We start from the raw sequence: 55196 nt of genomic DNA, 5'->3' as shown, positions 1-55196 counted from the left end.
GCAGTCTGCGTACATAGCTCAGATCCGCCTCGTCCTGCTGGGCCGAGCGCCGCAGGACCCGCAGTTCGCGCAGGCACAGCGCGTGCAGATCCGGCTGCTCCGGCTCACGCAGGACCTCCAGGGCCCCGGACTGTCGCGGTGTCCGGGACCGGCCCGCTCCGGTTGTGCTCATGGGCTTGTGTCCCCTCATCCCATTGCGCGGTACTTGCTGAACGCACCGCGTGTGCGCATCGTGCCACTCTGTGCCCCTTGCGCGCACCGCTCCTCACCCGCCGGATGGTGGCCGTGCCCCCGCCGAACGGCGGCACGGCATCATGGCGGTCATGCGAGCAGTGGTGCAGAGAGTGGACGGCGCGCGCGTCACCGTGGACGGCGAGACCGTTGGTCAGATAGTCGGCGAAGGTCTGTGCGTGCTGGTCGGAGTCACGCACGACGACACGAAGGAGAAGGCGGCGCAGCTCGCGCGCAAGCTGTGGTCGGTGCGGATTCTGCACGAGGAGAAGTCGTGTTCGGACACCGGAGCGCCGCTGCTGGTGATCAGCCAGTTCACTCTCTACGGTGACGCGCGCAAGGGGCGGCGGCCCACCTGGAACGGCGCCGCGCCCGGTGATGTCGCCGAGCCCATGGTCGACGAGGTGGTCGCGCAGCTGCGGGCGCTGGGCGCCACCGTGGCGACCGGCGTCTTCGGCGCCGATATGAAGGTGTCCCTGACGAACGACGGCCCCTTCACCGTGCTGCTGGAGGTGTGAGGGCCTCTTCGGGGCCCTCAGCGGGCGGCGGGCCTCAGCGGACGGCGGGCCTCAGCGGACGGCGGAGTGGACGGCGCCCCCGGGAAGCGGCGGCTCAGCGGACGCCCCCCGGGGAGCGGCGGGCCTCAGGGAGCGACGACCACTTCCTGCGCGGCGGCGGTGGCGTCCGGGCCGACGATCAGCTCCGCGTCCGGATCGACGTTCCGCTTCACCAGCGCCAGCGCGATCGGCCCCAGCTCGTGGTGGCGGGCCGAGGTGGTGACGAACCCGATCTGCCGCCCCTCCAGGCCCTGGGCCGCGAGCCGTACGGCGTCGCCGTGCACCGGGAGGCGTACCTCGCTGCCGTCCAGGTGCAGAAAGACCAGCCGCCGGGGCGGTTTCCCCAGGTTGTGGACGCGCGCCACCGTCTCCTGGCCGCGGTAGCAACCCTTCTCCAGGTGCACGGCGGAGCCGATCCAGCCCACCTCATGGGGGATGGTCCGGTGGTCGGTCTCCATGCCCAGCCGGGGCCGCCGCGCCTCGACGCGCAGCGCCTCGTAGGCGAGCACCCCGACGGCCGGCCCGTGAGCGGCGGCGAAGCCGGTCAGCTCGCCGCGCGGCAGGAACAGGTCACGCCCGAACGAGGTCTCCCGCACGGCCAGGGCGCTGTCCGGCACCTCGGCGATGGATCCTGCGGGCAGGTGGACGACGGCCACGTCCGGCGTCCGGTCGGCGATCTCGACGCGGTAGAAGAACCGCATGCTCTCCAGGTAGGCGATCAGCTCGCCCTGCTTGCCGGGCTCGGTGTGCATCCACACCGTCGTCCCGTCGTCCACGAGTTGCAGCGCCTGTTCGATGTGCCCGTTCGCGGAGAGGATCAGCGCGTCGGTGGCCTGTCCGGGCGGGAGCTTTTCCACGTGCTGGGTCAGCAACAGGTGCAGCCAGGAGAGCCGGTCCTCGCCGGAGACGGTGACCACGCCGCGGTGTGACAGGTCCACGAATCCGGTCCCGTCGGCGAGGGCGCGCTGCTCCTTGAACAGGTCGCCGTAGTGGGCCGCCACGCCCGCGTCGGGGGCTTCGGCCGCCACCGCGCCGGGCAGGGTCAGCAGCGGGCTGGGGGCGGGAGCGGGGGCGCTGTTGCTCGAACTGCTGGAGGACATACGCCCAGCCTACGACGGGCTACGCGGCGCCCCGCGGCTTGCCGGCGGCCGGTCCGGTCCCGCCGCCCTGGCGGTCCCCCTCGGCACCGTGGTCCCCGTCGGCGTCGTCCCCGTCGGCACCGGCGTCCCCCTCGGCACCGGCGGCCCCGCCGGACTCCGCGCCGCACTTCTCGCACTGCCCGAAGATCGCGAAGTGCTTCATGTCCGTCTCGAAGCCGAAGCGTTCCCGCAGGGCCGTGGTGAAGGGCTCGGCGACGGACAGATCGGCCTCGATGACATCGGTGCAGTCCCGGCAGACCAGGTGCATATGGTGATGCCGGTCGGCCAGGTGGTAGGTGGGCGCGCCGTGCCCGAGGTGCGCGTGGGAGACCAGGCCCAGCTCCTCCAGCAGCTCCAGCGTGCGGTAGACCGTCGAGATGTTGACGCTGCCGGCCGTGCGGCGGACCTCGGCGAGGATGTCGTCGGGGGTCGAGTGCTCCAGCTTGTCCACGGCCTCCAGCACGAGCTGGCGCTGCGGAGTGAGCCGGTATCCGCGCGCCCTGAGGTCGCTCTGCCAGTCGGTGGTAGCCACGGGGTCCAGTGTAGAAGCGGCGCGGGCCCGGGTGCCCCCGTGGCACCCGGACCCGCGCTACTGGAAGAAGAAGGCGATCAGTTCTGGCCGGCCTTCTTCCGCTTGGCGGCGAAGACGGCCAGGCCACCGATCACGACGAGCGCACCCGCACCGCCGACGAGCAGCGGCGTGTTGGAACTGCTGCCGGTCTCGGCGAGGTCGCCGCCCTTGTCGCTGTCGCCCTTGTCGGAGCCGCCCGCCGGCGCCGGGGTGTTGGCGTCGGAGGCGTCGTCGCTGGGCTTGGACGGCTTGCTGGTGGGCTTCTGCGTGGGCTCCGAGGGCTTCGACGGCTTGTCGGAGGGCTTCTCGGTCGGCTTCTGGGTGGGCTTCTCGGTCGGCTTGGGCTTGTCGGGGTTCCAGTCCGGAGCGTTGACCGAGTACTTCATGGTCTTGGTGTTGTTGCTGGTGTCCGGGTCCGGCTTGTCGCCCTTGATGCTGGTGCGCAGCGTCTGCTTCTCGCCGGAGATGAAGCCCGGGATGTTGACGACCTCGGCCTCGTCGTTGTCCGCCTTCAGGTCGAACGAGACGACGACCTGCTTCTCGCTGAGGGACTTGACGGTGAGGTTGTGGTTGTACGCCTTGCCCCCTTCGAGGTCCCGCTTGAAGGACGGCTTGTTGCCGTTCTTACGGGTGTCGAAGTGGACGTTCTTGACCCCCGTGACGGTGAGGGTTGCCCGGGTGGCTTCGGGGCCGGTGTTGCCCACCGTGATCGAGAAGCCGTCCTTGACCTCGCCGGTGCTCCGGTTGTACAGGAAGCCGGTCGCGGCACCGGAGTGGAGGTCGGCGCCGCTGTCGTACGCGAACGCGCCTGCTGCGGTGGCCAGTTGGGCGACACCGAGTCCGCCGAGCAGCGCAGCGGTGGCGGCGGCGGAAGTAATGCGAGAACGATTCACAGAAGTGCCTTTTCCCCGTTGGGCAGCCGAGCGCAGCGGCGAGCGGGCGCGGGAAACGCGCGGCTCGGCCTCGCCGGCACTCGAGCCGGTGAATGGATTGACGCCATTCTTATCACTCGGAGGCACGCATTAGCTTGTCGACGCAGGGCGACCGGCACGGGACCCTATGCATTCGCGCAGGCTGTGACCTGGGGGTTCGCCACGCTCGCGGGGGTGAAAGAGAGTTCCCGAACCCCGCCGTGAACAAGGCGCTATTTCACAGCTTTCACAATCGTGACACCGTCGAGACGTCCGACGACTTGTCAGTTTCCCGGCCGGTGGGGGGCTGTTCAGCAAACAACAATCAACGAGCCGGGCAGCGGTCTGCCGACGGCAGTCCCGAAAAGCGTCAGCGGAAAAAAGCGATTCCGTCGTCGGGAAGATCCACGACGTCCTTGGCCCATTCCTTGGGGTCGACGATCTTCTTCAGATGCGCCGACATATAAGGCCGCAGCGGCACCTGGGGCGTGGCCTTCTCGCCCACCCACATCAGGTCGCCGTTCACATAGCCGTACAGCCGCTTGCCACCGCTGTACTCGCCCGCGGCGGCGGTGCGGGCCACCGCGTCGGTCGCCAGATCGATCTGGGGCTTCTTCTCGGCCAGCTCGCCGTACCAGACCTCCGCGATGCCCTGATCGCGGATCATCACGACCTCGACCTTGCGGTCCTTGTCGATCCGCCAGTAGCCCGTCTCCGTCTCCAGCGGTCGGACCTTCTTCCCCTCGGCGTCCAGCTCCCAGGAGTGCGAGGTGTACTCCAGGAAGTCACGCCCGTCGTGGGTGAAGGTGAGCTCCTGCCCGAAATTGCACTTGCTCTCCTCGCCCTGCTCGCCGCTCTGCGTGGTTTCGAGCGCGGCCACGCCGGCCCCGGTCCAGTTGCCGAGGAGGAAGGCGAGGGGGACGAGGTCCGGGTGGAGGTCGGACGGAATCTCGATCATGGAGCTGGTCGATCCCTAGCTGTGGCGGGGGTGGCGAGCGCTCAGCGCTGGCCCTGGTAGAGCTTCTTGAAGGTCAGCCCCGCGAAGGCCACGGTGCCGATGCAGACCAGGACCATCAGGGCGGTGAAGAATGCCTCAAGCACGGGGTGGGTCTCCTTGCGCGGTGTTCGGTGACGCGACCGAGTCTAGTCGTGGTCGCCGGGAACGGCCCTGTGAGGGGTCCCTCAGCGGAGCCCTCGGCCAGTGGCCTCTGCAGACGCCCCAGCAGACGCCCCAGTGAGCGACTCGGCAAACGACTCGGCGCACGACTCAGTAGACGAGGGCCTGCACGCCCTCGGGCATGATCTCGCTCACGAACAGCTGAGCGCCCGCGATGCGGACCCCTTCGATGACGTCCTTCTCCTCGATGCCCCTGCGGGCCGCGCACTGGGTGCACAGGGTGATACGGCCGCCCGCCTGGACCGCTGCCATCAGATCGGGCAGCGGCGCCGCGTGCGGCAGCTCGAACTCCGCGGCGCGCCCCGGGAGGGCGAACCAGGCGGACTCGCCGGTCAGCCACAGGCTCACTTCGGTGCCGCTGGCCGCCGCGACGGAGGCCACCGTGAATGCCTGCGAACACCTCTCGGGCGCGTCCGCGCCCGCGGTGACCTTGATGACGAGCTTGCTCCGGGATGCCATACGTCAAGCATATGGGGGCTCCGTCCCTGGGCCCCGCCGCCGGGACCCAGGGACGGAGCCCCCGGGGGGAAGAGCTGGGTCAGACCGCGATGGTGACCTCGGCGAGCCCGCCGTCCTGGGCCACAACGGTCCGGTCGGCGGTGCCGCCGGGCACCAGCGCGCGGACCGTCCAGGTGCCCTCGGCCGCGTAGAAGCGGAACTGGCCGGTGGCGGAGGTCGGAACCTCCGCGGTGAACTCACCGGTCGAGTCCAGCAGCCGCACGTAACCGGTGACGGGCTCCCCGTCACGGGTCACGCTGCCCTGGATGGTGGTCTCACCGGGCTTGATGGTGGAGGCGTCGGGGCCGCCGGTCTGTGCTCCGCACATCAGAGGGGGTCCTTTCGGGAGGGAGGGGAGGGCCCGCGGTGGCCGCGAGGGTCAGTTGGAGCCGAGCTCGACGGGGACGCCGACGAGCGAGCCGTACTCGGTCCAGGAACCGTCGTAGTTCTTGACGTTCTCCTGGCCCAGCAGCTCGTGGAGCACGAACCAGGTGTGCGCGGAGCGCTCACCGATGCGGCAGTAGGCGATGGTGTCCTTGCCCAGGTCGACGCCCTCGGCCTGGTACAGCTCCGTGAGCTCGTCGTCGGACTTGAAGGTGCCGTCGTCGTTGGCCGACTTCGACCAGGGGATGTTGCGGGCGCTGGGCACGTGGCCCGGACGCTGCGACTGCTCCTGCGGCAGGTGGGCCGGGGCCAGCAGCTTGCCGCTGAACTCGTCGGGAGAGCGCACGTCCACCAGATTCTTGCTGCCGATCGCGTCGACGACCTCGTCGCGGAAGGCGCGGATGGAGGTGTCCTGCGGCTTGGCCTTGTACGCGGTGGCCGGGCGCTCGGGCACCTCGGCGACCAGGTCGCGGGAGTCCAGCTCCCACTTCTTGCGGCCGCCGTCGAGGAGCTTGACGTCCTGGTGGCCGTAGAGCTTGAAGTACCAGTAGGCGTAGGCGGCGAACCAGTTGTTGTTGCCGCCGTAGAGCACGACGGTGTCGTCGTTGGCGATGCCCTTGGCGGACAGCAGCTTCTCGAAGCCTTCCTGATCCACGAAGTCGCGGCGCACCGGGTCCTGGAGGTCCTGCTTCCAGTCGATGCGGATCGCGTTCTTGATGTGGTTCTTGTCGTAGGCCGAGGTGTCCTCGTCGACCTCGACGATCACCACCTTCGGGTCGTCGATGTGGGCCTCGACCCAGTCGGCGTCGACCAGAACGTCGCTGCGGCTCATGCTGTCTCTCCTCGTGAGGTGGGTGGATGCGGCGGAAGGCGGGCGAACAGGGGTACGCGTACGCGGCGGCACCGGCGGCGCCGTTGTGGGCCGGGCGCACGATGTCGTGTGGCCGTTGCTGTGCGCCGTGCGCCGTGCGCGCTGCGGTGCGCGCGGAGTCGTATGCGGAACTGCTCTGCGGCGCGCTGCGGGGGCGGCGCCGGAGGCGCTGTGCGTCGGCGGAACGCGCGGACGGTCAGCGGGTCAGCGGGAGCCGCGACAGAGCATGGCGGCGATGCGGCACAGGTCCACTGCCCGGCGCTTCGTGAGGTCCGCCTGTCGCTTCATACGGTCGATCGTAAGGACGAGGGCGGCCCCGTGTCACCGCCGATCCGCGATGTGAGACGGGTTCGTCCGCCATGTGGGAGTGATCGCGGGGGGAGGGGCCGGGGTGACGCGCCCCGGGCTCCCGCAGTCTCGAATACCGGACGTCAGGTCTCGCGCCTGCGCCCCGTCAGGGGCGCGGGGAACTGCTCCCCCAGCCTCTGGCCGGGAGGTGCCCCCAGTGACCACAACAAGCCCACAGCCTGCGACGCGCAGCAAGGGGCAGCCCCTGCTCAGCCGGCCGGAAAGGCATCCGTGTGCTCAGCCGGCCAGATGGACATCCGTGCCGGACATGGAGACGTCCACACCTTCCTTCGTGGTCTCGACCTTCTCCAGCTTCAGCCCCTCGGGCAGCCGGTCGATCGTGCGATCGAAGTCGATCTTCTTGCGGATCGCTTCCTCGACGCCGGGGATCTTCGAGCCGGGAACCTCGTCGGCGTGCAGCCGCACCGTGTTGCCGCCCGTCACGCTGACGGTGCTGTAGACGCTCCGCTCCAGGGTGCGGCCCACCATCGGGAGGGCCACCGCGGCGCTGACCTTCACCTGGTCCTTGCCGGAAGTGCTCTTGCCGCCGTAGCTGACCCGCACGCCGTCGTCCGCCGCCTTGGTCAGATCGGCGTAGGACAGATGCACGGTGCCGGTGGCCCGCTCGGCGACCGCGGAGCCGAAGTTGTTCGACAGCTTCACGTCGCGGGCCTCCATGCTCACCTTGCTCAGCCGCACCTGGCGGTCGCTGGTGGTGGCGGTGACGCCCTCGACCTCGACCTTCACCTTGTCAAGGTCCTTGGCGAGTACCTGGGTCAGGAAGGGGAAGCCCTCGATGGACACGGACGGTTCCCCGGACGAGGCGGAACCGAGCCGGCCCTTCAGCTTCTTCGCCACCTCGTCCTCCGCGAGGTTCACCGCGACGCGGTCGGCCGCCACGAAGAGCCCGGCGAGTACCACCAGGATCACAAGCAGTATGCGAAGTGCGCGCATCGCGTCCGTATCCCCCCAGGAGTCGGCTGGCCACGAGCCGGTCGGCCAAGTCGGCCGACTAGCTGCGAGCGTAACCCGCAAGGAGCGGTATCAGGCCAGGGGCTGGTGTGACGGACGAGGTCGGTGGGGCGTTGTTACAGCAGGTTGCGGCCCAGCAGATACAGCGCCGGAGTGGCCAGGGTGAGGGGGAGCGCGACGCCCGCCGTCATGTGCACGAACCGGGAGGGCCAGTCGTAACTGGCCACCCGCAGGCCCAGCAGCGCACAGACGCCCGCGCCCAGGCCGGTCAGCGCGCCCGGGACCGTGTCCACCCCCGTGAGCTGGCCCGTCGCAGCTCCGGCCCCCGCCGCAGCGGCGAGCGCGAACAGCACCGAGACCGGGGCGGGCAGCGGAACGGCGCGTGCGAGCGTTCCCACCGCGACGGCGGCCGCACCCACCGTCACGGCGTCGGGCTCGGTGGGGAGCAGACCGGCGGCCAGCACGGTCAGACCGATGGCGGCGAAGCCCGCGGTGAGCGCGTACAGGCGCTCGTCGGGGCTGGAGTTGTTGCGCAACTGCAGCACGAGCGAGAGCACGCACCAGACACCTGCCGCGCCGAGCAGCACCGTCGGCGCGTTCGCCGAGCCGTCGGTCAGCAGCAGCCCGGCGTCGGCCGTCAGCCCCGCGACGAACGCCAGCGCGATGCCCTGCCGGGCCGGCCACATCCCGTTCAGCCGATACCAGCCCGCCGCTGTCAGCGCCTGGAGAAGTACGAGGGCACCGGTGAGCGCCCCCTGCCCCAGCGGCGCGGTGACCGCGAGCAGCGCCGCCAGCACCGTGGTGACGGCCGCGGGCTGGAAGCCCGGCGCGATGATCGGCGACCCGGTGCGCTGCCGCGCCCCCGCCGGTGCCGACGGCACGCCGACGGCCGACGGTGCGCCGGCGGCCTCCGGGCCCGGGTCGGGCTGCGGCTGCGGGGCCGGGGCGGGAGCCTGCACGCCGTAGGGCTGAGGCTGAGGCCGGGGTCCCGGCTGCGGTTGCGGTTGCGGCTGTGGCTGTGGCTGGGCTTGGGGCTGGGGCATCGGCATCGGTTCGGAGCGGTCTTCCGGTGGGAGGGGTCCGGGAGCCCCGGGCCAGGGCGTGCCGACGGGTTCGGGCAGCGGCTGGTGCGCCGACGGTGCCTCATGGGGCCGTACGCCGGGGTCCCAGGAGGCCCCCTGTGACAGCTGCGGCGGCTGCGGGAGGTGGGGCGGCGGCGGTGCGTCGGCCCGGGTCACCTCGTAGGTGACGTCGTACGCCGGGGCCGCCGGGTCATACGAGGCGTCGTACGGCGCGTTGTACGTCGCGTCATGCGTCCCGTCGTGTGCCGCCTGGTAGGAGCCGTCATACGCGGAGGCGCCGTCGTACGCGCCCCGGTGCGCCCCGTAGGGGTCCTCGTACCGGTCCTCGTTCATCGGGCGCCTCCGGCGAACGGGGGGAGGACCTCGACGGTGCCGCCCTCGCTGAGCTGAACGGTCTCGTGGGTGCGGGTGCCGACCGGGTCGCCGTCCACCAGGAAGGAGCAGCGCAGTAGTACGCGTGCGAACTCGGGCCGCTCTGCGTGCCGCTCTCGCGCGCGCCGTAGCGCGTCCGCGAGGGTGCCGGCGTCGTACGGCTCCTCGGCGGTGCCTGCCGCGGCCTTCGCCGCCGCCCAGTAGCGGATCGTGCCGCTGGCCATGGTGGGTCCCTCTCAGCCGTCCGTGCCCTCGGTGGCGTCCGGTAGGTGATCCGGTGTGCGGCTTACATGATGGGCCCTCGCGGCCGGTGCTTGTAGCCGGGTCGCCGCCCAGTCGGCGATCCGGTCCAGCAGCGCGGCGTCGGCGGAGTTCTCCGCGTGGCCGAAACCGGGCAGCAGCCACAGCTCGGACGCTTCCGGGTCCGCCGCCTCGGCGAGGGCGAGGGGATGGTCGACAGGGAAGTAGGGGTCCTGGTCGCCGTGTACGACCAGCAGCGGTACGGGGGCGATCAGCGGGGCCGCGGCGACGGGCGAGAGGGGGACCGGGTCCCAGTCCCGGTGGTGGACGCGGGTGCGGAGCCCGTAGCGCGAGACGAGGCGGCCGAGGGGGTGCTGGATGGCCCAGTGCAGCCGCCGCATCGGCGCCGTGCCGCGGTAGTACCAGCGCGCGGGTGCGCTGACGGCGACCACGGCGTCGGCGTACGCGTCACTCCGCGCGTCTCCTGCGTCGTGTGCGCCGCCCCGGGCGGGTGTGCGCGCGACTGTGCGCCCCCTGTGCATCACCGGATCGGAGGTTGACGCTGGGTGACCGGCGGGGTGCCCGGCGCCGCGTTCGGTGCCGCGTTCGGCGCGGTGCAGCGCCCCGGCGCGGTGCAGCGCCCCGTGCCGCAGGACGACGGAGCCACCCATCGAGAAGCCGACGGTCGCCACCCGGCGGTGTCCGAACGTACGGGCCCACGCCACGGCGGCCGCCAGGTCCAGTACCTCCAGGTCACCCACGGTCGAGCGCCCGCCCGAGCGGCCGTGGCCCCGGAAGGAGAAGGTCACGACGGCCGCGTACCGGGTGAACGCGGTGGCCGCCCGGCGCAGCGCGGGCCGGTCGAGGGAGCCGGTGAAACCGTGCGCCACCACGATCACGCCCGGGTCCCCGGCCGCTTCGGCGCCGGTGGCCCTGCCCGCGTACGGCTCGTACTCGGCCTCGATGCGGACCCCGTCCGCCGCCCGCAACACGGTGCGAACCGCACCCATAGGGAAACTCTCCGTAATGGTCTGCTGGTGATCGCGAGCGACATCACATGCCGCTCGGTCCCTCGTCCGGGTATTCTGCTCTGCAAGCAGGATCCGGGCAGCGTCGCCCCCGGGTCCTTTTGTGCTTTCTGGGGGTCGGGGCCGGTGGGACAGGCCGCGGCCCGGCCCTCGGGCAGTGCCGTACGAAGCAGTGCCGCCATATTCCCCCGGGCCATGTCCCGGGTGGCGCCCGGGACGCGGGGCGCCAGGAGGGAACTCGACGTCATGGGCAAGCGAACCGTGCAGAACCGAGACCGGAACCGAGGCCGTTCGAAAGCGCACCAACCACGTGGCACGTGGACCCTCGTGCAGAGGGGTGTCATCGCATGAGTTCACTGCTTCTTCTCACCAACGCACTCCAGCCCTCCTCCGAGGTGCTGCCCGCGCTGGGGCTGCTCCTGCACAACGTGCGGGTCGCCCCCGCCGAGGGGCCCGCGCTGGTGGACGCGCCGTCCGCCGATGTGATCCTCGTCGACGGCCGTCGCGACCTGCCGCAGGTCAGGTCGCTGTGCCAGCTGCTGCGCTCGACCGGGCCCGGCTGTCCGCTGATGCTGATCGTCACGGAGGGCGGGCTCGCCGCCGTCACGGCGGAGTGGGGCGTGGACGACGTCCTGCTGGAGACCGCGGGCCCCGCCGAGGTGGAGGCCCGGCTGCGGCTGGCCACCGGCCGCCGACAGGTCGCAGCGGACGACAGTCCGATGGAGATCCGCAACGGTGATCTGTCGGTCGACGAGGCGACCTACAGCGCCAAGCTGAAGGGCCGCATCCTGGATCTGACCTTCAAGGAGTTCGAGCTGCTGAAGTTCCTCGCGCAGCACCCCGGGCGGGTCTTCACCCGCGCCCAGCTGCTCCAGGAGGTGTGGGGGTACGACTACTTCGGCGGCACCCGCACCGTGGATGTCCATGTGCGGCGGCTGCGCGCGAAGCTCGGGCCCGAGCACGAGGCGCTGATCGGGACCGTACGCAATGTGGGCTACCGCTTCGTCGCTCCCGAGAAGGGGGCCGAGAAGAGCGAGGGCCCGGCCGAGTCCGTCGCGGATGAGGCGGAGCGTGTCACGAGGGAGGCCGCCGGGACTTCCCGCCGCAACGGCGACTGATCACGACGTACCTGTCCGGCGGTGCCGAACGACCCGTACTGCGGGTGGGTTCGGCACCGCCGGGTACGTACGCTTCGGCTGATCGCCGTCGCGGCGGGGGAGAGGGTGGCTCATCCCGCGTAGACTCTCGGCGTGGCCAAGGTGACGCGGGACGACGTGGCGAGGGTGGCGGGGACCTCGACAGCCGTTGTCAGTTATGTGATCAACAACGGTCCCCGTCCGGTCGCGCCGGCGACCCGCGAGCGGGTGCTCGCGGCGATCAAGGAGTTGGGGTACCGCCCCGACCGGGTGGCGCAGGCCATGGCGTCGCGGCGTACCGACCTCATAGGGCTGGTCGTCCCGGACGCCCGCCAGCCGTTCTTCGCGGAGATGGCGCATGCCGTCGAACGCGCGGCGGCCGAGCGCGGCAAGATGGTGCTGGTCGGCAATTCGGACTATCTGGACGAGCGCGAGGTGCACTACCTGCGCGCTTTCCTCGGTATGCGGGTCTCAGGGCTCATCCTGATCAGCGCGGGGCCCAGCGAGCACGCGGCCACGGAGATCGACGCGTGGGACGCCCGCGTCGTGCTGATGCACCGGCGGCCCGAGGCCATCGACGACGTCGCCGTCGTCCTCGACGACATGGGCGGCGCCCAGCTGGCCACCCGGCATCTGCTGGAGCACGGGCACGACTACGTGGCCTGCCTCGGCGGGATGGAGTCCACGCCGAAGCACGGGGACCCGGTCACCGACCACGTCGAGGGCTGGAGCCGGGCGATGAGGGAGGCGGGCAAGTCCGTCGAGGGCCGCCTCTTCCAGGCCCCGTACAACCGGTACGACACCTACCGGGTCGCACTGGACCTGCTGCGCGGCCCGGACCGTCCCACCGCGCTGTTCTGCGCCACCGACGACCAGGCCATCGGAGTGCTGCGCGCGGCGCGCGAGCTGGGCATCGACGTGCCCGGCGAGCTGGCGGTCGCCGGGTTCGACGACGTGAAGGAGGCGGGGCTGACCGATCCCCCACTGACCACCGTCGGCTCGGACCGCGAGGCGATGGCGAAGGCGGCCGTCGACCTGGTGCTGGACGAGTCGCTGCGGATTCCCGGCACCCGCAACGGCGGGGTGCCCGGCAGCAAGGGCCGGGTGCGGCAGTTTCCGTCAGGGCTCGTCATCCGCCGCTCCTGCGGCTGCGACCCGGCATAACTCGGGGGTTTCTCAGGGCCTCTTCAGAGAGCTCTCATATTGCGGAGCCACCCTCAGGGGCATGGAGAACTTCGAGCGGGAGAACCCGCAGGACTCGCGGCACTCGCAGCACGCGCAGGGCACAGCCTCCTTCGGTGCCGTGCCTCCGCCTCCGGCCGAGCCGCCGTACGCCACGTTCCCCACGCACGAGGGCGGCCCCCACCCGCGGCGGCGCCGGATGCGGCGGCCCGCCGCGCTGCTGAGCGCCGTGGCGCTGGCCGCAGCGGTGATCGGCGGAGGCACCGCGTACGGCATGGAGCAGCTGTTGGGCGGCGACGGCGGGACGAGCGTGGCGGCGCCCACCGCCAGCGGCAGCAACGCGACAGCGCAGGGCAAGGTCTCCCAGGTGGTGGAGAGCGTCAAGGACAGCGTGGTGGAGATCAAGGCGACCGGCGGCTCGGGGCAGTCGACCGGCTCGGGCGTCATCATCACCAAGGACGGCCAGATCCTCACCAATAACCATGTCGTCTCCGGTGCCGACACCGTGAAGGTCACCTTCAGCGACGGCAGGACCGCGCGGGCGAAGGTGGTGGGCACCGACGCCGACAAGGACCTGGCGCTGCTCAAGGTGGACGGGCAGAGCGATCTCAAGCCCGCCGCGCTCGGCGACTCCGACGCGGTCGGCGTCGGGGACCAGGTGGTCGCCATCGGCTCGCCCGAGGGCCTGTCGAACACCGTGACCAGCGGCATCGTCTCCGCCAAGGACCGCGAGGTGAAGGTCCCCAAGGCGGACGGCGACCAGAATGAACTGCAGGGCGGCCAGGGGAACGGCGACGGCTGGCCGTTCGAGTTCGGCGGCGGCCAGTACAACGGCGGTGTCCAGGGGGAGACCACCACCTACAAGGCCATTCAGACCGACGCCTCCCTCAACCCGGGCAACTCCGGGGGCCCGCTGTTCAACATGGCCGGGCAGGTCATCGGCATAAACTCGGCCATCTTCTCGTCCGGTTCGGGCAATGGACAGGCGCCCCAGGCCAGCGCGGGCAGCGTCGGGCTCGGCTTCGCCATCCCGGTCAACGACGTGAAGCAGGACCTGGACTCGCTGCGGGACGGCGGTGCATGACGCTCCCGCAGGTGAGGGCGGTGCCAAGCTGGTGACCATGCCCGCCGAGACGCAGACGAAACAGACCATCCTCGTCGTGGACGACGAGCCCGCCGTCCGTGACGCGCTCCGCCGCAGCCTGAGCTTCGAGGGGTACGAGACACTGCTGGCTGCCGACGGCGCCGAGGCCCTGGAGAAGGTGGCCGAGCACCAGCCCGATCTGATCGTGCTCGACGTGCTGATGCCCCGGATGGACGGACTGACGGCCGCGCGCAGGCTGCGGGCCACCGGGGTGCGGGTGCCCGTACTGATGCTGACAGCGCGCGACACCGTCGGCGACCGCGTCACCGGGCTGGACGCGGGAGCCGACGACTACCTCGTCAAACCGTTCGAACTGGACGAACTCCTCGCCCGCGTCCGCGCCTTGCTGCGGCGCAGCTCCTACGCGCGCGCCCAGGCGCAGGCCGAGGCGGCCCAGGAGCCGGAGACGCTGACCTTCGCCGACCTGCGGATGGACCTGCTCACCCGGGAGGTCACCCGGGGCGAGCGGTCTGTGGAGCTGACGCGTACCGAGTACACGCTGCTGGAGATGTTCCTGGCCCACCCGCGTCAGGTGCTCACCAGGGAGCAGATCCTCAAGGCCGTCTGGGGCTTCGACTTCGAGCCGTCGTCCAACTCGCTGGATGTGTATGTGATGTACCTGCGGCGCAAGACCGAGGCGGGCGGCGAGCCGCGCCTGGTGCACACGGTGCGCGGCGTGGGCTATGTGCTGCGGGACGAGGCGTGAGCTCTCCGCGCAGCACGCTGTTCCGGCTGCGGCGCCGGAGCGCCCGGGCCGTCTCCATGCCGCTGCGCGGACGCCTGGCGCTGCTGGCCGCCACCACGGTCGCGCTGGCGGTCGCCGCCTGCGCGCTGGCCTGCTGGTTCCTCGTACGCGCGCAGCTGCTGGGCTCCCTGGACGACTCGCTGCGTGACACCTCCGTCTCGCCCGGCACCGTCGTCGACCGGGTGCAGTCCGGGCAGTGCACACCGCCCGACCGGCCCGCGCCCAACCCCTTCGGCGCCACCGTGCAGGTGGTGGACACCTCCGGCAGCAGCTGCGTGATCGTCGGGCGGAAGCTGGATGTGACCGACGCGGATGTGCGGGTGGCCGAGCGGGGCCGGCGCGAGTCCCTGCACACGGCGCGCGCCACCAACGGCACCGAGTACCGGGTGCGCACCACCCCCGTGGCGGGCACCAACCTCGCGGTTTCGGTGGCCCGGCCGATGGCCGAGATCGACGAGTCGCTCCGCAACCTCGCGCTGATCCTCTCCCTGGTCGGCGGCGCGGGTGTGCTGGGTGCGGCGGGCGCCGGCGTCGCACTGGCCCGCGCCGGGCTGCGGCCCGTCGACCGGCTCACCGAGGCCGTCGAGCACATCGCCCGCACCGAGGATCTGGCAGTGCGCATCCCCACGGACGGGCACGACGAGATCGCCCGGCTCTCCCGCTCCTTCAACGCCATGACCGAGGCGCTGGCCTCCTCGCGCGAGCTGCAGCAGCAACTGATCGCGGACGCGGGCCACGAGCTGCGCACCCCGCTGACGTCGCTGCGCACCAACATCGATCTGCTGGTGCGCAGCGAGGAGACCGGGCGGGCACTGCCCGAGGAGGACCGCAGGGAACTGCTGACGTCCGTGCAGGCGCAGATGGCCGAGCTGGCCGACCTCATCGGCGACCTGCAGGAGCTCTCGCGTCCGCAGGCCGCGCCCGAGGCCGAGGGGAGCGTCCAGGAGCCGGGCGCTCCCGCCCGCACGGAGGTCGTCGGGCTGCACGAGATCGCCCAGCGCGCCGTGGAACGGGTCCGCCCGCGCGGTCCTCGGCTGACCCTGACGACGGACCTCGCCCCCTGGTACGTGCGGGCCGAACCGGCGGCCCTGGAGCGGTCGGTGGTCAATCTGCTGGACAACGCGATCAAGTTCAGTCCCGAGGGCGGCACCGTGCACACCCGGCTGCGCGACGGAGTGCTGACCGTGCGGGACCAGGGCCCGGGGGTGCCCGCCGACGAACTCCCGCACGTCTTCGACCGCTTCTGGCGCTCCCCCTCGGCGCGGAGCCTGCCAGGATCGGGCCTCGGCCTGTCGATCGTCGCCCGCACCGTGCGGCAGAGCGGCGGCGAAGTGCGGCTCCAGCAGCCCGCGGACGGCGGTCCGGGGACCGAGGCGGTACTGCGGCTGCCCGGAGCCCCCACCCCGCCGCCCACCGGGGCGCCCGGCTGATCGTACGGGACCGGCTGAGCTCGCGGGACCGACCGAGCTCGCGGGACCGACCGAGCTCGCGGGACGGGCGGGATGGGGGACGGGCGGTCCGTTCGCCCGCGTTCGGCCGTAGGGTCGTTCCCATGAGTGACGTGGATGTTGTGGACGAGGTGTCCGCGGAGGGCGTACGAGAGGTCCAGGCGCTGATCGACGCAGCCGCACGGGAGGACGGCCAGCCCGCCGTCTCCGAGCAGGGCCGGCTCCAACTGCGCGGCGGCGCGCGCCCGGGCGTGCGCCACCTGCTGCTGCGCGACGGCGACGGGGTCCTGGCCGGTTACGCGCAACTGGAGGACACCGACCCGGTGGAGGCACCCGCCGGGGAGCTCGTCGTCGCACCCACGCGCCGGGGCAACGGCTTCGGCAGGCGGCTGGGGCAGGTGCTCATGGAGCAGTCCGGGCGGCGGCTGCGGGTCTGGGCGCACGGCGGTCACCCGGCGGCCCGGCACCTGGCGCAGAGCCTGGGCATGACCCTCTTCCGCGAGCTGCGGCAGCTGCGGCGCCCGCTCGCCGGGTTCGACCTGTCCGAACCGTCACTGCCTGAGGGGGTGACGATTCGGGCCTTCCGTCCGGGGGAGGACGACGCCGCCTGGCTGGCCCTCAACGCCGCCGCCTTCGCGCACCACCCCGAGCAGGGCAATCTCACCCAGCGAGACCTGGAGGACCGCAAGACTGAGCCCTGGTTCGACCCGGTCGGCTTCTTCCTCGCCGAACGGGACGGGCGCCTGGTCGGCTTCCACTGGACGAAGGTGCACTCGGCCGAGGAACTGGGCGAGGTCTATGTCCTCGGGGTCAGCCCCGAAGCCCAGGGCAGCGGCCTCGGCAAGGCCCTCACCGCCATCGGCCTGCGGTACCTCGCCGAGGAGCGCGGGCTACCGACCGCCATGCTCTACGTCGACGCCGACAACACCGCCGCCGTCCGCGTCTACGAGGGCCTGGGCTTCCGCACCCATGAGACGGACCTGATGTACCGCACGGAGACGTGAGGGCTCCCGGCCGAAGGAGCGAGGGCGGAAGCCGACGCCTACCCTGAAATCAGAAGATTTCATTCCGTTTTGTGCCGTTCCTCGCTCTGGAGGCACTCATGACATTCGTCCAGTTCATCGACTGCAAGACCGGCAATGTCGATCAACTCGACAGGCTGATGGACGACTGGGTCGAGGCGACCCAGGGCAAGCGGACCGCCACGCACTCGATGGTCGGGCAGGACCGCTCGGATTCCACCCATGTCATCGAGATCGTGGAGTTCCCGTCCTACGAGGAGGCGATGAAGAACTCGGAACTGCCCGAGACCAACCGCATCTTCCAGGAACTGGTTGCTGCCTGTGACGAGATGCCCACCTTCACGGACCTCGACGTCATACGGGACGACCAGCTCAACAAGCTCGTCGTCAGCCGCTTCTTCGAAGAGGTCGTCAACGCGGGCGACCCCGACGCCACCGACGCGCTGTGCACCGACGACTACCGGGAGCACGACCCCTCCCTCTCCTCCTACGACCTGGACCTCGCCCAGGCCAAACGGGAGAACGCCGAGATCATGGGCGCTTTCAACCCCACGATCACGGTGGAGAGCATGATCGCCGAGGGCGAACTGGTGGCCTGCCGGATGACCTACCGAGGTCGGCACACCGGCACCTACCAGGGCCTGGAGCCCACCGACCAGGACGTCGCCGGCACCATGCACGCCACGTTCCGCTGCCGGGGCGGCAAGATCGCCGAAAGCTGGTGGAACTGGGACGACCTCGGCCTGCTACGGCAACTGGGGGCCCTGGAGATCTGAACCACCCAGGGTGGCCAACCGGCAGGCCACCCGGGGAACCCCGCGATGCCATGTCGGCGTAACCGTTGATTCAAACTCTCGTGCGAGCCTCGCGGAATGGCCCGGTCCTCCCTGGCAGAGAGCCTCCCAGCGCAGAGCATCGACAATGGCGGTATGACCGACCCCGGCAAAGTCACCAGCAACGTCCTCGGGGCGAGCCCAGACCTGGGCCTGGACCCGGACCTCGACTCCGACGCCGATGTGTACGAGGGCGGCCGGGATCTCCCGGACGGCACGGCGGCCGCCGACCTGCCGGCTGACCGCTTCCTGGACCGCGAACAGAGCTGGCTGGCGTTCAACGAGCGCGTACTCGAACTCGCCGAGGACCCCGAGACGCCACTGCTCGAACGCGCGAACTTCCTCGCGATCTTCGCCGGCAACCTGGACGAGTTCTTCATGGTCCGCGTCGCGGGGCTCAAGCGCCGGATAGCGACCGGGGTGGCGACCCGCAGTGCCTCGGGGCTCCAGCCGCGCGAGGTGCTGGAGGGCATCTGGAACCGTTCGCGGGAGCTCATGGCCCGGCACGCCGCCTGCTACCAGCGGGAGATCTCCCCCGCGCTGGCCGCCGAAGGGCTGCATCTGATCCGCTGGGCGGAGCTGACCGAGGCGGAACAGGCCCGACTGTTCACCCTCTTCAGGCGGCAGATCTACCCGGTCCTCACCCCGCTCGCCGTCGACCCGGCGCACCCGTTCCCGTACATCTCCGGGCTGTCGCTCAACCTCGCCGTGGTCGTCCGCAACCCCGTCAGCGGGCACAACCACTTCGCACGGGTGAAGGTGCCGCCGCTGCTGCCGCGCTTCCTGGAGGCGTCGCCGCACCGCTACGTCCCGCTGGAGGACGTGATCGCCGCGCACCTGGAGGAGCTCTTCCCGGGTATGGAGGTGCTGGCGCACCACATGTTCCGGGTGACGCGGAACGAGGACCTGGAGGTCGAGGAGGACGACGCGGAGAACCTGCTCCAGGCCCTGGAGAAGGAGCTGATGCGGCGCAGGTTCGGCCCGCCCGTGCGGCTGGAGGTGGAGGAGTCCATCGACCCGTACGTCCTCGACCTGCTGGTCCGCGAGCTGAAGGTGAGCGAGGCCGAGGTCTGCCCGCTGCCGGGGCCGCTCGATCTGACCGGGCTGTCCGGGATCGCCTCGGCGATGGACCGGCCGGAGCTGAAGTACCCGAAGTATGTGGCCGGCACCCACCGGGACCTCGCAGAGGTCGAGTCGGCCTCGCCGCCGGACATCTTCGCGGCGCTGCGCCAGCGTGACGTACTGCTGCACCACCCCTACGACTCGTTCTCCACCTCCGTGCAGGCGTTCCTGGAGCAGGCGGCCGGTGATCCGGACGTGCTGGCGATCAAGCAGACGCTGTACCGCACCTCGGGCGACTCCCCGATCGTGGACGCGCTGATCGATGCAGCCGAGTCCGGCAAGCAGGTGCTCGTCCTGGTCGAGATCAAGGCACGGTTCGACGAGCAGGCCAACATCAAATGGGCGCGGAAGCTGGAAGAGGCGGGCTGCCACGTCGTCTACGGGCTGGTCGGACTCAAGACGCACTGCAAGCTGTCGCTGGTGGTGCGGCAGGAGGGCGAGGTGCTGCGCCGGTACGCGCACGTGGGCACCGGCAACTACCACCCCAAGACGGCGCGGCTGTACGAGGACCTGGGGCTGCTCACCGCCGACCAGCAGGTCGGCGCCGACCTGTCCGACCTGTTCAACCGGCTGTCGGGTTACTCACGGCGGGAGACCTACCGCCGACTGCTGGTCGCCCCCCGCTCGCTGCGGGACGGGCTGGTCTCCCGTATCCAGCGGGAGATCACCCACCACCGGGCCGGGCGCGAGGCGTACATCCGCATCAAGGTCAACTCCATCGTGGACGAGACCGTGTGCGACGCCCTCTACCACGCCTCCATGGCCGGCGTACCGGTGGAGGTGTGGGTACGCGGCATCTGCGCGTTGCGCCCCGGGGTTCCGGAGCTGAGCGAGAACATCAGAGTGCGCAGCGTGCTCGGCCGGTTCCTGGAGCACTCGCGGGTCTTCTGCTTCGGCAACGGCGGCGAGCCGGAAGTGTGGCTGGGCAGCGCCGACATGATGCACCGCAACCTCGACCGGCGGATCGAGGCGCTGGTGCGGGTCACCGACCCCGCACACCGCGCCTCCCTCAATCGGCTGCTGGTCACGGGGATGTCGGACACCACAGCCTCCTGGCGCCTGGGCCCGGACGGCGAGTGGACCCGGCACGCACACGACGAGAACGGGCAACGGCTGCCCAACGTCCAGGAAATGCTGATCGAGGGGCGGCGGCGCAAGCGCGGTCCGGCGGCGACGTGACGCACGGGGTGACCGACGTGCGCGGTGCGTGGAAGGGGACGTGATGGGACGGAGCCGGGACGCGGTGGTCGGTCCGGGGCGCGGCACGGGGGAGCCCGCGCAGCCCGCCGGCACGGGCACGGCAGGGGGTACGGCGACGCAACCGCCCCCGGGCACGGTGACCGACGCGCCCGCCGGGACGGCGACGGACGCGCCCGCCGGGGCGCTCACCGGCTCGGCCGCCGAGGTGCTGGGCGGCTATCTGCACGAGCGTGCCGCCGAGTTCCTGCGCGGCCTGCGCGCCCACGCGCAGAGCACGGGTGCCCCCGGCGGAACGACCGCGGGGGGCGGCCAGGGCGGCGCAGCCGGCACGGCGGACCCCGCCCGCGCCGCATCCTCCGTCGAGACCCTGCGCTGCGCCGCCCGTCGGCTGAACGGGGCGCTGGTCACCTACCGTTCGCTGCTCGACCCGGCCTGGGCCGACAACCTGCGCACCGAACTGAGCTGGCTGGCCGGCGCGCTGGCCCGCGAGTACGCCTACGCGGCCCGGCTGGAGCGGCTGCTGAGCGCTCTGCACCGGCTGGCCAGCGGCGCGGGCAGCGGCCGCGAGGGCCCCGAGACCGGGACCCGCGCCGTGGGCTCGCCCGTCCCCGCGCCCAGCGGCGCCCGCCAGGCGGCCGGGGGCCGGAGCGGCGGGGCGGCCACGCGCGAGCGGGGCGCCCTCCCGGTGGGCGCGGCGCGCGCCGGTGCCCTACTGGAACGCCGGCTGACGCTCTCCCGAACCCGCGCACACTCGGCGGCGCTCCAGGCGCTGGGCTCAGCGCGCTTCCACGCCGTCGCCGACGCGGTGGCTCTGCTCGCCTCCGAGGCGCCGTTCCGCCCAGGCGGTGAGGGTGCGGGTCGGCCCGCCGGGGCCGTACTCCCGCCACTGGCCGAACAGGCGCGCCGCCAGCTCACCGAGGCCGTCGCCGCGCTGCCCCTCTCCCGCGCCGGAGCCCCGTACAACGCCGACGCGCTCGCCCGGTCGCTGGCCAGCGAGGCCAGGCAGGACGCGGCCTGGGACCAGGTGCGGGTGCTGTTGCGGCTGCACCGCTGTGCCCAGGACGTGCTGGGCCCGCACGCCGAGCCCGACCCGCGGCTCCGCCCCGCGGGTGAGGCGCTGGAGCGGCACCACGAGGCCGCAGCGGCGGCAGCGGCTGCCGCATCGGCCGCCGCGACTCCGCGGATTGCTCCCGCCACGGCTTACGCCCTCGGCGTGCTCCACGCCGACCAGCGGCACGAGGTCGAAGCCGCCCGCTTCACCTTCGGCCACCATTGGACCTAGTCGGCGCACGGGTACCCCGCATGGGGGCTGCGCTTGCCCACCCTGCGCCCCTGGCGCAGACTGCCCAAGCGCAGAGGGCCTATCACCGGGGTGCCACCGCAGGCCACCGCACCGTCACCTCACCCTGACGCCAGCGACGCGGCCCATCAGCCAGCGGCCAGTCAGCTGACAGCGCGCGCACGGCCCGTATCCACCGCTGCCTGGCGCTGAGGGCGCCATAAGGGGCGGCCGTCGCCCACGCCCGGTCGAAATCCCTGAGAAACGCGTGCACCGGCTCGCCGGGCACATTCCGGTGTATGAGCGCCTTCGGCAACCGCTCGGCCAGGTCGGAGGGCGCGGCCAGGGTGGCGAGCCGGGCCGCGAAGGTGACCGTTCTGGGCCCTTCGGGGCCGAGCGCCACCCACACATGGCGGCGTCCGATCTCGTCGCAGGTGCCCTCGACCAGCAGCCCTTCCGGCGCCAGCCGGGAACACAGCTGCTGCCAAGCGGGCCCGACCTCGGGCTCCGGATACTGGCGCAGCACATTCGCGGCGCGTATCAGCGTCAGCCCCCGGCCCCCGCCCACCGGCAGCTCGAAGCCGCCGCGTACGAACGTGAGTCCGGTGCGCTCGTAGGGGCGGGCCGCCGCCACCCGTTCCGGGTCTATCTCGACGCCGTACACCCGCGCGTCCGCGCGCACCTTGCCCAGCCTCTCCAGCAGTTCGACGGCGGTCCAGGGGGCCGCGCCGTAGCCGAGGTCGACGGCGGCCGGCGGGGTGGGGGAGCGGCGGAGCGCCGGGCCGAGCGCGGCGGCGATCCAGCGGTCCATCCGCCGCAGCCGGTTGGGGTTCGTCGTACCGCGCGTGACCGTTCCGACCGGGCGTGACGGTGCGGGGACACGCGGTGCGGGGATACGCGGCGGACACGACGGCAGGGACGACGGCATGGAGCCGAGGATACGAGCAGGGCGCGGGTAATCGGATTGTCACAGTTCGGCAAAGTGCTGGGCGAATCGGGAAGACGAGGCAACCTTTCCGCTGTTCCCCGTCGAGGGCCACGCGCACCGCGGCCCCGCACCGCAGGTCCCGTATTCGCACCGTGTCCCGGACCGCACCGTCCGCAACGGAGGAGGCATCGGAACCGTGAGCCACCACGTGTCCCGGCTCGGTCAGCGGCGCGGCGGCCGCTCCGCGCTGCCGTACCAGCCCAGGACCCCGTTGCTGCGCCTGTCGGGACCCCGCCGGGTACGCCGGGTCGCGATGCTCAGCGTGCACACCTCCCCGCTCCACCAGCCGGGCACGGGCGACGCGGGCGGCATGAACGTCTACATCGTCGAACTGGCGCGGCAGCTGGCCGCGCAGGGCACCGAGGTGGAGATCTTCACCCGGGCCACCACCGGCGCTCTCGAACCCACCGTCGAGCTGGCCCCCGGCGTCCTCGTACGGCACATCGACGCAGGGCCCTACGAGGGCCTGTCCAAGGAGGAGCTGCCCGCGCAGCTGTGCGCCTTCACCCACGGGGTGATGCAGGTGTGGGCCGGGCACCGGCCCGGCTACTACGACCTGGTGCACTCCCACTACTGGCTCTCCGGGCACGTCGGCTGGCTCGCCGCACAGCGCTGGGGCGTCCCGCTGGTGCACGCCATGCACACCATGGCCAAGGTCAAGAACGCCGCGCTCGCCGCCGGGGACACACCCGAGCCGGCGGCCCGCGTCATCGGCGAGCAGCAGATCGTGCGCGCCGCCGACCGGCTGATCGCCAACACGGCGGAGGAGGCGGGCGAGCTCGTCCACCACTACGAGGCACCCGCCGACCGGACCGCCGTCGTCCACCCCGGCGTCAACCTCGGCCGCTTCCGGCCGGGTGACGGCCGGGCCGCGGCCCGCGCCCGCCTCGGTCTGCCCCAGGACGCGCTCATCCCGCTGTTCGCCGGCCGCATCCAGCCGCTGAAGGCCCCCGACGTGCTGCTGCGCGCCGTAGCGCTGCTGGTCGACGAGGACCCCTCGCTGCGCCACCGGATGGTCGTCCCGGTGGTGGGCGGGCCCAGCGGCAGCGGCCTGGCCAAGCCGGAGCGGCTGCAGAAACTCGCCGCCAGGCTCGGCATAGCCGACCTCGTCCTCTTCCGGCCCCCGGTCGGCCAGGACCAGCTCGCCGACTGGTACCGGGCCGCCTCCGTGCTGGTCATGCCGTCCTACAGCGAGTCCTTCGGGCTGGTCGCCGTCGAGGCACAGGCATGTGGCACCCCGGTGGTGGCCGCCGCCGTGGGCGGGCTGCCCGTGGCCGTACGGGACGGCACCAGCGGCTACCTGGTCGCCGGGCACGACCCCGCCGAGTACGCCCGCGCGCTGCGCCGCTTCGCCGCCGACCCGGGACTGCCCCAGCGGCTGGGCAGCGCGGCGGCCCGGCACGCCCAGGGCTTCGGCTGGGACGCCGCGGCACACTCCACCGCCGACGTGTACGCCGCCGCGTTGCAGGAACGGCGCCGTCGCCTACGATCGCCGCATGGGTGACGTAGACGCTGAGGACGCTGCCGGCGCGGCGCGGGCGGCGATCGAGCAGGCACTGAGGGACGCCGAGCTGGAGTGGGAGAGCCCGGCGGACGGCACATACGTCGTCACGCTCCCGGGGACCCGCAAACTGCAGACCACCTGCTCCCTCGCAGTCGGAGCCCACTCCCTCTCCGTGAACGCCTTTGTCGTCCGCAACCCGGACGAGAACCACGCCGCCGTGCACCGCTGGCTGTTGGAGCGCAACACGAAGCTGTACGGCGTCGCCTACGCCGCCGACCAGCACGGGGACATCTACCTGGTGGGACGCCTTCCCCTGGCCGCCGTCACCCCGGAAGAGGTCGACCGGCTGCTGGGCAGCGTCCTGGAGAACGCCGACGGCTCCTTCAACACCCTGCTGGAGATGGGCTTCGCCACCGCCATCCGCAAGGAGTACGCCTGGCGCACCTCGCGCGGCGAGTCCACCCGTAACCTGGACGCCTTCACCCACCTGACGGAGAAGCGCGCCCCGTAAGGAACGCGCCCCGCGACGGGCGCGGGGCTGTGCTCATGCGCGGCTCCGCCGCGTGGGCGCGAGGGAACCACAACACATCCGCAGCCTGCGGACGGCAGCGCGGGACACCCCCTCCCCAGCAGCCCCCACACCGGTCAACTGGGCCAGGTACCCGTCAACCGATGGACCGTGGTGGCCCCACCACGGTCAACCGCAGCCTTCACCGCGGCGAAGATCGCCCCCTGCAAGGTCGCGGCCAGCAGAATCTCCCGCCAGCCGTGCTCCCGATCAGTCGCGTCGGGCGCCTCCTCGCCGTGCCCGGTGGCCCTCCACACCTTCTTGAACACCGAGCCGGCCAACGCGCCGCCCCCAGCGCCCAGCAGCATGCCGACGGGCTTGTAGGCGATCTTGACCGCGTTCATCCATGCCTCCTGTGCCGCGCGAGGAAGAGGATCACCACGAGCAGCGCGCAGCCCGCGGCAGCAGGCACGGCTGCGGCGGCCGGATTGCCGCGCGTCGTCTCCACCGCGTGCTGCGCCCTGTTCCTCAGCTCGGCGGCCTTCTGCCGTCCCTGCGCCTTGAGGTCGGCGCGCGCCGCCAGCGCCTCGACGGTCTCGCCGAGCTCCCGGCGAGTCTCCTCCACCTGGGCCCGAAGCTCCTCCGGGCCCGGCGCGGGCCCGTGGCCGTTGGTGTGGGTGCTGTGCGTCATCGGTGCGACCTCTCCTTCACCACGGCCATATCGGCCTTCAGGCTCTCGACGGTCCGCTCCGGTGTGGGTGGAGTGGCCCTGCCGATCTGGCTCTTGCCGAGCGCGGCCAGCGCACCCGCCACCACGGCCAGTACACCGGTCACCACCAGGGCCGACAGCCACAGCGGCAGGACGATGTCCAGCGCCACGACGGCCGTGGCGGCGAGCGCCTGAAGAGCGATGAAGCCCATCAGCCCGGCGCCGCCGAACATGCCGCCGCCGATGCCGAAGCGCTTGCCCTTCTGCTGCATCTCGATCTGTGCCAGGCGCAGCTCCTGCCGTACGAGCTGGGAGAGCTGCCCCGACGCCTGCTGCACCAGGTGGCTCACCGACTCGTCATGGGCCGCCTCCCTGCGAGGCGGGGCCTCATGTGTCGTGGTCATGGCCGACTCCATTCGACTGGTACGTCTGTACGCCGTCTCTTGTGGGTCACCCGGTCCCCGTCGGTACCCCGGCCCTGTCGGCTTATGCGACCGCGTCCCTGGATGAGTACGAGTACGGATGGCCTGGGCGGAGTACGGTCCGTAGCTTCCCTGCCATGGACACCACCCGCCCCGAACCGCCCTCTGAGCCCCTGACCAGTGAGAACCTGGACGGCCCTGGCGTCTCGGAGGAGGGGAGCGACCCGACCCCCGAGCACCGGCGCACGTCCGCCGAGCACCGGCGCTCATCCGCCGAGCACCGGCGCTCGTCCGCCGAGTGGCTGGGCTTGATCTGCCTGGCGGGCTTGGTGCTGCTCTTCGGCGCCTTCGTCTACGTGTTCGGTCCCCTGCTGGCCATCTCCTGCACCGACTGCCAGGACGGCGTCCGCGGCCCCCTGCGGTTCGGGGGCGCCTTGCTCGCCGTCGCCTCCTACGCGGTCCCGTTGGTGACTCTCGGCTCCCTGATCGCCCTCTTCACCTCCCGCCGGGGTGCCCGCGCGGGCGCCATCGGTCTGGGCGTCCTCCTGCTGCTCCTGCTGACCGAACAGCTCCTGGGCGGGATCACCGCCTGACGCGGGGCCCCGACGCTCGAGCCGTGGCCCCGGCGAGGCGCTACCACCTCCGGCCTCCCGCCCACCCCCTTCCGGGCGGACGGAACCCCCAACTCCATTGTCTCCAGGGCGTCTTGGGCACGTCATAAGTACGTGAGAACCGGCGTTTTCCGGTGCGCCGCACCGATGCGTTGCGGTAGCGTCACTCAGCGTCAGGTACCACCGATCGAACGGGGGAATGTTTCGATGGGGACCAACACATCGCGCCGTATGGCGGCCGTCGCGCTCATCAGCGCGGCACTCGTGACGGGAGGGGCCACCTCCGGTTACGCGGCGCAGCACACCGGCGCGGGGGCGTCCGGTTCCACCCGGGCCACGGCGGGCGACCAGCAGGGCTCGGACATGGGCCTCGCCGCCACTCGCTGGGCGAGCTGCACAGCGCAGGTCAACAACCCGCACTGGTCGAGGGGGGCCAGGTCCGTCATCTTCAAGACCCGCGTGGCCTGCACGGGGAACATCGCCACGGTGCACGTGAAGGTGACCGGGAAGCTGTACCGCAAGAGCGGCTCCAAGTGGCACGCCGTCGCGGGGTCCAAGGAGACGAAGGTCAAGGCGACGAACGGGAAGGTCTCGACCTACTACACCCCGAGGCCCAGCGGCAAGAAGGTGAACCTCGACGGCACCTACAAGGGGAAGATCACCGTGCAGATCACTTCTCCGTTCCCCGGCACCAAGGGGACGGCGTCCTCCAAGGCCGTCAAGGTGAACACCCCGGGAAAGTGAGCACATGAACTGGGAAGTCCGAGTGGAGCTCGAAGCCCCGCACGCGGGGCTCGACCCTGACGTCCTGGCCGCGCACCTCGCCCAGTGGTTCGCGGCGCAGGACGTGGCGGCCCTCCCGCAACTGACCGTCACCGACAAGGGCGACGCCGAGACGGTGGGGGCCAATTTCACCCTCCCCGCAGCCACCCCCGGCCAGGCCCTTGACGAGGCGGTGCGCCTGCTGCGGGAGGCCGCCGCGGACTCCGACATCCGGGTGGGCCCGCTGCACGAGGCCCAAATCGAACGAGCCTAGTCAGCCACACCCACCCCATCGGCCGGGGCCCCACCCAGGGGCCCCGGCCTTGTGCTGCAACCGTCCTCCTGGTGCTGCTCCTACGCCTTGACGCGGCGTACGAACGCCCCCCACGCGGGGGCGCCGAAGAGGAGGGCCGGGCCGGCGCGCAGGCCGTCGAGACCGGCGTACGGTACCGCTCGGGCCGGATCATCGAGCGGGCGCGCGCTTTGCGTCGTTCCTTCAGCTCCTCGTCCCTGCCGCGAGTGGTCCGGGACTTCGATGACAGGTTGTACGGCGTCTACCTGTGAGGTGGGGTACTGATGCGTGTGGGAATCACCGGACACCGCGGGTTGCGTGAGCGGACGGAGCGGCTCGTGCGAGCCGAACTGCGGGACCGAGTGCAGCAGTACGCGAGTGATGAACTGGTTGGCATCTCCTGTTTGGCCGATGGGCCTGATGCCTGGTTCGCCGAGGCGGTCCTGGAGCGCGGTGGCAGGTTCGAAGCCGTGGTGCCTGCGCGGGAGTACCGCGAGGGGTTGCCCTACTGGCACCACGACACGTACGACCGGTTGCTGCGCCAGGCGAGCGACATCCACGAGACGGGGCTCACCACGTCCGATGAGAAGGCACACATGGCCGGGAGCGAGATCCTTGTCGGCCTTGCCGATCACCTGGTCGCCGTGTGGGACCGGCAGCCGGCCCGGGGCTTCGGCGGAACGGCTGATGTCGTCGCCTATGCGCAGCGGAACGGAACACCCGTCACGGTTGTGTGGCCGGATGGCGCTGAACGCGATTGAACGGCGAATGCCCCGTCCCGGCGAGCTCTCGCAGCGCCCCTCCGGCCCGCCGCACTCAGCCCGTCGGCTCCCGATCAGGTGCGGGAGACATGGGTTGCGGACGCCCAGCGGCGAGCTCTTCCGCTGCGTCGTTCCGCATGGTGCGCAGCAGCAGGGCGTAGCCCAGGGCTGCGAGGGTGCCCACTGCCGCGCTGGCAGCCCAGAGGGCGGTGGAGCCGAAGCGGTCGATGACGATGCCGCCGAGCAGAGGGGCGCCGAGGTTGGCGACGGACCAGGAGAGGGTGTACATGCCCTGGTAGCGGCCGCGGCCGTGGGTGGGGGAGAGGCGGACGACCAGGCCCATCTGGGTGGGGGAGTTGATCATCTCGCCCAGCGTCCAGACCACCACGGCGACCGCGTAGAAGGCCGCCGATCCGCCGGCGAACGCGTTCAGCCCGAACCCGTAGCCCGTCAGCAGGGCCGAGACGATCAGCAGTTTGGCGGGGTCGCGGTGTTCGATGAAGCGGGTGAGGGGGAGCTGGAGCAGCACGATCAGCACGCCGTTGACGGCGATGACGGTACCGAAGTCGGTGCTGGTCAGGCCCTGTTGGCCCATGGCGATGGGGAGGGAGACGAATGCCTGCTGGATGAGGGTGGCGAGCAGCAGGTTGAGGGCGACGACGACCATGAAGCGGGTGTCCCGCAGCACCTTCCACATGGAGATGTCGGCCTCGCCGCCGGAGGGCCGGAGTCCCGGTTCGGGCGCTGCGGACTGCGGCCTGGACTCCGACAGCTTCCAGAAGGTGATCAGGGCGGTGGCCAGCACCATCGCGGCTTCGCCGAAGAACAGCAGGTGGTAGCTGTACTGGGCGATGAATCCCGCGCTGGTGGAGGAGACGGCGAAACCGAGGTTGATCGCCCAGTAGTTGAGGGAGAAGGCCCGCACCCGGTCCTCGGGGCGGACGATGTCGGCCATCATCGCCTGCACGGCGGGCCGTGAGGCGTTGGTGGCCATGCCGACGAGCCCCGCGACGGCCGCGATCGCCACCGGGTGGGTGACCAGGCTGAGCGAGGCGACCGAAACGGCCGTCGACACCTGGGCGACCAGCAGCGTCGGCCGCCGTCCGATGCGGTCGGTCAGCACGCCGGCGCCGATGGAGGAGACGACCCCGCCGAGGCCGTAGAGGGCGCCGACGAGGCCCGCGTACGAGGCCGAGTAGCCGCGCTCGACCGTCAGATACAGCGCGAGGAACGTTGCGACGAAGGCTCCGAGCCGGTTGACGAGGGTGCCGATCCACAGCCACCAGAACTGGCGGGGGAGGCCGCCGACGCTCCTGGCCACGGCCTGCCCGAGTTTGCCGGACGAGACACCTGAGCCCATGGCCGCTCCCCCTTGAGAACCCGCACACCCCGTCTGGATGTAAGTGGCGCTTCACCGAAGTGCACGTTACCCGGGGCGGTTGTGGAGCCGCCAGCGAATTGACTGCTCCCGTCAATCGACCGCTGGCGGCGGCCCTTTGATAAACGGCCATCTGGAAAACTGCCGTCGCAGCGGGACGGGACGGGACGGGGAGGGCAGCGGGGTGGCCGAACGTGACAACGGGGAACCGCCGGAGGACCTGACAGCGGCGGAATGGGGGCTGTGGCAGGCGTACCGGAACGGCAGCACCTACGACCTCCGTACGGGGGACGCCTCGCTCGACGACCCGTTCGGCGCTGCCTCCTGGGGCACCGAACGCACCGTACGCGCCCGGATCGTGGCGCAGGTGCTGCTCGACGGACCGCCTCCACTGCCCGGCAGGGCCCCCGCGCTGAAGCTCCGGGGCTGTTACATCACCGGTCAACTCAACCTGTCCAACTCGGAGATCACCGTCCCCGTCGAGCTCCAGGATTGCCGACTGGAGTCACCGTTGCTGCTCGTCGACTGTCGTGCGGGCCTGGTGATCCTGAACCGCTGCTGGGCGCCGCGAGTGGAAGCGACGCGCCTCACCGTCGAGGGCGATCTGCGGCTGACCAGGAGCGAGTTGACCCGTGGCATGGCCCTCGCACAGGCCAACATCGGAACGGACCTCAGCCTGGAGGGCCTCCAGTTGGGCGGCGACCGGCATGAGAAGGCGCTGGACGCCGACGGGCTGAATGTCGGTCAGGACGTGAACGCCGATCTGCTGGAGTCCAGCGGCGAGTTGTCACTGCGGGGTGCCCGGGTGGGCGGCACGGTGTCCCTGCGCGGCTGCCGGCTGAGCCACCCGGGAGGAAGGTCGGTGCTCACGGCGTCCAGGCTCACCGTCGAGGAGAACTTCCTGCTGACACCCTTCGCGGCGCTCCCGGACACCGGCTCCGGCTCCACGACCCGTCTCGCCCGGTTGCGGCCCGCCGTTCTCCAAGGGGACGTGCACCTCGACAGCTCGACCTTCGGGGGAACCGTGGACCTGGAGCGGGCCCGGCTGGAGATGACGGACGAGCAGGAGTTCTCGCTGCGCGGGGTGCAGGCCACGCAGTTGACGTTCACCCCGGAGCCCCCGGAGAGGGGGAGGGTCGTGCTGCAGGACGCCGTCGTGAGCCACCTGAGCGACAAGGCCGAGAGCTGGCCGGGGGCCGGCCGGTTGCAGTTGCGCGGCTTCACCTACGAGACCCTGGTGCCCAGGGGCCCCTTTCCGCTGACCCGCCGGCTGGAGTGGGTGCACGCGGCCACCCCGGAGTTCGCGCCGGAGCCGTACGACCGTCTCGCCGCATGTCTCCAGGCCGGTGGCGAGGAGGCCGACGCGCACACCGTCCTCCTCGCCAAGCTCCGGCGGCGCCGGGGGATGCTTCCGCTGCCGCTGCGCGTATGGGACTACATCCAGGACCTCGCCCTGGGCTACGGCTACCGCCCCGGCCGCGCCGTGCTGTGGCTCACCCTGCTGCTGACGGCAGGCTCGATGTGGTTCGCGAAGAACCCGCCGCCCGCCCTCAAGCCCGACGAGGCACCGCAGTGGGAGCCGTTCATCTATACGCTCGATCTGCTGCTTCCCGTGCTCGACCTCGGGCAGGAGGCGGCCTGGCGGACGACGGGCCTCTCGCAGTGGATAGCCCTCGTCCTGGTCATCCTCGGCTGGCTGCTGGCCACGATCGTGACCGCGGGGGCCGCGGCCGTCATCCTGCGCCGGAACTGAGGGCCGGGCCGGACCGACGGCCGGACTGAGGGCCGGACCGACCGACGGATCAGCCGGTCAGCTTCCAGTCCCGCAGCAGGTGGTCCGTCGAGCAGACCGTGTCCAGGAAGTAGGCGCCCGCCTGCCCGCAGCCCTCGCTCGGCTTGACCGGCGTCCCGTGGCCCATGTCGGACACCAGGTAACGGCGCACGACGACCTGGCCGGTACCGTCCTGGTAGTCGGACCGGGTGGTGCCGCCGGGCAGTTGGTGGGTGGCGTCCGCGGTCTGGTCCGCGCCCAGGACGTCGGTCCACTGCTCGACGGACTCGGTGGCGTTGCGCGGTGCGACGGTGTAGTCGGCCGTGCCGTGCCAGACCGAGACCTTCGGGCGGGGGCCGGTGTATCCAGGGTACGCGGCGCGCACCAGTTCGCCCCACTGCCGAGGGGTCTTGTTGACGCCCGGGTTCATGCAGGTGAAGGCGCCGATCAGGGAGGTCGCACAGCCATGCGGCAGCCCAGCGACGACACCGCCGCCCGCGAAGGTGTCGGGGTAGGCGGCGAGCAGCGCGGAGGTCATCCCGCCGCCGGCCGACAGCCCGGTGACGTACACCCGGGAGGAGTCCGCGTCCAGGTCCTCGACCGTGCGGTCCACCATCTGCCGGACGGACAACGCCTCGCCGCTGCCCCGCCCGGTGTCGGAGGACTGGAACCAGTTGAAGCACCGGTTGGCGTTGTTGGCCGTCTCCTGCTGTGGCGCGACGACGGTGAAACCGTGCTCGTCGGCGGCCCGCTTCCAGCCGGCGCCGTCGAAGTAGGCGGCCGCGTTCTGGGTGCAGCCGTGCAGTACGACGACCACGGGGCGCCCGGCGCCGAGTCCGTCGGGTGTGTAGCGGTACATGGACAGGTTGCCGGGGTTGGAGCCGAAGCCGGTGACCTTTTCGAGGGCGGCGGCGGTAGTGGTGGTGCTGATGCGCTGCTGCCCTTCGGTGTCGGCATCGGCGTCGGCGGCTGCGGACGTGTTCGAGGCGCCCAACGCCGCGAGGGTGAGCGCGGCAAGCAGCGCTGCCGAGGTGCGCACGGAGGTTCGCATGAGGGGTTCCTTCCGTGGTGCTCGTGGGGGATTCGGGCACGGGCGGCCCGATGAGCGGCAACGTAGAGCGCGGGCCACGGCGGTGCGAACGTGTGCGCCCGCCAGCTGCGGGACAGCGCCCCTGTGGGAGAGCCACATAGCCGATGCCGCACCGACCCGGGTGTGCGCCCGGCACATACGGCCTCCGCGAAGTGCGGGCGGGCGCCACATCCGGCCGACCGGCACCCACGCCTAGGCTGCCGCCATGACGCCTCGCCCCGGGTCCACCCCCGCAGAGCCCTCATCCGTCGCCCTGGACCTCACCGGCCGCACAGCCCTGGTCACCGGCGCGGCCGGCGGCATCGGGCGGGCCTGCGCGCTGCGGCTGGCCGCTGCGGGGGCGCGGCTCCGCGCGGTGGACCTGGACCCGGAGGGGCTCAAGTCGCTGGCACAGGAGGTGGCCCGGTCACCCGTGGGCGCGGAGCCCGTGGAGATCCACCCCCTCGATCTGACGGCCCCGGCGGGGCTGGACGCGGCCGAGCGCGCGGCGGACGGTGTCGATGTGCTCGTCAACGCGGCCGGTACCCAGCTCGTGCGCCCGATCGAGAAGTTCCCGCCCGAGGTGTTCCGCCGGATGCTGACCCTCATGCTGGAGGCGCCGTTCCGCACCACGCGGGGCGCGCTGCCCGGGATGTACGCGCGGGGCCGGGGCCGTATCGTCCACATCTCCTCCGTGCACGGGCTGCGGGCCTCCGCGTACAAATCGGCGTACGTGGCGGCCAAGCACGGGCTGGAGGGGCTGTCCAAGACGACGGCGCTGGAGGCAGCCGAGCACGGGGTGACCTGCAACTGCGTCAACCCCGCGTATGTGCGCACCCCACTGGTGGAGCGGCAGATCGCGGACCAGGCGGAGGCGCACGGCATCCCGGCCGAGCGGGTCGTCACCGACATCATGCTGGCGGACTCGGCACTCAAGCGGCTGATCGAGCCGGCGGAGGTGGCCGAGGCGGTCGCCTATCTGTGCACTCCCGCCGCGGCTTTCGTCACCGGTTCCGCTCTGCCTCTCGACGGCGCATGGACAGCTCACTGACCCTGTGGCCATGCACAGCACCACCGACACCAGCCCTGAGCCCCCGGACAGCGGCACCGAGGCCGAGACCGCCTGCCTCGGCTACCTCGAACTGCTGACCAGGGGCGCCCCGGCCGAGGCGTACGACGCTCCGCAGCCGTCCGCGGGAACGGGCCGCTCCGCCGAGCGCGGCAAACAGCTCGCCCTGCGCATCCGCGCCGAACTGGAGGCCAGGCGGCGCCGGGAGGCCGAGCTGACAGCGCTGTTCGAGACGGTGCACGACCTGGCTGGGCTGCGCGACCTGGACGACGTCCTCCAGGCGATCGTGCAGCGGGCCCGCCGCCTGCTGGGCACCGAGGTCGCCTATATGACCCTCAACGACCCCGAGCGCGGCGACACCTATATGCGGGTCACCGAGGGCTCCGTCTCGGCCCGCTTCCAGCAGCTGCGACTGGGCATGGGGGAGGGGCTGGGCGGGCTCGTGGCGCAGACCGCGCGCCCCTACGCGACCCAGGACTACCCCCGCGACGCCCGCTTCCAGCACACCGACACCATCGACCGGGGCGTCGGCGAGGAAGGGCTGATCGCCATCCTCGGGGTGCCGCTGCTGCTCGGCGGGCGCGAGGTCATCGGCGTGCTGTACGCCGCCGACCGGCGCGAGCGCGTCTTCGAACCCGAACAGATCGCTCTGCTGCGTTCGTTCGCCGCCCACGCCGCCGTGGCCCTCGACAACACCCGGCTGCTGACCGAGACCACCCAGGCGCTGGCCGGGCTCCGCGCGGTCAACGAGACTATCCGCCGCGCCTCCGACGTCCACGACCGACTGACCGAACTGGTGCTGCGCGGCGGCGGCGTGGACGAGGTCACCCGGGTGCTGACGGAAGTGCTCGGCCACCGGGTCGAGTTCACCGAGCGGGTCGGGTACGGGGAGCGGGTCGGGTACGGGGAGCGGGTCGGGTACGGGGAACGGGTCGGGTACGGTGCGCCGGCCGGGCCCGGGGAGCGGGCCGGGCGGCCCGAAGCCAATACCAACCCCGGCGCGGAGACGGCGGATGCCGCCCTGGCGTCCGCCGTGGAGCGCTCACGCCGCGACGGACACGCCGTACGCCAGGGCGACGCGTGGGTGGCCGCCGTCACCGCGGGCGGCGAACTGCTGGGCGCGCTGCTGCTGCACGGGCACCCGGAGCTCGACCCGGTGGACCAGCGCACCCTGGAGCGCGCCGCGATGGTGACCTCGCTGCTGCAGCTCGCCCGCCGCTCGGCGGGCGAGGCCGAACAGCGGGTACGCGGCGAACTGCTGGACGATCTGCTGGACGCCGCACACCGCGATCCCCACCTGCTGCACGACCGTGCGGCGCGGGTGGGCGCGGACCTGGACGTACCGCACACCGTGCTGGCCGCCCGCCTCGACGCCTCGCGAGGACCGGCCGAGGCGCCCCCTGACGAGGCCGACCGGCAGCGCCTGTGGTCGGCGGCGACCCACCTGGCAGCAACCCGGCACGGCCTGGCCGCGACCCGCGACGGCGGCCCCGTCCTGCTGCTGCCCCTGGAGAGCACGGCGGACGACGGCGAGGGCGCGGTCTCGTACGCGGCCCGCCAGGTCGCCGCCGAGCTGGGCCGCGCCGTCGGCGGACCCGTCACCGTCGGCGCGTCCGCGCCCGTACCGCCCCCTGCCGCCCACCCCGGGTCCGTCGCAGTGGCCTATCCGGAGGCCCGCCGCTGTCTGGAGGCGCTCACCCTGCTGGGCCGACGCGGCGAGGGCGCGGCAGCCGGAGACCTGGGCTTCCTCGGGCTGCTGCTCACCGACAGCCGGGACGTCACCGGCTTCGTACGCCGCACCCTGGGCCCCGCGCTCGACTACGACGAGCGGCGCGGCACCGAGCTGGTGGCGACGCTGGACGCGTACTTCGCCAGCGGTATGAGCCCCGTACGGGCCAAGGACGCGCTGCACGTCCACGTCAACACCGTCGCCCAGCGGCTCGAGCGGGTGGCCCGGCTGCTGGGCGACGACTGGCAGGCACCGCACCGCGCGCTGGAGATCCAGCTCGCGCTACGGCTCCACCGGCTGACGGGAGCTCTCGGCGGGTGAGGGTGCCGCATCACCCAGGCGGGCTGCGGGCTCGCCCACCGTCGCCAGGTCCCGCTCCCGCGTCTCGCTCGCACAGGCCAGCGCCACCACGGTGAGCAGCGCTGCCGCGATCACATACACCGACACCATCGCCGACCCGTCGTACTCCGCCAGCAGCGCCGTGGCGATCATCGGCGCGGGCGCACCGGCCGCGACCGACGAGAACTGCGCCCCGATCGAGGCTCCCGAGTACCGCATACGGGTGGCGAACAGCTCCGAGAAGAACGCCGCCTGCGGCGCGTACATCGCCCCGTGCAGCACCAGTCCGACCGTCACCGCCAGCGTGATCAGCCCGAAGTCCCCGGAGTCCAGCAGCGCGAAGAACGGGAAGATCCACGCGCCGACGCCCACGGCCCCGATCAGGTAGACGGGACGCCGCCCCAGCCGGTCGGAGAGGGCGCCCCAGGCCGGGATGACAGTGAAGTGCACCGCCGAGGCGATCAGCACCGCGTTCAGCCCGGTCTGCTTGGACAGGTCCAGGTGGTCGGTGAGGTAGACCAGCAGGAACGCCGTCAGCACGTAGAAACTGATGTTCTCCGCCATCCGGGCACCCATCGCCACCAGCACGTCACGCCAGTGGTGCCGCAGCACGGCGAGCAGCGGCAGCTCCTCCGCAGCGCTGCCCCGGCCCTTGCGTGCCTCGGCGCGGGCGCGGGCCTCCTTGAAGACCGGCGACTCGTCCACGGCCAGCCGCACCCACAGGCCGACCACCACCAGCAGCCCGGAGAGCAGGAACGGCACCCGCCAGCCCCAGCTCTCGAACGCGCCGTCCGACAGCAGCGCAGTCAGCGCCGCCAGCACGCCTGTTGCCAGCAGCTGGCCAGCGGGCGCCCCGGTCTGCGGCCAGGAGGCCCAGAAGCCACGCCGCCGCGGGTCCCCGTGCTCGGAGACCAGCAGCACCGCGCCGCCCCACTCGCCGCCCAGCGCGAACCCCTGCACCAGCCGCAGTGTCGTCAGCAGGACGGGAGCGAAGGCGCCCACCGTCGCGTGGGTGGGCAGCAGCCCGATGGCGAACGTGGCGCCGCCCATCATCAGCAAGCTGATGACCAGCAGCTTCTTCCGGCCGACGCGGTCGCCGTAGTGGCCGAAGACCAGCGCGCCGACCGGGCGGGCCGCGAAGCCGACCGCGTAGGTGAGGAAGGCCAGCAGCGTGCCGACCAGGGGATCGGAGTCGGGGAAGAACAGCTTGTTGAAGACGAGCGCGGCCGCCGAGCCGTAGAGGAAGAAGTCGTACCACTCGATGGTGGTACCGACCAGGCTGGCGGCGACGATACGGCGCAGCGAACCGGCACCTGCAGCGGGCGCGCCCGGCGGCGAGCTGGGCGCCCCGCGGGGCGGCTCTGGGGACGAAGAAGCGGAGACCATGCCGCCGAACGCTAGGGAAACCCGCTCCGGCCCCCCATGTGGTGGCACCCCACACTTCGCCGCCCGACTGTGCGGCCGAACCCCACCTCCGCCCCGGGACCCGGCCCGGGGCCTGCGTCCGCCGAGGGGCGGCTAGGCTCTCAGGTATGGCCGACGCACCGTACAAGCTGATCCTGCTCCGCCATGGCGAGAGCGAGTGGAACGCCAAGAACCTGTTCACCGGCTGGGTGGACGTCAACCTCACCGAGAAGGGCGAGAAGGAGGCGGTCCGCGGCGGCGAGCTGCTCAAGGACGCCGGCCTGCTCCCCGACGTACTGCACACCTCCGTGCAGAAGCGCGCCATCCGCACCGCGCAGCTCGCACTGGAGTCCGCGGACCGCCTGTGGATTCCCGTACGCCGCTCCTGGCGGCTGAACGAGCGCCACTACGGGGCGCTGCAGGGCAAGGACAAGGCACAGATCCGTGACGAGTTCGGCGAGGAGCAGTTCATGCTCTGGCGCCGCTCCTACGACACCCCGCCGCCGGTCCTGGAGGACGGCGCCGAGTTCTCGCAGAGCGACGACCCCCGCTACGCGGGCGTCCCCAGCGAGCTGCGACCCCGCACCGAGTGCCTCAAGGACGTCGTCGAGCGGATGCTGCCGTACTGGTTCGACGGCATCATCCCCGACCTGATTGCGGGCCACACCGTCCTGGTCGCCGCGCACGGCAACTCGCTGCGCGCCCTGGTCAAGCACCTGGACGGGATCTCCGACGAGGACATCGCCGGTCTGAACATCCCCACCGGCATCCCGCTCTCCTACGACCTGGACGCCGACTTCCACCCGGTGAAGAAGGGCGGCACCTACCTCGACCCGGACGCGGCCAACGCCGCCATCGAGGCCGTCAAGAACCAGGGCAAGAAGTAACACGAGAGCACGCTGTGAGCCCCCTACCTGCGGCTTTCCCGCGAGTAGGGGGCTTCGCTCTGTCTGTGGGCCGGCTGTGGGCCGTCCCCGGGCCGCCCCGGACCGTCCCCGGATGCGATCACCGCGCGCCGGCCGGACGATGGGGGAACGCACGGCCGACGAGAAGCAGGGAGTGTTCCGATGGCTGGACTCGTGCACAAGAGCTTCGCCTCACCCGATGAAGTCCGGCCCTTCGAAGGGGGCACCGGGCAGATGGAGGTCATCAATCTGGGCGGGGAACTGGGCAGGGCCACCTTCCAGCCCGGCTGGCAGTGGTCCAAGCACGTCAAGCCGATGGCCCAGACCGAGAGCTGCCAGGCGGCACACACCGGTTACATCGTCTCCGGCCGAATGAAGATCGTCATGGACGACGGCGAGGAGGACGAGATCGGCCCCGGCGACATCGTCGAAGTCCAGCCGGGCCACGACGCCTGGGTGGTCGGCCCGGAACCCTGCGTCATGATCGACTGGGGAAGTCACGAGGGCTACGCCAAGCGCTGAGGCCCGCGCCGGGGCCCTCCTGTCCGCGGCTGGTCAGGCAGGCTCGACGAAGGACGCCAGGACGTCGGCGATCTCGTGGATCTCGAGGCGGCTCTGGGCGACGTCCAGGACAAAGGCTTCCGCCTTGTCCTCGTCCAGCGGTTCCCTGAGCGGGAGACCATTCAGGTCGAGGAAGACCATGGCTGCAGCCCACCCCGTGCGCTTGTTGCCGTCGACCAGACTGTGGTTGCCGGCGATGGAGTGGAGGAGTGCGGCGGCCTTCTCGTACACGCCGGGGTAGGCGTCCTCACCGAAGGCGCTGGAGCGGGGGCGCTGAACGGCGGAGGCCAACAGGCCCCACTCCCGGATGCCGGGTCGGCTACCGAGGGTGATCTCGGCGATGGAGAGGACATCCTCCTCGTCGAGATACGTGCATGATGCGCTCCGACTCACTTGGTGGCGAGGCGTTCGTTGAGGCCGGCCGAGATCCGAGCCGTACGCAGAGCAGCGGCCCGCACCTTCCTCCGGCGCAGCTCGCTGAGAACGGTGTCATGCGCGAGGGCCTTCACGCTGACACCCTCGCGGTTCGCGGCCTCGCGCACCTCGGCCATTTCCTCGTCGCTGAACACCACGTTCAAAGCAGGCATGAGAGCTTCCTCCTCACCGGCGCCTTGGTACCTGATCTGGTACCAGCGTATCAGGCCACCGGCACGGCGGTGGCGGGCGGCCGAGACTCCGGGAGGCGCTGCCCGTGGCGCCGCATACGCTCGGAGCATGACCACTCATCCCACCTCCGCGCTGGCCCGGCGGCTGCTTCCAGGGGAGCTGACCGCCGGTCTGCCCCCGCGCGGGGGCCGGGTGCAGCGCAGCGCGCGGGACTGGGTCGTGGACGTCCTGCTGTTCGTCTTCGCGGTGCTGTGCTGGGCGGCGCTGTTCCAGCAGGCCGAGGCGAAGCCGTATCTGCCCGGCTGGCTGGTGGCCCTCGATCCGCCGCTGGGCGCCCTCGCCTGTCTGTCGCTGTGGCTGCGGCGGCGCTGGCCGCTGGGCGTGGCGCTGGCGGCGGTACCGGCGGCGGCGCTGACGGACACCGTCATCGGCGCGCTCGCCGTCATCATCTTCAACCTGGCGCTGCGCATCCCGCCGCGTACGGCAGCGCTGGTGCTGCTGCTGCACCTGGCGGCCACGCTGCCGTACGTGCTCTTCTACGGGGTCCCGCACGACGAGCGCTGGACGATCGCCGCCTTCGTACTGGTCTTCTACCTGCTCTTCTTCACCTGGGGCAGCGCGACCCGGGCCCGGCGGCAGCTGGTGCTCAAGCTGCGGGAGGACGCGGTGCGCGCCCAGGCGGACCACGAGCGGCGGCTGGCCGATGTCCGCAGGGCGGAGCGGCGGGCGATCGCGCGCGAGATGCACGACGTGCTGGCGCACCGGGTCTCGCTGCTGTCCGTGCACGCGGGCGCGCTCGCCTACCGCACCCAGCGCACGGCGGCGGGCGAGGGCGCGGCGCTGGACGACTCGGAGATCGCCGAGAGCGCCACCGTCATCCGCGACAACGCGCACCAGGCGCTGGAGGAGCTGCGCGATGTGCTGCATGTATTGCGCGAGGACGAGGAGGAGGAAGCGGCGCCCCTCGGCGGTACCGGGGTGCCGGGAGAGCCGGACGGCGCACGGCCGCAGCCGGATCTGACGCGGTTGGGTGAGCTGGTCGACGAGGCGCGCGCCGCTGGCCAGACCGTCCGCTTCGACCAGGAGCTGCCCGAGCCCACCGACGGCGAGGGCGGCTATCCGCTCCGCCCCCAGCTGCAGCGCACCGCCTACCGTGCGGTCCAGGAGGGGCTCACCAACGCGCGCAAGCACGCGCCTGGGCAGCCGGTGGAGGTGCGGGTCACGGGCGCCGTGGGCGAGGAGCTGACGGTACGGGTCAGCAATCCGCTGCCGACCGGGCACCGGACGGCAGCTGAGACGGGCACGCCCATCCCGGGCGCCGGTGCGGGGCTGACGGGGCTGCGGGAGCGGCTGGAGATCGAGGGCGGCACCCTGGCCTACGGCCCGGAGGACGGCAGGTTCACGCTGCTCGTGCGACTGCCCTGGCCTCTCCCGTGACTCCGGGAAGCGTGATTCCGGGAAGCGTGATCCCGGGAAGCGGGATTCCGGGAAGAGGGTGCTCTTGAACGACTGCCCCGCCCATGAGGCGGGGCCCTGACCCGTCGAACCGGTCAGGGCCCCGCGGGGGCTCAGCCGCAGGAGCCCCCGCAACTGCAGGGGCCGCCCGACTGGCAGCCGCATCCGCAGCCGGGGCCGCATCCGCAGGCTCCGACCAAGGGCAGGTGCCGGGCTTCCTGTGGTGCGGCCGGCTGCTGCTCGGCCGTGGTACGGGGCGTTTCGCGGGGGTCAGCCATCGTGCCCTCCTCGGCAGGGACAGTCATGGACAGGCATGACACAGCCCCATTGCATGCCCGACGGGCGCGGGCGCATCAAGGGCGCGTGGTGGCACGCCCCGGCGTCAGCCCTCGCCGGAGCCGGAACCGGAGCCGGAGCCGGCCTGCCCACCGGAGGCGGCCTCACCCTGCGAGGACTCCGTCGCGGCGGCCAGGGCGGGGTCGATCTCGTCCGCGTAGTCGCCGGTCACCAGGTAGACGACGCGGCGGGCCACCGAAACGGCGTGGTCGGCGAACCGCTCGTAGTAGCGGCCCAGCAGGGTGACGTCCACGGCGGTCTCGATGCCGTGCTTCCAGCGGTCGTCCATCAGGTGCTGGAAGAGGGTGCGGTGCAGCAGGTCCATGGCGTCGTCGTCCTGCTCCAGCTGCATCGCCAGGTCGACGTCCTTGGTGACGATGACCTCGGCCGCCTTCGCCATCAGCCGCTGTGCGAGCTGCCCCATTTCCAGGAGCGTCGCCTGGAGGTCCTGGGGGACGGCCGACTCGGGGAAGCGCAGCCTGGCGACCTTCGCCACGTGCTGCGCCAGGTCACCCGAGCGCTCCAGGTCGGCGCTCATCCTCAGCGAGGTGACGACGATCCGCAGATCGGTGGCGACGGGCTGTTGCCGGGCGAGCAGCTGTATCGCCCTGGTCTCCAGATCGCGCTGGAGGTCGTCGACCTTCTCGTCCGCGGCGATGACGCTCTCGGCGAGCTTCAGGTCCGCGTCCAGCATCGCCGTGGTGGCGCGCCCGATCGCGGAGCCGACGAGCCTGGCCATCTCGACCAGGCTGTCCCCGATCGAGTCCAGCTCCTCGTGGTACGCGTCCCGCATGGCTGTCCTTCCCTCGCACGAATGTTCCCCGGGGTGCTTGCCCCCGGCCGTTCTCACGGAGCCGCTCGGGCCCCTACGCTCTCAACGATGCGCCCGAAATGCGACCGGTTCGGCCCCCCTCGGTGAACCGAAGGCACCTTGAGGGTTAACACTGGGCGACAGCTCTTTCGACCGCCCCCTCCAGGACTGGGGCACTGTCGTACGAGGCGCATAACCTGGCTGTATGGACGTTAATGCGGCGGTCGCCGCGGCAGCCGCGATCGCCGGTGTGTGCACCGGCGTGATCGCGATGCTGGCGTTCCGGTGGAGCGAGCGGGAGCAGGCCCGCCCCACCCGCACCTCACTGCACACCGAGCCGGGGCTGCCCCCGGGCGTCGACACCGTCCTGTCGGTGCTCCGCTCCTCAGCCGTGGTGCTGGACGAGAGTGATGCCGTCGTCAAGGCCAGCTCCGCCGCCTACGCGCTGGGCCTGGTGCGCGGCGGCAAGCTCGCGGTGGAGCCTATGCTCCAGATGGCGAGGGACACCAGACGTGACGGGGAGATACGGCAGGTCGAGCTGGACCTGCCCCGGCGCGGCACGGGACGGGGTGATGCCCTCGCGGTCTCCGCGCGGGTGGCTCCGCTCGGCTCCCGGCTGGTGCTCCTGCTGGTGGAGGACCTGACGGAGGCCCGCAGGATCGAGGCGGTGCGGCGGGACTTCGTCGCCAACGTCAGCCATGAGCTCAAGACCCCGGTCGGCGCGCTCTCCCTGCTCTCGGAAGCCGTCCTGGACGCCTCCGACGACCCGGAGGCCGTGGAGCGCTTCGCCGGCCGCATGCAGAACGAGGCCACCCGGCTGACCAACCTCGTCCAGGAGCTGATCGACCTCTCCCGGGTGCAGAACGACGACCCGCTGGAGGACTCGGAGTCCGTCCAGGTGGACGAGCTGGTGACCGAAGCCATAGAGCGCAGCCGGCAGAGCGCCGACAACAAGCAGATCACCCTCCTGGCCGGCGGCACCGAGGGGCTGCACGTCTGGGGCAACCGGGGCCAGCTCGCCGCGGCACTGGGCAACCTCGTCGAGAACGCCGTCAACTACTCACCGGCCCGTACCCGCGTCAAGGTCGCGGGCCGCCTCACCCAGTCCCCGGGCGGCGACCTGATAGAGATCGCCGTCACCGACCAGGGCATCGGCATCTCCGACCGCGACAAGGAGCGCATCTTCGAGCGCTTCTACCGTGTCGATCCGGCCAGGTCCCGGGCCACCGGAGGCACCGGGCTCGGCCTGTCCATCGTCAAGCACGTGGCCGCCTCGCACGGCGGGGAGGTCACCGTATGGAGCGCCGAGGGACAGGGCTCCACCTTCACCCTGCGGCTGCCCGAGGCGGGCAGCGCGCGGGAGCAGGCCGCGCTGGACAAGGCCGACCGGCTCGGCCGGAACGGCCTGTCGGGCGCACTGCAGGAACCGGCCGCCTTCGATGAGGAGGAGCGGCCGTATGTCGATCAGGCTGATGAACAACTTTCCGCCCCGGAGGTCCTCCCGTGACCCGAGTGCTCGTCGTCGAGGACGAGGAATCGTTCAGCGACGCACTGTCGTACATGCTCCGTAAGGAAGGCTTCGAGGTCGCCGTCGCGGCCACGGGTCCCGACGGGCTCGACGAGTTCGAACGCAACGGCGCCGATCTGGTGCTGCTCGATCTGATGCTGCCGGGACTGCCCGGCACGGAGGTGTGCCGCCAGCTGCGTGGCCGCTCCAACGTCCCCGTGATCATGGTGACGGCCAAGGACAGCGAGATCGACAAGGTCGTCGGCCTGGAGATAGGCGCGGACGACTATGTCACCAAGCCCTTCTCCTCCCGGGAGCTGGTCGCCCGCGTCCGCGCGGTGCTGCGCCGCCGCGGCGAGCCGGAGGAGGTCGTGCCCGCCGCGCTGGAGGCCGGCCCGGTCCGGATGGACGTGGACCGGCACGTGGTCACCGTCGACGGCGGCAAGGTGGATCTCCCGCTCAAGGAGTTCGACCTGCTGGAGATGCTGCTGCGGAACGCGGGGCGCGTGCTGACCCGTATGCAACTGATCGACCGCGTCTGGGGCGCGGACTACGTGGGCGACACCAAGACGCTCGACGTCCACGTCAAGCGCCTGCGCGCCAAGATCGAGCCCGACCCTGGTGCCCCGCGCTATCTGGTGACGGTCCGGGGCCTGGGCTACAAGTTCGAGCCGTAAACCGCCCCCGAAGGAGCGGCGCCCCGTCAGGGGCGCGGGGAACCGCGGGCTCAGCCTCCGGCCGGGAGGTACCCCCAGCGACCCAAGACAGCTCGCACCCGGCACTCCGCTCCGCATCAAGACGAACGGCGAGAGGCCGCATCCCGCACGGGGCGCGGCCTCTCGCCGTAGGGGCCTCAGTGCCCGGCGTGCTCCTCCTGGGTGCCCGGCCGGCCGGACTCGGACGCCGAGGACGAGTCGGAGGGCGAACCGGAGTCGGACGGCGACCCGGAGGGCGAGGCAGAGCTGGAGGCACCCGGCTCAGGAGCCCGGTGGGACGGCGAAGGCGACGAGCTGGGGCCGACCGTCTTGAACGCGCCGTCCGCCGGCACCACGGTCGCGCGCAGCTTGATGGCGCCGGTCCTGCTGAGGTCGAAGGTGAGCGGCTGCGCGTTGCCGTCCTTGATGCCCGCCTTCTCCGCGTGGGTGAACAGCGCGGAGGGGTTGCCCTTGCCGCCCAGCTCCAGCGAGCCGCCGGCCGGTACGACGAGCTTCTTCTCGCCCTTGGCGGGGCTCAGTTCGGCGCGGGCGCCCTTGACGTGGACGCCCTTGAGGATCTGGTCCTTCGCGCCGTCGTTGAAGATCCGCACCGCGACGGCGGCCTCGCCCGAGCCCGTGGTGTCGGTGACGAGGTTGGCGTTCTGGACCTTGATGACCCCGACCTGCGTCGCCGCGTTGTCGGGCCTGACCTCCAGCGTCTGCGCGTCGTTTCCGGCGCCGCAGGCGGTCAGCGAGACGGCGGCGAGCGCGAGGGTGGTGGCGGCGAGGGTGCCGCGACGAAGGCTGCTGCTCACGGCGGCGGCAACTCCTAGGCGAGCTATGGCGGCGGCACGCTCCTCGAGCGCGTGCCGGTCGCGTACGGATGGGCTTTCGCGTGCGCGCTCAGGTTACCGACAGCGTGTGGAGGCCCTGCACCCGACCCTCCGGCCCCGGCCGCCATGGCCGTGCTCGCGCAAAGCGCAGGTCGCCCCGCGAAGCGCAGGTCACCCCGGCGAGGCGCAGGGCATCTGCTCCGACGGCCGCCCGTACGCTGTCGAATAGCGACGGCCGGAGTGCGGCTGCCCTCCGTACGGGCGATTCCGCGGGAATGCGAGAGGTTCATGAAGAATTGATCAACAGGCCCTTACAGGTGCATTGATCAATTCTTCGGAAAGCCGGAAGGGGTGGCGAAGATGTCACTCCCCTACAGTCGGACAAATCGGTCATACTGGACGTGTCGCGAGCCTCTTCCGTGGGCTCTCCCGGTGTGTTTCCGCGGGTGTGCAGAACCGCTCTCACCTGCGAATACCCGCTTGCATTGGGTGGTCGATGCACGATAGAGGGCTGCTTGTCAAGCCCCGAGATATGCCCTGACCTGCGAAAACGCCATTCAGAAGACGTCGTTCCCGTGTTACCCTGGATAGCCACGGAAGGGGTACCTGACACATGACGTTCAAGGTTGGCGACACCGTGGTCTATCCCCATCACGGGGCCGCGCTGATCGAGGCTATCGAAACTCGCCAGATCAAAGGCGTGGACAAGACCTACTTGGTTCTGAAGGTCGCGCAGGGCGATTTGACCGTTCGCGTGCCCGCGGACAATGCGGAGTTCGTAGGCGTGCGCGACGTCGTTGGTTCGGACGGGCTGGACAGGGTCTTCGAGGTGCTCCGCGCGCCGTACGCAGAAGAGCCGACCAACTGGTCCCGCCGCTACAAGGCAAACCTCGAGAAGCTGGCGTCCGGCGACGTCATCAAGGTGGCCGAGGTTGTGCGTGACCTGTGGCGCCGTGAGCGTGAGCGCGGCCTGTCCGCCGGTGAGAAGCGGATGCTGGCCAAAGCCCGTCAGATCCTGGTGAGCGAACTGGCTCTGGCGGAGAACACCAACGAGGACAAGGCCGAAGCGCTGCTCGACGAGGTTCTCGCCTCCTGACGCTCGATCGACACTCGATATCTGCCCCATGATGCCGCGGTGCCCGGATGACAGCAGTCGTCACCGGGCGCTGCGGCATTCTCGGCGCCAGCCGACGTAGCCCCCTAGCGGGAGCGCCCGGCCGTGCGCGCATGCCCACAGGGCCAGGGCAGCCGACTCGACCGATGGTCACGGAAGGGCTCGATCGAGTGGTTGCGCCCGGCACTCCCCCCAACCTATGGCCGGGGGTACCCCCAGGCCATACCCACCCCGGCTGAGGACACAAACCCTGAACGCGCTACCGATGTCAATCGATTCCACAGACTTCGCTCCATCCGGGGACCGACGGGCCTCGGACGAAACCGGCCCGGGCACCGCCGTCGTCATCCCGGCGGCGGGCAAGGGTGTACGGCTCGGTCCGGGAGCGCCCAAGGCGCTGCGCGAGCTGGGCGGTACGCCGATGCTCGTGCACGCCGTACGGGCCACCGCGCGGGCGCGCGCCGTCGAGCTCGTCGTCGTGGTCGCTCCGCCCGACGGCGCGCCCGCCGTCCGCACGCTGCTGGACGAGCACGGGCTGCCCGAGGTCGTCGTCGTCCCTGGCGGTCAGACGCGCCAGGACTCCGTACGCCTGGGGCTGGCGGCGCTCCCCGACACCGTCGAGACGGTGCTGGTGCACGACGCGGCGCGGCCGCTCGTCCCGGACGAGACGGTGGACGCGGTGGCGCGCGCTGTCCGCGAGGGCGCTCCCGCTGTGGTGCCCGCGCTGCCGGTCACCGACACCGTCAAACAGGTGGAGACGCGCACCGACGGCGGGCCCGAGCCGGTCACCGGTACCCCCGACCGTGCCCGGCTGCGTGCCGTGCAGACCCCCCAGGGCTTCGCCCGCAAGGTGCTCGCGGAGGCGCACACCCGACTGGCGCCGCAGGGCGAGGGCGCCACGGACGACGCGGGCATGGTCGAGCGGCTCGGTGTCGACGTGGTCGTCGTCCCCGGCCACGAGGAGGCGTTCAAGGTGACCCGCCCGCTCGACCTCGTACTCGCGGAGGCGGTCCTGGCCAGGAGGAGGGCGCACGATGCCTTCTGAGAGCGCGGCCCTGCCCCTGGTCGGCATCGGTACCGATGTGCACGCGTTCGAGGAGGGGCGCGAGCTGTGGTGCGGCGGACTGCTGTGGGAGGGCGAACGGTACGGACTGGCCGGGCACTCCGACGGTGACGTGGCGGCACACGCGGCCTGCGACGCGCTGTTCTCCGCCGCCGGACTCGGGGACCTCGGCGCCCACTTCGGCACGAGTCGCCCGGAGTGGTCCGGCGCCTCGGGCGTCGCGCTGCTGACCGAGGCGGCCCGCATCGTGCGCGAGGCCGGGTACGGGATCGGCAATGTCGCCGTCCAGGTCATCGGCGTCCGGCCCAAGATCGGCAAGCGGCGGGCCGAGGCGATGAAGGCGCTGTCCGACGCCGTCGGCGCCCCCGTCTCGCTCTCGGGCACCACCACCGACGGCCTGGGTCTGACCGGCCGCGGCGAGGGCCTGGCAGCCGTGGCGACCGCACTGGTGCTTCCCGCTCGCTGACGTACGGGCTCGCTTCCGCGCGGACTCGCTCACGTGCCGGCTCGCTCACGAGCGTGCCCGCGCGGACGCCGACCCGCTCGGACGCCGACCCGCTCACGTACGCAGCCGACAGCGGCGCCGGTACTTCGGTACGGGTGCCGACGGTGCGGGACGCATGGCGCGGCCGGTGTGTGGGATACCGTCCGGGGCAGGCGAGACCCGACGTACGGCATCGGGACGAGACGAGAGGAGCCGCTTCCGTGGCAGACCAGGTGCTCTCCGACCAACTCAAGAAGGTCCTCGACGGCAAGGTGTTCGTCGCCGTCGCCACCATCCAGCCCGACGGCAGTCCACAGGTGTCGCCGGTCTGGGTGAAGCGCGACGGCGAGGACCTGCTCATCTCCACCACCGTGGACCGCCGCAAGACGAAGAACATGCGGCGCGACCCCCGGGTGACCGTCATGGTGCAGCCGGCCGACGAGCCCTACACCTACGCCGAGCTGCGCGGCACCGCCTCCCTGACCACCGAGGGCGGGCAGGAACTGATCGACGAGCTGGCGCAGAAGTACACCGGAAAGAGCTACGCCGAGTTCAACCCGGCCGCGGGCCAGGACGCCGAGCGGGTGGTCGTCCGGGTCAAGGTCGACAAGGTCGTCGGCCGCCTCTGAACCGGCCAGGGGCCCGGCGTACGGTCCGGGCCCCGCTTCGCGGCTTCGCGGGGCCCCTTCCGCCGGAAACCCTCCGGCCAGGGCGTGGCGGGGCGCGGCGGGCTACTACCCTTGGCCCCGTGACTCTTCGCCTGTACGACACCAGCGCCCGGCAGATCCGTGATTTCAGCCCGCTCGAACCCGGCTGCGTCTCGATCTACCTGTGCGGCGCCACCGTGCAGGCACCCCCGCACATCGGGCACATCCGCTCCGGCCTGAACTTCGACATCATGCGCCGCTGGTTCACCTACCGGGGCTACGACGTGACGTTCGTCCGCAACGTCACCGACATCGACGACAAGATCATCACCAAGTCGGCCGAGCAGGGCCGCCCCTGGTGGGCGATCGGCTACGAGAACGAGCGCGCCTTCAACGCCGCCTATGACGCGCTCGGTTGCCTGCCGCCGACCTACGAACCGCGCGCCACGGGACACATCCCCGAGATGGTCGAGATGATGCGGGTGCTGATCGACCGCGGTCACGCCTACGCGGCGGACGGCAACGTCTACTTCGACGTCCGCTCCTTCGGTGACTACCTCTCCCTCTCCAACCAGGAGCTCGACAACCTCCTCCAGCCCGCGGGCGAGGGCGAGACCGGCAAACGGGACCCGCGCGACTTCGCGATGTGGAAGGCCGCCAAGCCCGGCGAGCCGTCCTGGGAGACCCCGTTCGGTCCCGGCCGTCCCGGCTGGCACCTGGAGTGCTCCGCGATGGCGCACAAGTATCTCGGCCGCGTCTTCGACATCCACGGCGGCGGCGTCGACCTCGTCTTCCCGCACCACGAGAACGAGATCGCTCAGTCCCGCGCCTTCGGCGACGGCTTCGCCCGCTACTGGGCCCACAACGCCTGGGTCACCATGAGCGGCGAGAAGATGAGCAAGTCGCTGGGCAACTCGGTGCTCGTCAGCGAGATGGTCAAGCAGTGGCGCCCGCTGGTCCTGCGCTACTACCTGGGCAACCCGCACTACCGCTCCACCATCGAGTACAGCACCGAGTCGCTGCGCGAGGCGGAGTCCGCGTTCGGCCGGATCGAGGGCTTCCTGCAGCGCGGCGTCGAGCTCGTGGGGCAGACGGCGCCCGCCGAGCGGGTACCGGAAGCATTCGCGGAAGCCATGGACGACGACTTCGGGGTGCCGCAGGCGCTGGCCGTCGTGCATACGACGGTGCGGCAGGGCAACGCCGCGCTGGGCGAGGGCGACAAGACCGCCGTCGCGGCCGCGGTCGCCGAGGTCCGCGCGATGCTCGGCGTACTGGGGATGGACCCCCTGGACGCCCCCTGGACCGCCGCGGCGACGGCTGCCGCGGCGGACCTGCACTCGGTGGTGGACTCGCTGGTCGGTCTGGTACTGGAGCAGCGGCAGGCGGCGCGGGCGCGCAAGGACTACGCGACGGCCGACGCGATCCGCGACGAGCTGGGGCGCGCGGGCCTCACCATCGAGGACACCCCCAGCGGCCCCCGCTGGGAGCTCGGCGGGGAGTGAGCGCCCCTCCGGTACCGGTACCGTTGTAAAGCCGTACGTACGTCCGAGCGCGCGTCCCAGCGCGCAAGCCGCAGAGAGCAAGGTAGGTGGCCCAGCATGCCCGGGAAGAAGAAGGGGCCGCAGGTAGGCAGCGGTGGCTATCGCCGCCGCGGCCTGGCGGGCAAGGGTCCGACGCCGCCCGCCGAGATGCGCAAGGGCCACGCCAAACAGCGTGCCGCGCAGGCCAAGGCGCGCCGCGCCCAGGGCCGTCCGCAGCGCGGCAAGGGCACCTCGGAGCTGGTGGTGGGCCGCAACTCCGTCGTGGAGGCCCTGCGCGAGGGCGTACCGGCCAACGCGCTGTACGTGCAGCAGTTCATCGACAACGACGAGCGGGTCCGCGAGGCCGTCCGGGTCGCGGGTGACCGCGGCGGCATCCGGCTGGTCGAGGCACCCAAGCCCGAGCTGGACCGGATGACCAACGGCCTCAACCACCAGGGCGTCGTCCTGCAGGTCCCGCCGTACGAGTACGCGCACCCCGAGGACCTGGCGGCCGCCGCCTTCGACCGAGGCGAGGACCCGCTGATCGTCGCGCTCGACGGGGTGACCGACCCGCGCAACCTGGGCGCCGTCGTCCGCTCCGCGTCCGCGTTCGGCGGGCACGGCGTGGTCGTACCCGAGCGGCGCGCCGCCGGGATGACCGCAGGCGCGTGGAAGACCTCGGCCGGTACGGCGGCGCGCACGCCGGTCGCGCGCGCTACCAACCTCACCCGTGCGCTGGAGGGCTACCAGAAGGCGGGCCTGACGGTGATCGGGCTCGCCGCGGACGGCGAGGTGGAACTCGGCGACGTCGCCGCGCTCGACGGACCGCTCGTGGTCGTCGTGGGCAGCGAGGGCAAGGGGTTGTCGCGGCTGGTCGGTGAGACGTGCGACCTGAGGGTTCGCATCCCGATGCCCGGCGGCGCCGAGTCGTTGAACGCGGGTGTCGCGGCGGGCGTCGTACTCTACGAGGCGGCGAGGCGGCGCGCTTGAGGCGTTCCCCGCAGCCGCCGTCGGCGCGCGCCACGGGTGATCACTTGACGGGCCTCCGACAGATGGGCGCGGTCAAGGCAGTGTCCTAACCGTCCGTCACTCGGTTAGATGAGTGTGGACACCAGAACACCCCGCGCACCCGGCGCTTCGGGCCGCGGCTCCGGGCACAGCCCAGGGGGAAGCCCACGCGGTTTCTTCGACGACGAACCGGTGCTGAGCACGGTCAAGGTCCCGTCCGACCCCGCTGAGGTGGTCGTCAATCACGCGAGTTTCCGAGTGCGGCTCGGTGCGGCCACCGGCGCTACGGCCACGCCGCCCGCCGCGGCCATGACGGCCGCGCCGTCCGCGCCGTCCGCGCCGTCCGCCGCCTCCTCGCCCGTCAGCGCACATGGCGCCCTGACACCGGCGGCCAGTGCCGCCCCGCCGACGGCCGCGTGGCCGTCGGCGTCCGCCGAGCGCGCGCGTGCGGCGTTCGAGGACACCGAGCCCATCCCCGTCGCAGGCGGCGCGTCGGCCGGGAGCAGGCGAACCGGTTCGGCAGGCGCCGCCGGTTCGGCACGCGCCGCCGGTTCCGCACGCGCCGGGCGCCGCGCACCCGTGGTGTGGAGCGGCGGCCGGGAACCGGACGACACAGGCGCCACGAAACTGATCCAGGCCGCCCGCACGGCCGGTCTCGTCGGCCTCGAAAGCGGCACTGCCGGCGCCGAGTCCGACCCCTCGGCCACCCAGACCCTCCCCCGCGTCAAGAACCCGGGCGGGGCGGCGGGTGGTCCGGCCGGCCCCGGCGGCTCCGGCGGCTCTGGCGGCTCCGGCCGCGCCGGTGCGGGGATCACCGGGAGCGGCCCCGCGACCGTCGTCGGTCCGCCCCGTGGCCCGCAGCCGTCCGAGAGCGGCGGTCCTTCGGTGCCCCACCAGCCCGAGGCCCCGCACACCGAACCGCTGCTGAAGGGCGTACGCCCGGCGCGGAGCGCGTTCGACGAGGAAACCGGAGAGCTCGAAGCGGTCGGCCCGGACACCGGAGAGCTCGCCACCGTCTCCTACCGGGGCGACGGCTCCTACCGGCGCGGCGTCCGCTGTGCCGGCTACCCGGACCCCGACGCCTATGACGGCCGCGACGGCTACGGGGACCGCGACGGCTACGGGGACCGCGACGGCTACGGGGACCGCGACGGTTTCGAGGAGTACGCGGACGAGGCCGGCCCGTACGACAGCGAGAGCCGGCGCCGCCGCGAGGCGGTGCGGCACGCCTACTACCCCGGGCGCCGGATGAACCTGGGAGTCGTCCTCCTCCCACTGCGGCTCTTCCTGGGCTTCATCTCCGTCTACGCCGGCATGGGCAAGCTGTGCGACCCCGTCTACTTCGACGGTGGCGAGCGCGGCTCCATGGTCACCTGGCTCCGCTCCCTCGACCCGTGGACGATCGCCTCGCCGCTGCGGGACTTCGCCCTCGCCCACCCGGTCGGCTCCGGACTGACGGTGGCCTTCCTCCAGGTCGTCGTCGGCGTGCTGACCATGTTCGGGCTGTGGCAGCGGGTCGCGGCAGGCATCGGCGCACTGCTGTCGGCGGCGCTGCTGATGACCGTCAGCTGGAGCAGCGTCCCCGCCTACGACGCGCCGGACATCATCTACCTCGCCGCCTGGAGCCCGCTGATCATCGCGGGCGCCCCGGTCTACTCCCTCGACGGCCGACTGGCGAGCGAGGCGTGGCGCAAACTCGGCCCCCGCGTGGAGGTTCGCGACCTGCGCCGCCGGGTGCTGCGCAGGGGCGCCGTCATCGCCGCCGTCATCGCCGGCCTCTCCCTGCTCATCGGCTCGCTGCTGGGCAGCGCCGTCCGCTCCTCGCAGCCGGCCACGGCACCCGAGCGCGGCAAGACGCCCACCAACCGGCTGCCCGGCTCCCCGATGCCCCAGAACTCGGGCCGCGCCGACGGCGGCCAGGCGACACAGGGCCCGGCCGGTGCCGACGGCCGACGCGGCGACACCGACCGCCGCGACAAGGACGGTCGACCCTCGTCGAAGGAGACCAGGCCGGGCGAGCAAGGGGCCAGCAGCGGCCCCGAGTCCACCCCCACCCAGGGCCAGACGCAGGGCGCCGACCAGGGCGGCCCGCAGGGCAACACGACGCCCGGCCGGCAGCAGGGCACCACGGCACCCCCGGCCCAGCAGCAGCCCGGGCCGCAGGCCACCACCGGCAGCAGCGGCTCCCGCACCGGCGTGTCCAGCGAGTCCTCCTCCACGGGCGACAGCTCGTCGACGGGCTCCGGCGGCGGCACGTCCTCCGGCGGTAGCAGCGGCGGCCGCGGCGCGCTGGGCGGACTGCTGGGGCGCTGACCGCGCGTCGGCGCGGCGCGCGGCAGCGAAGGGCCTTCGACTCCCGGGAGTCGAAGGCCCTTCGCCGCAGGGTGCGGTGGGCAGTTGGCGGTGCCGTATGCACGTATCGCGGGCGATGCCTCAGCGCGGGCCGCCGCCCGACTACCTCGGACTGCCGCCCGGCGCCCAGTGCGGGCTGCCGCCCGGCGCCCAGTGCGGGTTGCCGCCCGACTCATCTCGGGCTGCCGTCCGGCGCCTCAGCTCGGGTTGCCGCCCGCGAGTTCCTTGGCGGCCTCGCGCAGGTCCTTGGCGGTGTCGATGGCCCGCCAGTAGGAGCCCTGCGGGAGCGGGAAGCCGGCCAGGGCGCGCTCGCGGGCGAGGCGCGGGAACGTGGTGCGCTCGTGGTCACCGCGCTCCGGCAGCAGCCCGGCGAACCGGGGTGAGAAGACGTAGACGCCCGCATTGATCAGATACGGCGACGGCGGGGCCTCGATGAAGTCGAGGACGTGACCGAACTCGTCGGTCTCCACCGCGCCCCACGGGATGCGCGGACGGGCCAGTGCCAGCGTGGCGGTGGCGTCGCGCTCGCCGTGGAAGGCGGCCATCTCGCGCAGTGAGAAGCGGGTCCAGATGTCGCCGTTCGTCGCATACCAGGGCTCGTCCGGACGCGGCAGGGAGCGCGCCGCGAACTTCAGCCCGCCGCCGCGCCCCAGCGGTTCGCGCTCGATCACCGTGGTGACGCGGCAGGGGAGTTCGGCCTTGGCGAGCCACTCCTCGAGCACCTCGGCGAGGTGACCGCAGGAGACGACGGCGTCGGTGACGCCCTCCTCCGCGAGCCAGGCCAACTGGTGGCCGATGATCGGTACGCCGGTACCCGGGATCTCCACCATCGGCTTGGGACGGTCGTCGGTGTACGGCCGCAACCGTGATCCCTGTCCACCGGCAAGGATCACGGCCTGGGTCGGATACTGGGTCATGTGCCGCAGCCTATGCGCGCGAAGCACGTCCTGGGCGGCACACCCCCTGATCTCGGCTGTCCCGGCTGTCCCGGCTGTGTCAGCTCAGTTGGGCGACGCCGGAGGCGAAGGATGTGTCGCAGACGGGCCGCGAGAACCGCTGGGCGCGCTGGGCACCGTACTTGTGGACGGCGGCCTTGCCGAGCGCCCGCGCGATCGCGACGCAGTGGCGGGCCAGTGACGGCTTCCGGGTGATGGCACGTTGCAGGCTGCTCAGCGCTACTCCCGGGTCCTGCTCCTGGAGTTCGGCGATGAGCCGGTCGCGGAGCACGTCCTCCGGATCCCGGTGCGCCGTCGGCCCGGCGGGCGTCGAGGCGGTACGCGCCGACGCCTTGTGCGCCGAGGAGGCGAGAACCGGAGAGTCCGCGGGCGCTGGCGCCCACGGGACGTGCGTGACGGCGAGGGTCCCGGACAGGACGAGCACGACCGGGAGTACGAGGGCGAGGGATCGGCCGATACGGCGGGCTGCGTGGTTCACGACCGTGATGGTAGCGACCGGTAGTGATTTGGCGACATTTGGTCACCATATCGAGCGACGGGAAAATGGGTTGTTCGAGGGAGATCGCACGGAAGAGGTAACGGGGCGCGGCAGGGGCCGCGACAGAGGCAGCTCGGGACCGGGAAAGGCCGTGACGTCGAAGGGCCGTGACGGGGGTACCGTCACGGCCCTGAACGCCCTGAACGCGCGGAACCGCGAACCGCGAAACCCGCAGAACTCAGGAACTCCGCAAACGTGCGGAACCCGCTCCGCTCAGTCGCTGCGCTCTGCTCAGTCGCTGCGCTCTGCTCAGACGCTGCGCTCAGTCGCTGAGGCGCTCGCCCGAGGAGGTGGAGAAGACGTGGCTCTCGCCGCCCTGCGGCACCACGTGGATGGTGCTGCCCTTCTCCGGAACGCTCCGGCCGGGAACACGGACCACCAGGTCACACGTCTCGCCGCCGATCTCGGCTGTGCCGTAGACGTAGCCGTCGGCGCCGAGCTCCTCGACGACGTTCACGGTGACGGGGACGCCGGCCTTCTCGTCCTTGGAGAGGGCCTTGCCGTTGCCGTCGCCGTTCACCAGGTCGAAGTGCTCGGGGCGGACACCGACCGTGACGGTCTTGTCACCCTTGTCCGCGGCGGCGCTGAGGGCCTCGCGCTCGACCGGCACCACGCTGTTGCCGAACTTGACGCCGCCGTCGGTGATCGGGACCTCGACCAGGTTCATGGCCGGGGAGCCGATGAAACCGGCGACGAAGAGGTTGGCGGGGCGGTCGTACATGTTGCGGGGGCTGTCGACCTGCTGGAGCAGCCCGTCCTTGAGCACGGCCACGCGGTCGCCCATCGTCAGGGCCTCGACCTGGTCGTGGGTGACGTACACGGTGGTGATGCCGAGGCGGCGCTGGAGGCTGGCGATCTCGGTACGGGTCTGGACGCGGAGCTTGGCATCCAGGTTGGAGAGCGGCTCGTCCATCAGGAAGACCTGCGGCTCACGGACGATGGCCCGGCCCATCGCGACCCGCTGCCGCTGACCGCCGGAGAGCGCCTTGGGCTTGCG

General features: G+C 71.7%; 58 protein-coding genes (2 of these 58 running past the window's edge). 32 read left to right on the top strand and 26 right to left on the bottom strand.

Annotated elements, in window-relative coordinates:
- Positions 1–172, bottom strand: partial view of an RsiG family protein gene (locus JW592_RS21300; RefSeq protein WP_209266786.1) — the 5' end (the start) only. 380 nt of this gene lie to the left of the window's left edge; only the first 172 of its 552 coding nucleotides appear in the window; its start codon is at positions 170–172; its stop codon lies beyond the left edge, outside the window.
- A gap of 151 nt (positions 173–323) precedes the next feature.
- Here JW592_RS21300 and dtd point away from each other — a divergent pair, with 151 nt between their 5' ends.
- Positions 324–749 (top strand): D-aminoacyl-tRNA deacylase, encoded by a 426-nt coding sequence (dtd, locus tag JW592_RS21295; protein WP_209266785.1) that lies wholly within the window; start codon positions 324–326, stop codon positions 747–749.
- A gap of 125 nt (positions 750–874) precedes the next feature.
- Here the strand turns inward: dtd and ygfZ are convergent, their stop codons facing one another.
- The 11 genes from ygfZ to JW592_RS21240 form a co-directional block, all read right to left on the bottom strand.
- On the bottom strand, positions 875–1888 hold the full coding sequence (ygfZ, locus tag JW592_RS21290) for a CAF17-like 4Fe-4S cluster assembly/insertion protein YgfZ (protein ID WP_209266784.1): 1014 nt from the start codon (positions 1886–1888) through the stop codon (positions 875–877).
- A gap of 19 nt (positions 1889–1907) precedes the next feature.
- The gene (locus JW592_RS21285) at positions 1908–2459 is read right to left on the bottom strand and encodes a Fur family transcriptional regulator (protein WP_307805489.1); all 552 of its coding nucleotides are present in this window, start codon (positions 2457–2459) and stop codon (positions 1908–1910) included.
- Between the two features lie 77 nt (positions 2460–2536).
- Entirely contained in the window at positions 2537–3391 is an 855-nt protein-coding gene (locus tag JW592_RS33420) for an LAETG motif-containing sortase-dependent surface protein (protein ID WP_209266783.1), read from the bottom strand.
- A 388-nt stretch (positions 3392–3779) separates the two neighbouring features.
- Complete coding sequence (locus JW592_RS21275; protein WP_209266782.1) at positions 3780–4367, bottom strand: heme-binding beta-barrel domain-containing protein; 588 nt, start codon at positions 4365–4367, stop codon at positions 3780–3782.
- A 309-nt stretch (positions 4368–4676) separates the two neighbouring features.
- On the bottom strand, positions 4677–5045 hold the full coding sequence (locus tag JW592_RS21270) for a DsrE family protein (RefSeq protein ID WP_209266781.1): 369 nt from the start codon (positions 5043–5045) through the stop codon (positions 4677–4679).
- A 79-nt stretch (positions 5046–5124) separates the two neighbouring features.
- Positions 5125–5412, bottom strand: coding sequence for a DUF1416 domain-containing protein (locus JW592_RS21265; RefSeq protein ID WP_209266780.1), 288 nt, complete (start codon positions 5410–5412; stop codon positions 5125–5127).
- A 51-nt stretch (positions 5413–5463) separates the two neighbouring features.
- A complete protein-coding gene (locus tag JW592_RS21260; protein WP_209266779.1) occupies positions 5464–6300 on the bottom strand; it encodes a sulfurtransferase in 837 nt (278 codons plus the stop codon).
- A gap of 624 nt (positions 6301–6924) precedes the next feature.
- Positions 6925–7641 (bottom strand): LmeA family phospholipid-binding protein, encoded by a 717-nt coding sequence (locus JW592_RS21255; RefSeq protein WP_209266778.1) that lies wholly within the window; start codon positions 7639–7641, stop codon positions 6925–6927.
- Positions 7642–7775: 134 nt separating this feature from the next.
- Positions 7776–9074 carry a hypothetical protein gene (locus tag JW592_RS21250; RefSeq protein WP_209266777.1) on the bottom strand — a complete coding sequence of 433 codons (1299 nt, stop codon included), beginning with the start codon at positions 9072–9074 and terminating at the stop codon, positions 7776–7778.
- Positions 9071–9337, bottom strand: a complete 267-nt coding sequence (locus tag JW592_RS21245; protein WP_209266776.1) for a MoaD/ThiS family protein — start codon at positions 9335–9337, stop codon at positions 9071–9073. Before JW592_RS21245 ends, JW592_RS21250 begins: the two co-directional genes overlap by 4 nt.
- Positions 9338–9349: 12 nt before the next feature.
- On the bottom strand, positions 9350–10363 hold the full coding sequence (locus tag JW592_RS21240) for an alpha/beta hydrolase (protein WP_209266775.1): 1014 nt from the start codon (positions 10361–10363) through the stop codon (positions 9350–9352).
- Between the two features lie 365 nt (positions 10364–10728).
- Between JW592_RS21240 and JW592_RS21235 the strand changes: the two genes are divergently transcribed.
- The 9 genes from JW592_RS21235 to JW592_RS21195 all read left to right on the top strand — a co-directional run bounded on the left by JW592_RS21235 (position 10729) and on the right by JW592_RS21195 (position 21495).
- Entirely contained in the window at positions 10729–11499 is a 771-nt protein-coding gene (locus tag JW592_RS21235) for a winged helix-turn-helix transcriptional regulator (RefSeq protein ID WP_209266774.1), read from the top strand.
- Between the two features lie 132 nt (positions 11500–11631).
- On the top strand, positions 11632–12681 hold the full coding sequence (locus JW592_RS21230) for a LacI family DNA-binding transcriptional regulator (RefSeq protein ID WP_209266773.1): 1050 nt from the start codon (positions 11632–11634) through the stop codon (positions 12679–12681).
- A gap of 61 nt (positions 12682–12742) precedes the next feature.
- Positions 12743–13783, top strand: coding sequence for a S1C family serine protease (locus tag JW592_RS21225; protein ID WP_209266772.1), 1041 nt, complete (start codon positions 12743–12745; stop codon positions 13781–13783).
- A gap of 37 nt (positions 13784–13820) precedes the next feature.
- On the top strand, positions 13821–14549 hold the full coding sequence (locus JW592_RS21220) for a response regulator transcription factor (RefSeq protein ID WP_209266771.1): 729 nt from the start codon (positions 13821–13823) through the stop codon (positions 14547–14549).
- A 56-nt stretch (positions 14550–14605) separates the two neighbouring features.
- The gene (locus JW592_RS21215) at positions 14606–16018 is read left to right on the top strand and encodes a HAMP domain-containing sensor histidine kinase (protein ID WP_209266828.1); all 1413 of its coding nucleotides are present in this window, start codon (positions 14606–14608) and stop codon (positions 16016–16018) included.
- A 122-nt stretch (positions 16019–16140) separates the two neighbouring features.
- Complete coding sequence (mshD, locus tag JW592_RS21210; protein ID WP_209266770.1) at positions 16141–17040, top strand: mycothiol synthase; 900 nt, start codon at positions 16141–16143, stop codon at positions 17038–17040.
- Positions 17041–17138: 98 nt separating this feature from the next.
- Complete coding sequence (locus tag JW592_RS21205; protein ID WP_209266769.1) at positions 17139–17834, top strand: ester cyclase; 696 nt, start codon at positions 17139–17141, stop codon at positions 17832–17834.
- A 153-nt stretch (positions 17835–17987) separates the two neighbouring features.
- Complete coding sequence (locus JW592_RS21200; RefSeq protein WP_229376521.1) at positions 17988–20192, top strand: RNA degradosome polyphosphate kinase; 2205 nt, start codon at positions 17988–17990, stop codon at positions 20190–20192.
- A gap of 43 nt (positions 20193–20235) precedes the next feature.
- Complete coding sequence (locus JW592_RS21195) at positions 20236–21495, top strand: CHAD domain-containing protein (RefSeq protein ID WP_209266767.1); 1260 nt, start codon at positions 20236–20238, stop codon at positions 21493–21495.
- A gap of 82 nt (positions 21496–21577) precedes the next feature.
- Here the strand turns inward: JW592_RS21195 and JW592_RS21190 are convergent, their stop codons facing one another.
- Positions 21578–22420, bottom strand: coding sequence for a class I SAM-dependent methyltransferase (locus JW592_RS21190; protein ID WP_209266766.1), 843 nt, complete (start codon positions 22418–22420; stop codon positions 21578–21580).
- Positions 22421–22616: 196 nt separating this feature from the next.
- Between JW592_RS21190 and mshA the strand changes: the two genes are divergently transcribed.
- Both mshA and JW592_RS21180 read left to right on the top strand, forming a co-directional pair.
- Positions 22617–23984 carry a D-inositol-3-phosphate glycosyltransferase gene (gene mshA / locus JW592_RS21185; RefSeq protein ID WP_209266765.1) on the top strand — a complete coding sequence of 456 codons (1368 nt, stop codon included), beginning with the start codon at positions 22617–22619 and terminating at the stop codon, positions 23982–23984.
- Positions 23977–24495 (top strand): type III secretion system chaperone family protein, encoded by a 519-nt coding sequence (locus JW592_RS21180; protein ID WP_209266764.1) that lies wholly within the window; start codon positions 23977–23979, stop codon positions 24493–24495. The genes mshA and JW592_RS21180 overlap by 8 nt, the downstream gene beginning before the upstream one ends.
- A gap of 134 nt (positions 24496–24629) precedes the next feature.
- Here the strand turns inward: JW592_RS21180 and JW592_RS21175 are convergent, their stop codons facing one another.
- The 3 genes from JW592_RS21175 to JW592_RS21165 are packed head-to-tail and all read right to left on the bottom strand — an operon-like array spanning position 24630 to position 25605.
- The gene (locus JW592_RS21175) at positions 24630–24896 is read right to left on the bottom strand and encodes a DUF4235 domain-containing protein (protein ID WP_209266763.1); all 267 of its coding nucleotides are present in this window, start codon (positions 24894–24896) and stop codon (positions 24630–24632) included.
- Positions 24893–25183 (bottom strand): DUF3618 domain-containing protein, encoded by a 291-nt coding sequence (locus tag JW592_RS21170; protein ID WP_209266762.1) that lies wholly within the window; start codon positions 25181–25183, stop codon positions 24893–24895. The genes JW592_RS21175 and JW592_RS21170 overlap by 4 nt, the downstream gene beginning before the upstream one ends.
- Positions 25180–25605 (bottom strand): phage holin family protein, encoded by a 426-nt coding sequence (locus JW592_RS21165; protein ID WP_209266761.1) that lies wholly within the window; start codon positions 25603–25605, stop codon positions 25180–25182. The genes JW592_RS21170 and JW592_RS21165 overlap by 4 nt, the downstream gene beginning before the upstream one ends.
- Positions 25606–25760: 155 nt before the next feature.
- On the opposite strand from JW592_RS21165, the gene JW592_RS21160 reads away from it, so the two are divergent.
- The 5 genes from JW592_RS21160 (at position 25761) to JW592_RS21140 (ending at position 28049) form a co-directional block, all read left to right on the top strand.
- Positions 25761–26216 carry a hypothetical protein gene (locus JW592_RS21160; protein WP_209266760.1) on the top strand — a complete coding sequence of 152 codons (456 nt, stop codon included), beginning with the start codon at positions 25761–25763 and terminating at the stop codon, positions 26214–26216.
- Between the two features lie 225 nt (positions 26217–26441).
- Positions 26442–26978 carry a hypothetical protein gene (locus tag JW592_RS21155; protein ID WP_209266759.1) on the top strand — a complete coding sequence of 179 codons (537 nt, stop codon included), beginning with the start codon at positions 26442–26444 and terminating at the stop codon, positions 26976–26978.
- A 4-nt stretch (positions 26979–26982) separates the two neighbouring features.
- Complete coding sequence (locus tag JW592_RS21150; protein WP_209266758.1) at positions 26983–27270, top strand: hypothetical protein; 288 nt, start codon at positions 26983–26985, stop codon at positions 27268–27270.
- Positions 27271–27341: 71 nt separating this feature from the next.
- Entirely contained in the window at positions 27342–27560 is a 219-nt protein-coding gene (locus tag JW592_RS21145) for a hypothetical protein (RefSeq protein WP_209266757.1), read from the top strand.
- Between the two features lie 12 nt (positions 27561–27572).
- Positions 27573–28049 (top strand): hypothetical protein, encoded by a 477-nt coding sequence (locus JW592_RS21140; RefSeq protein WP_209266756.1) that lies wholly within the window; start codon positions 27573–27575, stop codon positions 28047–28049.
- A gap of 55 nt (positions 28050–28104) precedes the next feature.
- On the opposite strand, the gene JW592_RS21135 is transcribed toward JW592_RS21140, so the two are convergent.
- Positions 28105–29409: an MDR family MFS transporter gene (locus JW592_RS21135; RefSeq protein WP_209266755.1), complete on the bottom strand. Its 1305-nt coding sequence runs from the start codon at positions 29407–29409 to the stop codon at positions 28105–28107.
- A gap of 202 nt (positions 29410–29611) precedes the next feature.
- Here JW592_RS21135 and JW592_RS21130 point away from each other — a divergent pair, with 202 nt between their 5' ends.
- Positions 29612–31180, top strand: coding sequence for an oxidoreductase (locus tag JW592_RS21130; RefSeq protein ID WP_209266754.1), 1569 nt, complete (start codon positions 29612–29614; stop codon positions 31178–31180).
- 49 nt (positions 31181–31229) lie between these two features.
- On the opposite strand, the gene JW592_RS21125 is transcribed toward JW592_RS21130, so the two are convergent.
- Positions 31230–32249 (bottom strand): extracellular catalytic domain type 1 short-chain-length polyhydroxyalkanoate depolymerase, encoded by a 1020-nt coding sequence (locus tag JW592_RS21125; protein ID WP_209266753.1) that lies wholly within the window; start codon positions 32247–32249, stop codon positions 31230–31232.
- 244 nt (positions 32250–32493) lie between these two features.
- On the opposite strand from JW592_RS21125, the gene JW592_RS21120 reads away from it, so the two are divergent.
- Positions 32494–33318 carry a 3-hydroxybutyrate dehydrogenase gene (locus JW592_RS21120; RefSeq protein WP_209266752.1) on the top strand — a complete coding sequence of 275 codons (825 nt, stop codon included), beginning with the start codon at positions 32494–32496 and terminating at the stop codon, positions 33316–33318.
- A gap of 10 nt (positions 33319–33328) precedes the next feature.
- On the top strand, positions 33329–35386 hold the full coding sequence (locus JW592_RS21115) for a helix-turn-helix domain-containing protein (protein WP_209266751.1): 2058 nt from the start codon (positions 33329–33331) through the stop codon (positions 35384–35386).
- Here the strand turns inward: JW592_RS21115 and JW592_RS21110 are convergent.
- A complete protein-coding gene (locus JW592_RS21110; protein ID WP_209266750.1) occupies positions 35348–36790 on the bottom strand; it encodes an MFS transporter in 1443 nt (480 codons plus the stop codon). The two genes, JW592_RS21115 and JW592_RS21110, sit on opposite strands and share 39 nt — an antisense overlap.
- Positions 36791–36936: 146 nt before the next feature.
- Here JW592_RS21110 and JW592_RS21105 point away from each other — a divergent pair, with 146 nt between their 5' ends.
- Positions 36937–37695, top strand: coding sequence for a phosphoglyceromutase (locus JW592_RS21105; protein ID WP_209266749.1), 759 nt, complete (start codon positions 36937–36939; stop codon positions 37693–37695).
- Between the two features lie 180 nt (positions 37696–37875).
- Complete coding sequence (locus JW592_RS21100; protein WP_209266748.1) at positions 37876–38235, top strand: cupin domain-containing protein; 360 nt, start codon at positions 37876–37878, stop codon at positions 38233–38235.
- A gap of 33 nt (positions 38236–38268) precedes the next feature.
- Here the strand turns inward: JW592_RS21100 and JW592_RS21095 are convergent, their stop codons facing one another.
- Positions 38269–38667 (bottom strand): type II toxin-antitoxin system death-on-curing family toxin, encoded by a 399-nt coding sequence (locus JW592_RS21095; protein ID WP_209266747.1) that lies wholly within the window; start codon positions 38665–38667, stop codon positions 38269–38271.
- Positions 38664–38861 carry a hypothetical protein gene (locus JW592_RS21090; protein ID WP_209266746.1) on the bottom strand — a complete coding sequence of 66 codons (198 nt, stop codon included), beginning with the start codon at positions 38859–38861 and terminating at the stop codon, positions 38664–38666. The genes JW592_RS21095 and JW592_RS21090 overlap by 4 nt, the downstream gene beginning before the upstream one ends.
- 127 nt (positions 38862–38988) lie before the next feature.
- Here JW592_RS21090 and JW592_RS21085 point away from each other — a divergent pair, with 127 nt between their 5' ends.
- The gene (locus JW592_RS21085; RefSeq protein ID WP_209266745.1) at positions 38989–40317 is read left to right on the top strand and encodes a sensor histidine kinase; all 1329 of its coding nucleotides are present in this window, start codon (positions 38989–38991) and stop codon (positions 40315–40317) included.
- Positions 40318–40717: 400 nt separating this feature from the next.
- On the opposite strand, the gene phoU is transcribed toward JW592_RS21085, so the two are convergent.
- Positions 40718–41464: a phosphate signaling complex protein PhoU gene (phoU, locus tag JW592_RS21080; protein WP_209266744.1), complete on the bottom strand. Its 747-nt coding sequence runs from the start codon at positions 41462–41464 to the stop codon at positions 40718–40720.
- Positions 41465–41687: 223 nt separating this feature from the next.
- On the opposite strand from phoU, the gene phoR reads away from it, so the two are divergent.
- Positions 41688–42989 carry a two-component system sensor histidine kinase PhoR gene (gene phoR / locus JW592_RS21075; protein WP_209266743.1) on the top strand — a complete coding sequence of 434 codons (1302 nt, stop codon included), beginning with the start codon at positions 41688–41690 and terminating at the stop codon, positions 42987–42989.
- 5 nt (positions 42990–42994) lie between these two features.
- Positions 42995–43666, top strand: a complete 672-nt coding sequence (gene phoP, locus JW592_RS21070) for a two-component system response regulator PhoP (RefSeq protein WP_504739936.1) — start codon at positions 42995–42997, stop codon at positions 43664–43666.
- A 176-nt stretch (positions 43667–43842) separates the two neighbouring features.
- Here the strand turns inward: phoP and JW592_RS21065 are convergent, their stop codons facing one another.
- The gene (locus tag JW592_RS21065) at positions 43843–44499 is read right to left on the bottom strand and encodes a copper chaperone PCu(A)C domain-containing protein (RefSeq protein ID WP_209266741.1); all 657 of its coding nucleotides are present in this window, start codon (positions 44497–44499) and stop codon (positions 43843–43845) included.
- 631 nt (positions 44500–45130) lie between these two features.
- Here JW592_RS21065 and JW592_RS21060 point away from each other — a divergent pair.
- The 7 genes from JW592_RS21060 to JW592_RS21030 all read left to right on the top strand — a co-directional run bounded on the left by JW592_RS21060 (position 45131) and on the right by JW592_RS21030 (position 52666).
- Positions 45131–45613, top strand: a complete 483-nt coding sequence (locus JW592_RS21060; protein ID WP_016472332.1) for a CarD family transcriptional regulator — start codon at positions 45131–45133, stop codon at positions 45611–45613.
- Positions 45614–45896: 283 nt separating this feature from the next.
- Positions 45897–46676 carry a 2-C-methyl-D-erythritol 4-phosphate cytidylyltransferase gene (gene ispD, locus JW592_RS21055; protein WP_209266740.1) on the top strand — a complete coding sequence of 260 codons (780 nt, stop codon included), beginning with the start codon at positions 45897–45899 and terminating at the stop codon, positions 46674–46676.
- The gene (gene ispF, locus JW592_RS21050; RefSeq protein WP_209266739.1) at positions 46666–47160 is read left to right on the top strand and encodes a 2-C-methyl-D-erythritol 2,4-cyclodiphosphate synthase; all 495 of its coding nucleotides are present in this window, start codon (positions 46666–46668) and stop codon (positions 47158–47160) included. Before ispD ends, ispF begins: the two co-directional genes overlap by 11 nt.
- A gap of 239 nt (positions 47161–47399) precedes the next feature.
- A complete protein-coding gene (locus JW592_RS21045) occupies positions 47400–47807 on the top strand; it encodes a PPOX class F420-dependent oxidoreductase (RefSeq protein ID WP_209266738.1) in 408 nt (135 codons plus the stop codon).
- Positions 47808–47926: 119 nt separating this feature from the next.
- A complete protein-coding gene (cysS, locus tag JW592_RS21040; RefSeq protein WP_209266737.1) occupies positions 47927–49327 on the top strand; it encodes a cysteine--tRNA ligase in 1401 nt (466 codons plus the stop codon).
- A gap of 96 nt (positions 49328–49423) precedes the next feature.
- Complete coding sequence (rlmB, locus tag JW592_RS21035; RefSeq protein ID WP_209266736.1) at positions 49424–50335, top strand: 23S rRNA (guanosine(2251)-2'-O)-methyltransferase RlmB; 912 nt, start codon at positions 49424–49426, stop codon at positions 50333–50335.
- A 108-nt stretch (positions 50336–50443) separates the two neighbouring features.
- The gene (locus JW592_RS21030; protein ID WP_209266735.1) at positions 50444–52666 is read left to right on the top strand and encodes a DoxX family protein; all 2223 of its coding nucleotides are present in this window, start codon (positions 50444–50446) and stop codon (positions 52664–52666) included.
- A gap of 236 nt (positions 52667–52902) precedes the next feature.
- Here the strand turns inward: JW592_RS21030 and JW592_RS21025 are convergent, their stop codons facing one another.
- The 3 genes from JW592_RS21025 to JW592_RS21015 all read right to left on the bottom strand — a co-directional run.
- Positions 52903–53622 carry a nucleotidyltransferase family protein gene (locus tag JW592_RS21025; protein WP_209266734.1) on the bottom strand — a complete coding sequence of 240 codons (720 nt, stop codon included), beginning with the start codon at positions 53620–53622 and terminating at the stop codon, positions 52903–52905.
- A gap of 79 nt (positions 53623–53701) precedes the next feature.
- The gene (locus JW592_RS21020; protein ID WP_209266733.1) at positions 53702–54139 is read right to left on the bottom strand and encodes a hypothetical protein; all 438 of its coding nucleotides are present in this window, start codon (positions 54137–54139) and stop codon (positions 53702–53704) included.
- Between the two features lie 322 nt (positions 54140–54461).
- Positions 54462–55196 carry the 3' portion of an ABC transporter ATP-binding protein gene (locus JW592_RS21015; protein WP_209266732.1) on the bottom strand. It continues 390 nt past the right edge of the window, so 735 of the gene's 1125 nt are visible here — the last part of the coding sequence; its start codon lies beyond the right edge, outside the window; the stop codon is at positions 54462–54464.

The sequence above is a fragment of the Streptomyces spirodelae genome (assembly GCF_017676385.1).
GTDB lineage: Bacteria > Actinomycetota > Actinomycetes > Streptomycetales > Streptomycetaceae > Streptomyces > Streptomyces spirodelae.
Note: the sequence above shows the minus strand (reverse complement) of the source record. Positions and strands in the feature narration are given on the sequence as shown.

Bases quoted from the DNA above. Each gene is read 5' to 3' on its own strand.
- dtd (WP_209266785.1), top strand. From the start codon at position 324: ATGCGAGCAGTGGTGCAGAGAGTGGACGGCGCGCGCGTCACCGTGGAC.
- ygfZ (WP_209266784.1), bottom strand. From the start codon at position 1,888: ATGTCCTCCAGCAGTTCGAGCAACAGCGCCCCCGCTCCCGCCCCCAGC.
- JW592_RS21275 (WP_209266782.1), bottom strand. From the start codon at position 4,367: ATGATCGAGATTCCGTCCGACCTCCACCCGGACCTCGTCCCCCTCGCC.
- JW592_RS21270 (WP_209266781.1), bottom strand. From the start codon at position 5,045: ATGGCATCCCGGAGCAAGCTCGTCATCAAGGTCACCGCGGGCGCGGAC.
- JW592_RS21265 (WP_209266780.1), bottom strand. From the start codon at position 5,412: ATGTGCGGAGCACAGACCGGCGGCCCCGACGCCTCCACCATCAAGCCC.
- JW592_RS21260 (WP_209266779.1), bottom strand. From the start codon at position 6,300: ATGAGCCGCAGCGACGTTCTGGTCGACGCCGACTGGGTCGAGGCCCAC.
- JW592_RS21255 (WP_209266778.1), bottom strand. From the start codon at position 7,641: ATGCGCGCACTTCGCATACTGCTTGTGATCCTGGTGGTACTCGCCGGG.
- JW592_RS21250 (WP_209266777.1), bottom strand. From the start codon at position 9,074: ATGAACGAGGACCGGTACGAGGACCCCTACGGGGCGCACCGGGGCGCG.
- JW592_RS21245 (WP_209266776.1), bottom strand. From the start codon at position 9,337: ATGGCCAGCGGCACGATCCGCTACTGGGCGGCGGCGAAGGCCGCGGCA.
- JW592_RS21240 (WP_209266775.1), bottom strand. From the start codon at position 10,363: ATGGGTGCGGTTCGCACCGTGTTGCGGGCGGCGGACGGGGTCCGCATC.
- JW592_RS21235 (WP_209266774.1), top strand. From the start codon at position 10,729: ATGAGTTCACTGCTTCTTCTCACCAACGCACTCCAGCCCTCCTCCGAG.
- JW592_RS21225 (WP_209266772.1), top strand. From the start codon at position 12,743: ATGGAGAACTTCGAGCGGGAGAACCCGCAGGACTCGCGGCACTCGCAG.
- JW592_RS21220 (WP_209266771.1), top strand. From the start codon at position 13,821: ATGCCCGCCGAGACGCAGACGAAACAGACCATCCTCGTCGTGGACGAC.
- JW592_RS21215 (WP_209266828.1), top strand. From the start codon at position 14,606: ATGCCGCTGCGCGGACGCCTGGCGCTGCTGGCCGCCACCACGGTCGCG.
- mshD (WP_209266770.1), top strand. From the start codon at position 16,141: ATGAGTGACGTGGATGTTGTGGACGAGGTGTCCGCGGAGGGCGTACGA.
- JW592_RS21205 (WP_209266769.1), top strand. From the start codon at position 17,139: ATGACATTCGTCCAGTTCATCGACTGCAAGACCGGCAATGTCGATCAA.
- JW592_RS21200 (WP_229376521.1), top strand. From the start codon at position 17,988: ATGACCGACCCCGGCAAAGTCACCAGCAACGTCCTCGGGGCGAGCCCA.
- JW592_RS21195 (WP_209266767.1), top strand. From the start codon at position 20,236: ATGGGACGGAGCCGGGACGCGGTGGTCGGTCCGGGGCGCGGCACGGGG.
- JW592_RS21190 (WP_209266766.1), bottom strand. From the start codon at position 22,420: ATGCCGTCGTCCCTGCCGTCGTGTCCGCCGCGTATCCCCGCACCGCGT.
- JW592_RS21180 (WP_209266764.1), top strand. From the start codon at position 23,977: ATGGGTGACGTAGACGCTGAGGACGCTGCCGGCGCGGCGCGGGCGGCG.
- JW592_RS21175 (WP_209266763.1), bottom strand. From the start codon at position 24,896: ATGAACGCGGTCAAGATCGCCTACAAGCCCGTCGGCATGCTGCTGGGC.
- JW592_RS21170 (WP_209266762.1), bottom strand. From the start codon at position 25,183: ATGACGCACAGCACCCACACCAACGGCCACGGGCCCGCGCCGGGCCCG.
- JW592_RS21165 (WP_209266761.1), bottom strand. From the start codon at position 25,605: ATGACCACGACACATGAGGCCCCGCCTCGCAGGGAGGCGGCCCATGAC.
- JW592_RS21160 (WP_209266760.1), top strand. From the start codon at position 25,761: ATGGACACCACCCGCCCCGAACCGCCCTCTGAGCCCCTGACCAGTGAG.
- JW592_RS21155 (WP_209266759.1), top strand. From the start codon at position 26,442: ATGGGGACCAACACATCGCGCCGTATGGCGGCCGTCGCGCTCATCAGC.
- JW592_RS21150 (WP_209266758.1), top strand. From the start codon at position 26,983: ATGAACTGGGAAGTCCGAGTGGAGCTCGAAGCCCCGCACGCGGGGCTC.
- JW592_RS21140 (WP_209266756.1), top strand. From the start codon at position 27,573: ATGCGTGTGGGAATCACCGGACACCGCGGGTTGCGTGAGCGGACGGAG.
- JW592_RS21135 (WP_209266755.1), bottom strand. From the start codon at position 29,409: ATGGGCTCAGGTGTCTCGTCCGGCAAACTCGGGCAGGCCGTGGCCAGG.
- JW592_RS21125 (WP_209266753.1), bottom strand. From the start codon at position 32,249: ATGCGAACCTCCGTGCGCACCTCGGCAGCGCTGCTTGCCGCGCTCACC.
- JW592_RS21120 (WP_209266752.1), top strand. From the start codon at position 32,494: ATGACGCCTCGCCCCGGGTCCACCCCCGCAGAGCCCTCATCCGTCGCC.
- JW592_RS21115 (WP_209266751.1), top strand. From the start codon at position 33,329: ATGCACAGCACCACCGACACCAGCCCTGAGCCCCCGGACAGCGGCACC.
- JW592_RS21110 (WP_209266750.1), bottom strand. From the start codon at position 36,790: ATGGTCTCCGCTTCTTCGTCCCCAGAGCCGCCCCGCGGGGCGCCCAGC.
- JW592_RS21105 (WP_209266749.1), top strand. From the start codon at position 36,937: ATGGCCGACGCACCGTACAAGCTGATCCTGCTCCGCCATGGCGAGAGC.
- JW592_RS21100 (WP_209266748.1), top strand. From the start codon at position 37,876: ATGGCTGGACTCGTGCACAAGAGCTTCGCCTCACCCGATGAAGTCCGG.
- JW592_RS21090 (WP_209266746.1), bottom strand. From the start codon at position 38,861: ATGCCTGCTTTGAACGTGGTGTTCAGCGACGAGGAAATGGCCGAGGTG.
- JW592_RS21085 (WP_209266745.1), top strand. From the start codon at position 38,989: ATGACCACTCATCCCACCTCCGCGCTGGCCCGGCGGCTGCTTCCAGGG.
- phoU (WP_209266744.1), bottom strand. From the start codon at position 41,464: ATGCGGGACGCGTACCACGAGGAGCTGGACTCGATCGGGGACAGCCTG.
- phoR (WP_209266743.1), top strand. From the start codon at position 41,688: ATGGACGTTAATGCGGCGGTCGCCGCGGCAGCCGCGATCGCCGGTGTG.
- JW592_RS21060 (WP_016472332.1), top strand. From the start codon at position 45,131: ATGACGTTCAAGGTTGGCGACACCGTGGTCTATCCCCATCACGGGGCC.
- ispD (WP_209266740.1), top strand. From the start codon at position 45,897: ATGTCAATCGATTCCACAGACTTCGCTCCATCCGGGGACCGACGGGCC.
- ispF (WP_209266739.1), top strand. From the start codon at position 46,666: ATGCCTTCTGAGAGCGCGGCCCTGCCCCTGGTCGGCATCGGTACCGAT.
- rlmB (WP_209266736.1), top strand. From the start codon at position 49,424: ATGCCCGGGAAGAAGAAGGGGCCGCAGGTAGGCAGCGGTGGCTATCGC.
- JW592_RS21030 (WP_209266735.1), top strand. From the start codon at position 50,444: ATGAGTGTGGACACCAGAACACCCCGCGCACCCGGCGCTTCGGGCCGC.
- JW592_RS21025 (WP_209266734.1), bottom strand. From the start codon at position 53,622: ATGACCCAGTATCCGACCCAGGCCGTGATCCTTGCCGGTGGACAGGGA.